Source organism: Streptomyces massasporeus, from assembly GCF_014648995.1.
In the GTDB taxonomy this organism is placed as follows: Bacteria; Actinomycetota; Actinomycetes; order Streptomycetales; family Streptomycetaceae; genus Streptomyces; species Streptomyces massasporeus.
In genome coordinates, this window is record NZ_BMSE01000009.1 from 223,570 (window position 1) to 281,240 (window position 57,671).

Below are 57,671 nucleotides of genomic sequence, written 5' to 3' on the forward strand. Positions count from 1 at the left end.
TAGAGGATGCCGAGCACGAACTGCAGGACCGGCGTCGAGTACTGGAGCAGGCCGATGGTGGACAGGGGCACGCGGATCGCGGCCGCGCCGAAGCAGACCAGGGGGAGCGCGGTGACGATGCCGGCCGAGGCGAGCAGCGCCGCGTGCCCCGCGCCCTCGCCGGCGAAGGTGGAGTCACCCCGGGCGGAGAGCCAGGCCAGGAAGGCGAGGGCGGGCAGGAACTGGATCGCGGTCTCGGCGGCCAGCGACTCGATGCCGCCGAGGCCCACCTTCTTCTTCACCAGCCCGTAGGTGGCGAAGGAGAACGCGAGACAGAGCGAGATCCACGGGGGCCGGCCGTAGCCGATGGTCAGCACGACGACGGCCACGACGCCGGTCCCGACCGCCGCCCACTGCACCGGCCGCAGCCGCTCCTTCAGCAGCAGCACGCCCATCGCGATGGTGACCAGCGGGTTGATGAAGTATCCGAGAGAGGCCTCGACCACGTGCCCGGAGTTCACGGACCAGATGTACAGGCCCCAGTTGACGGTGATGACCGCCGCGGCGACCGTGATCAGCGCCAGCTTGCGGGGCTGCCGCAGCAGCTCACCGGCCCAGGCCCAGCGGCGCATCACCAGCAGGGCGGCGCCCACGAAGACCAGCGACCACACCATCCGGTGGGCCAGGATCTCCACCGCGCCGGCCGGCTTCAGCAGGGGCCAGAACAGGGGGACGAGCCCCCACATCCCGTAGGCCGCGAAGCCGTTCAGCAGTCCTATGTGCCGCTCACCCCTCGGCTTGCCGGTCACGGGCCCCTCCTTCGCGCCTGGCGTGTGTCCGCGTGGACGACGGTAACGCCGAGCGCCCCCGGCTGTCATGTCCGTATCGGCATACGGTCATGACAGTCCGGGGGTGGTGTGACGCGGGGAGTGTCAGCCCTTGAGCGCGGCGGCGATGGCCTCGGCGAACGGGGTGGTCGGGCGGCCGGCCAGGCGGGACAGGTCGCCGCTGGAGACGACCAGCTCGCCCTTCTCGATGGAGGCGTCGACACCCGCGAGGATCTGGGCGAACGGCTCCGGCAGACCCGCGCCGGTCAGGATGCCGACCAGGGCCTCGGGGGAGACGGCGTTGTAGGCGATCTCCTTGCCGGTCTGCCGGCTCAGCTCGGCCGCGTACTCGGCGAAGCTCCAGGGGGTGTCGCCGCCCAGCTCGTACGTCTTGTTCTCGTGGCCCTCACCGGTCAGCACGGCGACGGCGGCAGCGGCGTAGTCGGCACGGGAAGCGGAGGAGACCTTGCCCTCACCGGCGGCGGCGACGACCGCGTTGTGCTCCAGCACCGGGGCGAGGTTCTCGGTGTAGTTCTCGTGGTACCAGCCGTTGCGCAGCAGCGCGTAGGGCACACCGGAGTCCAGCAGGATCTCCTCGGTGCCGCGGTGGTCGTCGGCGAGCGCGGCGGTCAGGGTGCCGGGGGCGCTGGTGTAGGCGAGCAGGGCGACACCGGCGGCCTTGGCGGCGTCGATGACGACCTTGTGCTGCTGCACCCGGCCCTTGTCGAACTCGTTGCCGGAGATCAGCAGCACCTTGTCGCCGGCGGAGAAGAGGCCGTCGTAGGAGGCGGGGTCGTTGTAGTCGGCCAGCGCGATCTTCACCCCGCGGTCCGCGAAGTCGGCGGCCTTCTCGGCGTTGCGGACGACCGCGGTGATCTGCCCGGCGGGGACCTCCTCCAGCAGCTGCTCCACGACGTGGCGGCCGAGGTGTCCGGTGGCTCCGGTGACGACGATGCTCATGGTGAGAACTCTCCTTGTGGGGTGCGTTGGCACTAACCCTAAGGGATGCGCTAACTCTTCGAAAGTACCCACTTTGAAGTAAGGTACTGGCATGTCGGTAAGTAGTAGTGAAGCCCTGTGCCCCTACCGCCTGGTCCTGGAGCACGTGACCAGCCGCTGGGGCGTGCTCGTCCTCACCGAGCTTCTGGACCGCCCCTACCGCTTCAGCGAACTGCGCCGCGCGATCAGCGCCCTCGGAGGCCGGGGCGTCAGCGAGAAGATGCTGACCCAGACCCTCCAGACCCTGGAGCGCGACGGACTCGTCCACCGGGACGCCCGGCCCGTCATCCCGCCGCGCGTCGACTACTCCCTCACCGACCTGGGCCGCGAGGCCGCCGAGCAGGTCAAGGCCCTCGCGGCCTGGACGCACCAGCGCATGGACGAGGTGGAGCAGGCCCGCCGGGCGTACGACGAGGCCCGGGCCGCTTCGTAAGCGGCCCGGGCCCCGGGGGTTCCCTTCGGCAGGGTCAGCCGACGACCGTCCAGGTGTCGCCGCCCGCCAGCAGCGCGCCCAGGTCGCCCTTGCCGTGCTGCTCGATCGCGGTGTCGAGCTGGTCGGCCATCTGCGTGTCGTAGACGGGCCGCTCGACCGAGCGCAGGACACCGATCGGCGTGTGGTGCAGGGTGTCCGGGTCGGCCAGGCGCGACAGCGCGAACGCCGTGGTCGGGGACGGCGCGTGCGCATCGTGGACGAGCACCTGGTCCTCGTTGTCCGACGTCACCGCGACCACCTTCAGATCACCGGTCAGCGGATCCCGGACCACGCCCTTGGCCTGGTCGGCGCCGAACCGGATGGGCTTGCCGTGCTCCAGCCGGATCACGGCCTCCTCGGCCTGCTGCTTGTCCTTCAGGGCGTCGAAGGCGCCGTCGTTGAAGATGTTGCAGTTCTGGTAGATCTCGATCAGCGCGGTGCCCTGGTGGGCGGCGGCCTGGCGCAGCACCTCCGTCAGGTGCTTGCGGTCGGAGTCCACCGTCCGCGCCACGAACGACGCCTCCGCGCCGATCGCCAGCGACACCGGGTTGAACGGCGCGTCCAGCGAGCCCATCGGCGTCGACTTCGTGATCTTCCCGACCTCGGAGGTCGGCGAGTACTGGCCCTTGGTCAGACCGTAGATCCGGTTGTTGAACAGCAGGATCTTGAGGTTGACGTTGCGGCGCAGCGCGTGGATCAGGTGGTTGCCGCCGATGGACAGCGCGTCGCCGTCACCGGTGACGACCCACACCGACAGATCCCGGCGGGAGCTCGCCAGACCCGTGGCGATGGCGGGGGCGCGGCCGTGGATGGAGTGCATCCCGTACGTGTTCATGTAGTACGGGAAGCGGGAGGAGCAGCCGATGCCCGAGACGAAGACGATGTTCTCCTTCGCCAGCCCCAGCTCGGGCATGAAGCCCTGCACCGCCGCGAGGATGGCGTAGTCGCCGCAGCCGGGGCACCAGCGCACTTCCTGATCGGACTTGAAGTCCTTCATCGACTGCTTTCCCTCGGCCTTGGGGACGAGAGAAAGTGCCTCGATGGTGCCCGTGCCGTGCGTGGACGTCTCAGCCATCGATGGCCTCCTTCAGAGCCGCGGCGAGCTGCTCCGCCTTGAACGGCATGCCGTTGACCTGGGTGTACGAGTGGGCGTCGACCAGGTACTTCGCCCGGATGAGCGTGGCGAGCTGCCCGAGGTTCATCTCGGGGATCACCACCTTGTCGTAACGCTCCAGCACGGAGCCCAGATTCCGCGGGAAGGGGTTGAGATGGCGCAGGTGCGCCTGCGCGATGGACTCCCCGGCCCTGCGCAGCCGCCGCACCGCCGCCGTGATCGGCCCGTACGTCGAGCCCCAGCCCAGCACCAGCGTCCTGGCCTCGTTGGGGCCTCCGCTGCTCGAACGAAGGTGAGAGCTTGGGGAGGGGTCGTCCACCTCGACGTCCGGGACGTCGATGCCGTCGATCTTCGCCTGCCGGGTGCGCACCATGAAGTCGTGGTTGGCCGGGTCGTAGGAGATGTTGCCCGTGCCGTCCTGCTTCTCGATGCCGCCGATCCGGTGCTCCAGACCCGGCGTGCCCGGGATCGCCCACGGGCGGGCCAGCGTCTGCGGGTCCCGCTTGTACGGCCAGAACACCTCGGAGCCGTCGTCGAGCGTGTGGTTCGGCCCCTGCGCGAACTGCACCCGCAGGTCCGGCAGCTCCTCGATGTCGGGGATCCGCCAGGGCTCGGAGCCGTTGGCCAGGTAGCCGTCGGACAGCAGGAACACCGGCGTGCGGTACGTCAGGGCGATCCGCGCCGCTTCCAGCGCGGCGTCGAAGCAGTCCGCCGGGGTGCGCGGCGCGACCACAGGAACCGGCGCCTCGCCGTTGCGCCCGTACATCGCCTGGAGCAGGTCCGCCTGCTCGGTCTTGGTGGGCAGACCCGTCGACGGGCCGCCGCGCTGGATGTCCACGACCAGCAGCGGCAGCTCCAGGGAGACCGCGAGACCGATCGTCTCCGACTTCAGCGCCACACCCGGACCGCTCGTCGTGGTCACGGCCAGCGAACCACCGAAGGCCGCGCCCAGCGCGGCCCCGATGCCTGCGATCTCGTCCTCCGCCTGGAAGGTCCGCACGCCGAAGTTCTTGTGTTTGCTCAGCTCGTGCAGGATGTCCGACGCCGGAGTGATCGGGTACGACCCCAGGTACAGCGGCAGATCCGCCTGCCGGCTCGCCGCGACCAGCCCGTACGACAGGGCGAGGTTGCCGGAGATGTTGCGGTAGACACCCGGCGGGAACGCCGTGGCCGCGGGGGCGACCTCGTAGGAGACGGCGAAGTCCTCCGTCGTCTCGCCGAAGTTCCAGCCGGCCCGGAACGCGGCGATGTTGGCCGCCGCGATGTCGGGCTTCTTCGCGAACTTCGACTTCAGGAACTTCTCCGTGCCCTCGGTGGGGCGGTGGTACATCCAGCTCAGCAGGCCCAGCGCGAACATGTTCTTGCTGCGCTCGGCCTCCTTGCGGCTGAGGTCGAACTCCTTCAGCGCCTCGACCGTGAGCGTGGTCAGCGGCACGGGGTGCAGGTGGTAGCCGTCCAGCGACCCGTCCTCCAGCGGGGACGTCTCGTAGCCGACCTTCTGCATCGCCCGCTTGGTGAACTCGTCCGTGTTGACGATCACCTCGGCGCCGCGCGGCAGGTCGCCGATGTTCGCCTTCAGCGCGGCCGGATTCATCGCCACCAGCACGTTCGGCGCGTCACCGGGGGTGAGGATGTCGTGGTCGGCGAAGTGCAACTGGAAGGACGACACACCCGGCAGGGTTCCCGCGGGCGCCCTGATCTCGGCCGGGAAGTTCGGCAGGGTCGACAGGTCGTTGCCGAACGACGCGGTCTCCGAGGTGAAACGGTCACCGGTGAGCTGCATACCGTCACCCGAGTCCCCCGCGAACCTGATGATCACCCGGTCGAGGCGACGGACGTCCTTCGCGCCCGCCGCTTTGCGCTGCTCTCCTACGACTGCTCCGTCGGCCTGCTCCGCTGGGCTACTGACCTGGCTGGTCACTGAACTGGACCTCCCTCGAGGACGCTGTCCGGGACAGGCCTTCCCGCAGGCCCTCCCGGGATCAACCCTACGACCGCAAGGGTCGCCTTCTTCGGGTCATTCGCATCTTGGACACGACTTTGGGATGATGGCGCGCCCTGACTTGTCCGGAATTTCCGTGAGCCTCACACCGGGGTGAATCAGGAGTCGAGGCGCATCAGGAGTCGAGGTGCATCAGGAGTTGAGGTAGGTCAGCACGGCCAGCACCCTGCGGTGGTCGCCCTCGCTCGGGGAGAGCCCCAGCTTCAGGAAGATGTTGCTGACGTGCTTCTCGACCGCCCCGTCGCTGACCACGAGCTGCCGCGCGACCGCCGAGTTCGTCCGCCCCTCGGCCATCAGCCCCAGCACCTCACGCTCCCTGGGGGTGAGCCCCGCCAGCACGTCCTGCTTACGGCTGCGGCCCAGCAACTGCGCGACCACCTCCGGGTCGAGCGCCGTACCGCCCTCGGCCACCCGCACCACCGCGTCCACGAACTCCCGTACCTCGGCCACCCGGTCCTTCAGCAGATAGCCGACCCCCCGGCTCGACCCGGCGAGCAGCTCCGTGGCGTAGCGCTCCTCCACGTACTGCGACAGCACCAGCACCCCGAGTCCCGGGTGCGCCTTGCGCAGCTGCACCGCCGCCCGCACTCCCTCGTCCGTGTGAGTCGGCGGCATCCGTACGTCCGCCACGACCACGTCCGGCAGCTCGCCCTGCACGTCCAGCTCCGTGATGGTCTTGATCAGAGCCTCGCCGTCACCCACACCGGCGACCACCTCGTGCCCGCGGTCGGTCAACAACCGGGTCAGGCCCTCTCTGAGCAGCACCGAATCCTCGGCGATGACCACCCGCACCCTGTCCTCCACGATGTCCGGCCCCCCACAGCCCGATGCCGCCCGTCCGCAAGCCCACAACGGCTCCGCGCCCACCCGTGCGACGGGTCCAGCATTTCAGGGTCGGGGGGTGCATGGGGGCGGGACCGGCTTCTTGACTGGCCGATCGGGTGGTGATCGGGTGGTGAGGGAAAGATGAGGGGCCAGGGGCGACCGCCCCCGGCCCTGTCACGGCTCGCGGGGGCCGAGCCCCCGCGACGGTCACCGCACGTGCGCTCCCCGCCACGGCAGCTCGGCGGTCACCCGGGTCGGCCCGCCCGTCGGCGAGTCCACCACCAGGATCCCGTCCACCGCGTCGAGCCGGTCCGCCAGCCCGGCGAGACCGGACCCCTGTGAGACGTCGGCCCCGCCCACGCCGTTGTCCACGACCTGCAGCATCAGCCGGTTCTCCGTCCGCCACACCTCGACGCCCGCCCACGTCGCCCGCGCGTGCTTGCTGACGTTCTGCAGCAGCTCCGACACCGTGAAGTACGCGATCCCCTCGATCGCCGGCGCCGGCCGCTCCGCCAGGTCGACCTCGACCTGCACCGGCACCGTGCACCGCGACGCCACCGCCGACAGCGCCGCGTCCAGCCCCCGGTCCGTCAGCACCGCCGGATGGATCCCCCGGGCCAGGTCCCGCAGCTCCTGCAGCGCCGTCTTCACCTCGCCGTGCGCCTCGTCCACCATCCGCGCGGCCGCCCGCGGGTCCTCCTGGAGCTTCTCCTTCGCCAGACCCAGGTCCATGGCCAGCGCCACCAGCCGGGCCTGCGCCCCGTCGTGCAGATCCCGCTCGATGCGCCGCAGGTCGGCCGCGGCCGTGTCCACCACGACCCCCCGGTCCGACTCCAGCTCCACCACCCGCGAGACCAGCCGCGACGGCCCGAGCAGCCCGTGCACCATCAGCCGGTCCACCATCGTCAGCGCCCGCACGATCCACGGCGTGGCGATCGTGAACAGCAGCCCCACCAGCGCGGTCACCGTGATCTCGAACGGGTTGTCCAGGTAGATCCGGTGCGCCTCGTCGCCGTACAGCTGCACCCCGTCCTGCCCCGCGTACACCGGGAACACCCAGAACCACAGCGGATACGTCAGCAGCGCCCAGCCCAGCGCCCACACGTTCACGGCCACCACGAACGAGAACACCGCCCAGGGCAGGTGCAGCACCGCGTACAGCAGCGCCCGCCACGAGGCGCCGCTCTTGAGGACGGCCCCCATCCACGCCATCGCGCCCGGTTTCCTCATCCGCAGCGGCTCCGGCTCGGCCACCTCCAGGCCCAGCAGCCCCCGCGCCCGCGCCCGCTCCAGCGCCCCGAAGCCCCGGCACCCGGCGAGCGCCGCCGCCAGCACCGGCACGCCGAGGAACGTGACCAGCAGTCCCGCGCCCAGCGACGCCATCGTGACCGCGTAGGTGAACAGCAGGATGCTGATCGGCAGGCTGAGCAGCACATGGGTGAGCTCCAGCCAGGTGCGGCCCTCGACCGGCGCCCGCAGCACGGCCGGCAGCCGGTGCCGCCGTTCGGTGCTCCCCGGGAAGCCCGACCCGCTGTCGAGCCCGTATCCCTGTCCGTACTCCGTGGCCATCGGCGTCGTCCTTCTCCTCGTCCCGCGGCTGTGCTCCCGTACCTCCACCCTGCTCCGCCGCAGGTCGGCGGACCATGGAGTCCGTCGGCGTCTTGGACGGGGGGTTTTCCCTACCCCGGGGCTCCTATCCCGGGGCCCTCTCCCCGGGGCCCCTCTCCCCGGGCTCTTATCCCGCGGCCCCGGACCGGTCACGCCACGGCAGTTCCGCCGTGACCGTCGTCGGGCCGCCCTCGGGCGACTCCAGGACGAACAGCCCGTCGACGGCGTCCAGCCGGTCCGCCAGGCCCTTCATCCCCGTACCGCCGTCGAGGCTCGCGCCCCCTTGCCCGTCGTCCCACACCTGAATGAGCAGTCGGGTGTCGGTCCGCCACACATCCACCGAGGCCGACCTCGCCCGGCTGTGCTTGCTGACGTTCTGCAGCAGCTCCGAGACGGTGAAGTAGGCGATGCCCTCGATGGCCGCGGCAGGCCGCTCCGGCAGATCGACCGTCACCTTCACCGGGACCGTGCAGCGCGAGGCGACCGAGGACAGGGCCGCGTCCAGACCGCGGTCGGTCAGGACCGCCGGATGGATGCCGCGCGCCAGATCCCGCAACTCCTGGAGCGCCAGCTTCACCTCGCCGTGCGCCTCCTCGACCATCGCCGCCGCGGCGTCGGGATCCTCCAGCACCTTCTCCTTGGCCAGGCCCAGCCCCATGGCCAGATTCACCAGCCGTGCCTGCGCCCCGTCGTGCAGATCCCGCTCGATGCGCCGCAGGTCCGCCGCGGCGGTGTCCACCACGACCCCCCGGTCCGACTCCAGCTCGGCGATCCGCCGCTCCAGCTCGTCGGAGGGCGACAGCAGCGCCCGCACCATGGCCCGGTCGGCGTTGGTCAGTCCCCGCGCGACGAACGGCAGCACCGGCCACAGCACGAACAACGAGGCCAGCGTGACCGTGAAGGTCAGCACCCCCCACGGCAGCCGGATGAACTCGTACAGCGCCGTACGCCAGCCCACCGGGTCCTTCAGCTGCATCCACAACCGCTGGACGAAGCCGCCCCCGCCCCGCATCCGCAGCCGGCTCGGCTCCTCGATCCGCACCCCGAGCAGCGCCCGGGCCCGCGCCCGCTCCAGCCTGCCCAACTGCCGCGCCCCCACGAGTCCGGCCGCGAGGAGCGGGAACCCGATCACCGTGACGGTCAGCCCGAAGCCGGTGGAGAACACCGTCACGACATAGGTGAAACCGAGCAGCGCGACCGGAAGGTTGGCCAGCAGGTGCGCGATTTCCTTCCAGGTGTGCCGGTCGTAGGCGAGCCGGGCCGGCGGCGGACGGTCGTCCTGCCCGGCGGCCCCCCGGGCCGCCGTCGTCCCCGGGGACGGAATGCGTTGGGTCATATGCGTTAGCGTGCCCGGCGGCGGGCGGCGGCGCCATGAGGTGGACCGCCAGGATCAACTGAGGAAAACCCCACCCTCGCGTGCCGGGCCCGTGACGGGCTGCTTACCCTGCCTTTATCAGGGCCTAGACTCCCGTGCGTACAGATCGTCGAACGGCGGCGCCCCGTGAGCCGCAGCATCGTCGCAGGATCCAGGTCCGAGTTTCAGGGAGCGAGGGACGGACGTGCCGGAACCGACCGTCGTCACCACGACCGTCGTCGCGGCGGACTACTTCCAGTCCTACTCGGTCGTCGGACTGCTAGCCGTCGTCGGTGTGCTGTTCGTCGCCGTCGCGTTCGGGGCCGGCCGCCTGCTGCGGCCCGTGGTCCCCACCCCCGAGAAGCTCCTGACGTACGAGTGCGGCGTCGACCCCGTCGGCGAGGGCTGGGCCCACACCCAGGTCCGCTACTACGTCTACGCCTTCCTCTACGTGATCTTCGCCGTCGACTCGATCTTCCTGTTCCCCTGGGCGACCGTCTTCGCCGCCCCCGGCTACGGCGCGGCGACCCTGGTCGAGATGTTCATCTTCCTCGGCTTCCTGGCCGTCGGCCTGCTCTACGCATACAAGAAGGGCGTCCTGGCATGGACGTGAACCCCTCGGTGTCCGAGCCTGTCCTGCTGCCCGAGCCCAAGCGGCTGGGTGCCCTGGCCCGCCTCGCCCCCGAGCCGATGAAGGTCATCCTCAACTGGGGCCGCCGCTACTCGCTCTGGGTCTTCAACTTCGGCCTCGCCTGCTGCGCGATCGAGTTCATCGCCGCGTCGATGGCACGCCACGACTTCATCCGTCTCGGCGTCATCCCGTTCGCCCCGGGCCCGCGCCAGGCCGACCTGATGGTCGTCTCCGGCACCGTCACGGACAAGATGGCCCCGGCCGTCAAGCGCCTCTACGAGCAGATGCCCGAGCCGAAGTACGTCATCTCCTTCGGCGCGTGCAGCAACTGCGGCGGCCCCTACTGGGACTCCTACTCCGTCACCAAGGGCGTCGACCAGATCATCCCCGTCGACGTCTACGTCCCCGGCTGCCCGCCCCGGCCCGAGGCGCTGCTCCAGGGCATCCTCAAGCTCCAGGAGAAGATCGCCCGCGAGTCGCTGGGGGAGCGCTACGGCAGCGAGGCCGGGCGCCCCTCGGCCGCCGCGCTGCAGAGCGGTCTCGTGCAGCCCCCGGCCCCCGCGCCGGGCTCCGACCCGGGCTCCGACTCGACGCCGGGGGAGGGACGATGACCGCGGTCGGCTGGCTGCCCGCCGACGCCGAGGAGCTCTTCGGCCCGGACGCCACGGCCGAGGCGTCCTACGACGTCCTGACCGTCGACGTCCCCCCGGCCGCCTGGATCACCGCTCTGGAGACCGCCCGCGACCGTCTCGGCTGCACCTACTTCGACTGGCTGAGCGCGGTCGATGAACCGGGCACGGGCTTCCGCGTCACCGCCCACGTCGCGGCCCTGTCCCCCCTGCGACGCCTCCTTCTCCGTACGACGGTCCCGCACGAGGCTCCCGCCCTGCCCACCGCCGTCGGTGTCTACGCGGGTGCCGCCTGGCACGAACGCGAGACGCACGAGATGTTCGGCGTCACCTTCGAAGGCCACCCGGCGCTGGACCACCTCCTCCTGCCCGAGAACTTCGAAGGCCACCCCCTGCGCAAGGACTTCGTCCTGGCCGCCCGCGTCGCCAAGGCCTGGCCCGGCGCGAAGGAACCGGGCGAGTCGGAACACGGCGGCCCCAAGCGCCGCCAAATGCTCCCACCCGGCGTCCCCGACCCCAACGAATGGGGACCCCTCAAGGGCCAACTCCCTCCCGCCCCCACCCGAGGCGCGGGCCGCACAGCGGGCGACCGCCCCACCCGAGGCGCAGCCCGCCCCGCGGGGGAACGCCCGGTACGGCGCGCCCGCTCGGTGTCGGAGGGCTCGGCAAGCCAGTCCGCGGCCGGTGCGGAGACGCCGACCGGTGGGGCGGGGGCTTCGGCCGGTGGTGCGGTGACGCCGACCGGCGACGCGGGGGCTTCGGCCGGTGGTGCGGTGACGCCGACCGGCGACGCGGGGGCTTCGGGCGGCGGGACTCCGGCTGGCGGGGCGAGGGCTTCGGCTGGTCCGCGTCGGACGCGCTCTGCCGCCGAGGGCTCGGCGAGCCAGTCCGCGGCCGGTGCGGAGACGTCGACCGGCGGGGCGGAGACGCCGACCGGTGGGGCGGGGGCTTCGGGCGGCGGGACTCCGGCTGGCGGGGCGAGGGCTTCGGCTGGTCCGCGTCGGACGCGCTCTGCCGCCGAGGGCTCGGCGAGCCAGTCCACGCCAGGTGAGTCGACCCCTCCGGCTTCTGCGGGTCCCCGGCGCAACCGCTCGGCGTCGCAGGGGTCGGCGAGTCAGCAGCGCGGCGGCTCCGCATCCCCCGAGCCCGGCTCCGCGTCCCCGGCTACCGGCGGCTCCGCGTCCCCGGCTACCGGCCCCGGGTCCTCGACGCCAGGCTCCGCATCCCCGACCTCCGACGCCCCCTGGCACCACGCCCGCCCGGCCTTCGACGAACAGTCGTCGAGTACGCCCGAGAGCCCGGCGCCAGCGGAGTCCTCGGGCCCACCTGAGAGCCCGGACTCCAAGGACGCCGCGGACGCCCAGGACTCGGCGACGGAGCCGCAGCCCACGGACGACGGCGTGAAGCCCGCCGCCAACCTGAGCAAGCCCGAGAATCCCGAGAACCCCGAGAACCCAGCCAACCCCGAGGACCCCGCAGGAGGCCCGCAGTGAACGACGTGCTCGACGTCGCCCTGCGACTCCTGGTCGTCTTCGTCGTCTTCCTCACCCTCCCTCTGGTCATCGGTCAGACCGAACACAAGGTGATGGCCCACATGCAGGGCCGCCTCGGCCCCATGTACGCCGGCGGCTTCCACGGCTGGGCCCAGCTGATCGCCGACGGCGTGAAGTTCGCGCAGAAGGAGGACGTCGTCCCCGCGGGCGCCGACCGACGCATCTTCCAACTCGCCCCAGCCGTCGCCCTCCTGCCCTACCTCCTCGTCCTGCTCGCCATTCCCATCGGCCCCGGTGAGGGCGCCGTCGGTCAGGTCATCGACGCGGGTGTCTTCTTCGTCCTGGCCGTCATGGGCGTCGGCGTGCTCGGTTCGCTCATGGCCGGCTGGGCGTCCGCGAACAAGTTCTCCCTCCTCGGAGGCCTGCGCACCGCCGCCCAGCTCCTCGCCTACGAGCTGCCGATGCTGCTGACCGCCGCCTCGGTGGCGATGGCGGCCGGCACCGTCTCCCTCCCCGGCATCCTCGACGCCTTCGAGTGGTGGTGGCTGCCCTGGCAGATCGTCGGCGCGATCGTCTTCTTCGTGGCCGGCCTCGCCGAGCTCCAGCGCCCGCCCTTCGACATGCCCGTCGCCGACTCGGAGATCATCTTCGGCGCGTACACGGAGTACACCGGCCTCCGCTTCGCTCTCTTCCTCCTCGCCGAGTACGCCGGAATCGTCGTCCTGTGCGGCCTCACCACCGTCCTGTTCCTGGGCGGCTGGCACGGCCCCTGGGGTGCCGACGGACTCGGCTGGGTCTGGACCCTGCTGAAGACCGCCGTCCTCGCCTTCCTCGTGATCTGGCTGCGCGTCACCTACCCGCGCCTGCGCGAGGACCAGCTCCAGAAGCTGGCCTGGACCCTCCTCGTCCCCCTCTCTCTCGCCCAGATCGCCCTCACCGGCATCGTCAAGGTGGTGATCCAGTAACCATGGCCCCCATTCCCGGCAGTGGCCTCGCCAAGGGCCTGGCCGTCACCCTCCGCACGATGACGAAAAAGTCCGTCACCGCGCAGTACCCGGACGCCCAGCCCGACCTCCCGCCCCGCACCCGCGGTGTGATCGGCCTGTTCGAGGAGAACTGCACGGTCTGCATGCTGTGCGCCCGCGAGTGTCCCGACTGGTGCATCTACATCGACTCCCACAAGGAGACGGTCCCGGCGGCGACCCCGGGTGGCCGCGAGCGCAGCCGCAACGTCCTCGATCGCTTCGCCATCGACTTCTCCCTGTGCATGTACTGCGGTATCTGCATCGAGGTCTGTCCTTTCGACGCCCTGTTCTGGTCCCCCGAGTTCGAGTACGCCGAGACCGACATCCGCGACCTCACCCACGAGCGCGACAAGCTCCGCGAGTGGATGTGGACCGTCCCGGCCCCGCCGGCCCTCGACCCCGGCGCGGAGGAACCGAAGGAACTCGCCACCGCCCGCAAGACCGCCGACAAACTCGCCGCCCAGCAGGCCCCGCCGGCCACCGAACCCCACGCCGACGAGCAGGCCCGCGCCGCCGAGCAGCCCACCCGGCCGCAGGGCGACTCCAAGCAGCAGACCGACCAGCCGAACCCGGACCGCCCGAAGCCGGGTGACTCGGCGCCGGGCCACCTGAAGTCGGGCGACTCCACGCCGGACCAGCCGAAGCCGGGCGACTCGACGCCCGATCAACCGAAGCCCGATCAGCCGAAGCCCGATCAGCCGAAGCCTGGGCAGGAGGGCTCGGAATGACCCTCGCCATAAGCGCCGCGCTTCTCGCGACGGGCCCGGCCCCCGGTGCCGCGGCCGGAACGCACGGCTTCCTCTCCCCGACCGGTGTAGAGATCGCCTTCCTCCTGGTCGGCCTGGTGACCTTCGGTGCCGCGCTCGTCACCGTCACCACCCGGCAGCTGGTGCACGCCGCCCTGTGGCTGGTGGTCACCCTCGGCGGCCTCGCCGTCGAGTACCTCCTGCTCACCGCCGAGTTCATCGCGTGGGTGCAGGTCCTCATCTATGTCGGTTCCGTCGTCGTCCTCCTTCTGTTCGGTCTGATGCTCACCAGAGCCCCCATCGGCCGCTCCCCGGACGCCGACTCCGGCAACCGCTGGGCCGCCCTCACCGTGGCCGTCGCCGCGGCCGCCGCCCTGGTCTGGGTCGTCGTCGACGCGTTCCGCACGACCTGGATCGACCTGGACGGCCCCGCCGCCGGCTCCACCGAGGCCACCGGCGCCAGCCTCTTCCAGAACTGGGTCCTGCCCTTCGAGGCCCTCTCCGTCCTCCTCCTCGCCGCCCTGGTCGGCGCGATCGTCCTGTCCCGCAAGGCGAAGGCGGATTCGAGCTCTCCTCCCATGAACGCCCAGGCTCTCACCGAGAGTTCCCATGCGGTAACAGAAAGTTCGGGGAGTTCTGAGCAGGAAGGTGCCCGCTGATGCACCTCGCCTATCCCGCCGTGCTCTCCGCGCTCCTCTTCTGCACGGGCCTGTACGGCGTCCTCGCCCGCCGCAACGCGATCCTGGTCCTGATGTCGGTCGAGCTGATGCTCAACGCCGTCAACCTCAACCTGGTCGCCTTCGACGTCTGGCTCAGCAGGACCGCCGAGGAGACCCTCCACTCCGGCCAGGCCCTCACGCTGTTCACCATCGCCATCGCCGCAGCCGAGATCGGCATCGGCCTGGCGATCGTCCTCGCCGTCCACCGCAACCGCGGCACCGCGGACATCGACAAACTCCGCGACACCTCCGAGCGGCACGACCCCGACGACCCCGACCACGACGCCCGCACGGCCGGGCAGTCCGACGAGGCCCAGAAGGCTGAGGCCACCGCGTGACCACGACCACCCTCGCCGTCCTCGTCCCCCTCCTTCCGTTCCTCGGCGCCGTCGCCGGCCTGCTCCTCGGCCGCACGGCACCCGGCTTCGTCCGCCCGCTCGCCGTCCTGCCGACGCTCACCTCCCTGGTGCTCGCCGCACTGGTCGCCGTACGTCAGGGGGGCGGAGCGGCCGTCGACTCGGCCACGGAACTCACCCCCACCGGCTCGGTGCCGATCGAGCTCGCCCTGCACATCGACGGCTTCGCCGCGCTCGTCGCCGTCCTGGTCGGCCTGGTCGCCTCCTGCGTGCAGATCTACTCGACGGGCTATCTGCGCGACGACCCGCGCTACCCCTCCTACGCCGCCCTCGTCTCCCTGTTCACCTCCGCGATGTTCCTGGTCGTCTACTCCGGCGACCTGATCGTGCTGCTCGTCGGCTGGGAAGTCATGGGCATCTGCTCCTACTTCCTGGTCGGCCACTACTGGGAGACCCCGGAGGCCCGCGCCGCCTCCCTCAAGGCCTTCCTGGTGACCAAGCTCGGCGACGTCCCCTTCCTCATCGGCCTGTTCGCCCTCGCCACCGATGCCGGTTCGTTCCGCATCACCCGGATCCTCGGCACCGTCGCGACCGGCGGACTCGACCACCCGACGCTGATCGCCCTGCTGCTCCTCGCCGGTGTGGCGGGCAAGTCGGCGCAGTTCCCGCTGCATACCTGGCTCCCCGACGCGATGGCGGGCCCGACCCCCGTGTCCGCGCTGATCCATGCCGCGACGATGGTCGCCGCCGGTGTCTACTTCATCGCCCGGCTCCTTCCGGTCTTCGAGGCCTCCCAAGCCGCGATGGTCGTCCTCGCCGTCATGGCCGCCGTGACGATGACCGGCTCGGCACTCGCCGCGCTCGCCCAGGACGACATCAAGCGCGTCCTCGCCTACTCGACGATCGGCCAGCTCGGCTACATGACCGGCGCCCTCGCCGTCGGCGACCGCGGGGCCGCCGTCTTCCACCTCCTGTCCCACGGCGCCTTCAAGGCGCTGCTGTTCCTCGCGGCCGGCGTGATCATCCACGCCGCCGGGACCAACTCACTCGCCGCCATGTCCCGCATGCGGAACCTGCGCGACCGCGTCCCCGACGCCTACTGGACGATGACCGTGGCGCTGCTCGCGCTCGCCGCGATCCCGCCGTTCAGCGGCTTCTTCTCCAAGGAGGCCGTCCTCGGCGTCGCCGAGCACGTCGTCACCGGCCACACCGAGCACGCCCCCGCCGCGGCGGGCTGGATCGTCCTCGTCGCCGGTCTCGTCGCGGCCGTGCTCACCGCCGCCTACGCGATGCGCCTGTGGCTGCTGGCCTTCCGGGGCCGGGGCATCGAAGCCCCCGACCACGGCCGGCAGCCGCTGACGATGACCGTCGTGCTGTGGGTGCTGGCCATCCCCTCCTTGGCCCTGGGCGGGTTCGCGTTCCGCCTGCTGCCCGACTGGTTCGACGGCCGCGACCTCGGCCCGACCCTGACCACCTCCGTGCTCGGCACGGGCGTGGCCCTGGTCGGCGCCATCGTCACCTACGCCGCTTGGCGGCACACCAGCGCGCTCACCGCCCGTGTCCCGCTCGGTGCGGTAGCCGCCCACCCGGAGGGCGACGCCGGCCTGGTCGAGGCGGAGGCCATCGCCACGCACGAGCCGGCCTACGGGGACATCGCCTACGCGCCGGACCCCGCCGACCCGGGACGGCTGCTGCTCGGCCCTCTGCACCGGCACGCCGCGGCCGGCTTCCACCTGGACGCCGTGTACACGGCCTTCTTCGTCCGGCCGGTCCAGGCCGGAGCGAGCCTCGTCCGGTTCCTCGACCGCGAGGTCGTCGAGACCTACGTCCGCGGCGCGGGTGCGCTGCCCCGCTGGCTCGGCGCCGCCGTACGACGCGCCCAGACCGGCAACGTCCAGACCTATGTGAGCGCGCTGCTCGCCGGCACCGTCGTCCTCGCGGTCGCCGTCGTCCTCGCCACCACGGGAGCGTGAGCAGGCGTGATCGATATCAACGAGTCCGTGATGCAGTTCCTTCTGGCGTTCGTCGTCGCCGGGCCGCTCCTCGGCGCGGCCGCCGCTCTCCTGCCGGCCCCACCCGGACTGAAGGGGAAGTCACCCGAGCAGGCCGTGCTCCGGCACGGCGTCACCGTCACCGGCGCGGTCCTCATCGCGGCGATCGTCCTCGCGCTCGGCTTCGACCACGACCAGCCGTCGAAAATGCAGGCCGGCACGGACATCAGCTGGATCCCCGCACTCGACGTGCGCATCCACCTCGGCATCGACGGCATCTCCCTCCCCCTCCTGGTCCTGACCGCGCTGCTGACCTTCCTCTGCGCGCTCTACTCGTACTTCAAGATGCCCGCGGGGCCGACTCCGAAGGCTTTCGTCGCCCTGCTGCTCGTGCTCGAGTCCGGCACGCTCGCCACCTTCGCCGTCCTCGACCTGGTGCTGTTCTTCCTCGCGTTCGAGATGGTCCTCATCCCGATGTACTTCCTCATCGCCCGCTGGGGTGGTGAGGGCCGGAGCCAGGCCGCCTGGCGATTCATCCTGTACACGCTGCTCGGCTCCGTGGTCATGCTGCTCGGCCTGCTCCTGATCGGAATCAAGGCGGGCACGTTCGACATGGTGGCACTCGCCACTGACAACGGCCGGTCGCTGACCACATCCGTGCAGGTCATCGCCGTTCTGTCGATCGGCATCGGGCTCGCTGTGAAGACGCCGATGTGGCCGTTGCACAGCTGGCTGCCCGACGCCCACACCGCAGCGCCGACCGTCGGCTCGGTCCTCCTGGCCGGCGTCCTGCTGAAGATGGGCACGTACGGATTCGTCCGGATCCTGCTGCCCATCGCACCGGACGGGTTCCGCACCTTCGCGCCCTACCTCGCCGCCCTGGCCGTCGTCGGCATCATCTACGGATCGCTGGCCTGCCTGGCCCTCGCCAAGCAGGGTGCGAAGGGCGACCTCAAGCGCCTCATCGCCTACTCCTCCGTCGGCCACATGGGCTTCGTCCTGCTCGGCATCGCCACGATGACCCCGACCGGCGTGAACGGCGCCCTGTTCGCCAACATCGCCCACGGCCTCATCACCGGCCTGCTCTTCTTCCTGGTCGGCGCCCTGAAGGACCGCACCGGCACCACCGACCTCGACACCCTCGCCGAGGAGACCGGAGCCGCCCTCTACGGCAAGGCGCCGCGCCTCGGAGGCCTGCTCGCCTTCGCCGCCGTCGCCTCGCTGGGCCTGCCCGGGCTGGCCGGCTTCTGGGGCGAGATGCTGGCCCTGTTCGGCGCGTTCCAGCCGGCGGAGGGACTCAGCCGCCCCGCCTTCCTCACCTTCATGGCGATCGGCGCGTTCGGCACCCTGCTGACGGCCGCGTACCTGCTGATCGTGGTCCGCCGCGTCTGCATGGGCGCCCTGCCCCAGGACGCCCCGAAACTCACCGACGTGCGCTCCTACGAGTTCGCGGCGTGGACCCCGCTCGTCGCCCTCACCGTCGTCGCGGGCCTGTGGCCCAAGGCACTCCTCGGCCTGAGCGACCCGGCCGTCCAGCAGCTCCTCGCAGGAGGCACCCGATGAGCTCCCCGGCCCAGCCCCTGGCCGCCTCGCTGGTCCAGTCCGTCGACTGGCTCGCGATCGCCCCGCCCACCATCGTGGCGGTCGTCGGACTCGCCGTCCTGGTCGCCGACCTGTTCGTAGCCGAGCACCGCAAGGCACTGCTCGGCTGGACGTCGGTGGCGGGCCTGGCCGCCGCCACGGCGATGCTCCTGCCCCTCCTGGACGGCGACCGCAGCACCTTCTGCCTGACCGGCGACGCCGCCGCATGCAGCTACACGGCCGACCGCTTCACCCTGGTCATCCAGTTCCTGGTCCTCGGTGGCGCCCTCCTCGCCGCCCTCCTGTCGGTCACCGCCCTGAAGGACGCCCGCAGGGAGCTCCCCGAAGGCGAGTACTGGTTCCTGCTGCTGTCCTCCGCGGCCGGCGCCGCCCTCCTGCCCGCCTCCCGCGACCTCGCGACCCTGATCGTCGCCCTGGAGGTCGCGTCCCTGCCCGCCTTCGCGCTGGTCGGCCTCAAGTACGGCGACCGGAAGTCCTCCGAGGCGGCGCTGAAGTTCTTCCTGTCCTCGGTCACCGCGACAGCGGTCAGCCTGATGGGCATCAGCTTCGTGTACGCCACCACGGGGACCCTGTACCTCACCCAGGTCGCCGACCGTATCCAGGACGTCGACGGGCAGTTCCACACGCTCGCCCAGACCGGAGTCGTCCTCACCCTCGTCGGATTCGCCTTCAAGACGGCCGCCGTGCCCTTCCACTTCTGGGTGCCCGACACCTATGTGGGCGCGCCCCTGCCGATCGCGGCCTACCTGTCGGTCATCGGCAAAGCGGTCGGCTTCAGCGGCCTGATCCTCGTCACCGTCGTGGCCCTCCCGTCGTACGCCGACGTGTGGGGCCCCGCACTGGCGGTCCTGGCCGCGCTCACCATGACCGTGGGCAACGCCGGAGCCCTGCGCCAGCAGGCCACGCGCGCGTACAGCGCGGTACGCCTGCTCGCCTGGTCCTCCGTCGGCCAGGCCGGCTACCTCCTGGTGCCGATCGCCGCCGCCGCGTACTCCGGGGACGCCGAGAAGTCGATCGGCTCCACCGTCGCCTACGCCCTGATGTACGGCGCCGTGAACCTCGGCGCCTTCGCCGTGGCCGCGCTCGTCGGCAGGACGAAGGTCCTCAACCGGGTCGCCGACTACCGCGGCCTGTACGCCTCCAGCCCCTTGTCCGCGCTGCTCCTGGCGTTCTTCCTCCTGTGCCTCGCAGGGCTGCCGCCGGGCATCATCGGCCTCTTCGCCAAGGTCACCGTCTTCTCGGCGGCCGTCGACGCCGGCCTCGGCTGGCTGGCCGTGGTCATGGCCGTCAACGTCGTCATCGCGCTCTTCTACTACCTCCAGTGGACGGCCCTGCTCTTCCGCGCCCCTGAGGGTGAACCCGAGAAGCACCGCGTTCCCGGCCCGGTCACCGCCGCGATCGCCCTGACCGGCGTCCTCGGCATCGCCCTGTCCGGCGCACCCCAGCTGGTCCTGCGCTTCACCGACACCGGGCTCTTCTGAACAGTCCGACGCCGGGCTCTTCCGAAACAGACCGACACCGGTCTTCCTGCAACAGCCCGGCACCGGGCCCTCTGCAACAGACCGGGCTCTTCGAAAACCGGCCGCTAACACCGCGCGCGTGGGGCACTCGCCCTCACGCGCGCGTGCCGCTGCCCGGCGCCGTCACCCGGACGGTCCACACCCGCCGCCGCACGCGCCAGGGAACTAGAGCCTCCCGCCTGGCGTTGACCAGTACGGGAAGGTCCACTGGACGTGAGACGCGGCACCAGTGGCACCGCAGACACAGCAAGCGAGGGTCCCCTGCCGCACCACTAGGAGGGCGTACCGTGCACCGCCGGCACAACGGGCTCAGGACAGCGATCCTCCTGGGAGGACTGTCCGCACTCATCATCGTCATCGGCAGCTTCTTCGGCCGCATGGGGCTCGTCATCGCCGTTCTGGTAGCACTGGCCACCAACGCCTACGCGTACTGGAACAGCGACAAGCTGGCACTGCGCGCCATGCGAGCCCGTCCGGTGAGCGAGTTCGAGGCCCCGGCGCTCTACCGCATGGTCCGCGAGCTCTCCACCCAGGCCCGCCAGCCCATGCCGCGCCTGTACATCTCCCCGACGGAGGCACCCAACGCCTTCGCCACGGGGCGCAACCCGCGCAATGCCGCCGTGTGCTGCACCGACGGCATCCTGCGCCTGCTGGACGAGCGCGAGCTGCGCGGCGTCATCGGCCACGAACTCAGCCACGTCTACAACCGGGACATCCTCATCTCGTCCGTCGCAGGCGCCCTCGCCTCCGTCATCATGTTCCTGGTCAACTTCGCCTGGCTGATCCCCATCGGACGCTCGGACGACGATGACGGCCCCGGCCTGCTCGGCATGCTGCTGATCATGATCTTGGGCCCGCTTGCCGCCTCGCTCATCCAACTGGCCATCAGCCGCTCCCGGGAATACCAGGCGGACGCCTCCGGCGCCCAGCTCACCGGCGACCCGCTCGCCCTCGCCAGCGCTCTGCGCAAGCTCGAACTGGGCACGAAACAGCTCCCGCTGCCGCCCGAGCCGCGCATCGAGACCGCCAGCCACATGATGATCGCCAACCCGTTTCGGCCCGGTCAGGGCCTCTCGAAGATGTTCTCCACACACCCGCCGATGGCGGAACGCATCGCCCGGCTCGAGAAGATGGCAGGTGGGAACCAGTGAGGACCATACTCAACGTCATATGGCTCGTCCTGAGCGGCTTCTGGCTGTTCCTCGCCTACATGCTCGCGGGACTGCTGCTCTGCATCACGATCATCGGCATCCCGTTCGGTATCGCGGCCTTCCGCATCGGCGTCTACGCCCTGTGGCCCTTCGGGTACACGACGATCGAGCGACGTGACGCGGGCGCGCCGTCCTGCGTGGGCAACGTGCTGTGGCTGGTCCTCGCGGGCTGGTGGCTCGCCCTCGGCCACATCGCCACCGGCATCGCCCTGTGCGTCACCATCATCGGCATCCCGTTGGGCATCGCCAACTTCAAGCTCATCCCCGTCTCGTTGCTCCCGCTCGGCCGCGACATCGTGCGGTCGGACGAGCCGTTCGCGGTGCGCTGACGGAAGGGCCGCAGGCCCGTCGACGACGTCCCCACTTTCCACAGGCCCGGGGTTATCCACAGGCCCGCCCGGTTGTCGGCGGCGACCCGCATGATGAACCCATGACCGCAACCGAGCAGTTGCCGACCCGTATGACGGCCAAGACCCACAACACTCGCCCGCAGGCCACCACTTCGCGCTCCGCATCGGCTGCCTCGGTGAAAGGCGCCAAGAGAGCCAGGCCACGCGGCTTGGAGGAACCCGGTTCACCCGGTTCGAGAGGCTCCTGAACGCCTGGCCTGGCCTACCTGGCTGACTCCGGCCCGGCTCGGCCCACCCGGCCCACCACGGCCCGTAGCGGAGGGGACACCGCCCCTACCCCCGCCCCGCCCCGGCTCTCATCCACCTTCGCACGACGTACGCGACCGCGCCCACCACCAGCACCCCGGCGCCCACCACCACCGACACCCCGGGCAGCGAGAACGCCAGCACCACACACCCGACCAGCCCCACCACCGGCACCAGCCGCGCCGCCGACGCCGAAGACAGCGTCCAAGCCGACGCATTGGCCACGGCGTAGTACGCAAGCACACCGAAGGAGGAGAACCCGATCGCGCCCCGCACGTCCACCGTGGCGGCCAGGACCGCGACCACCGCACCCACGGCCAGCTCCGCCCGGTGCGGCACCTGGAACCGCGGATGCACGGCGGCCAGCGCCCCCGGCAGATGCCGGTCCCGCGCCATGGCCAGCGTCGTCCGCGAGACCCCGAGGATCAGCGCGAGCAGCGATCCCATCGCGGCCACGGCCGCACCGACCCGCACCACCGGCACCAGCGAGGGCACTCCGGCCGCCCGCACCGCGTCGGCCAGCGGCGCCGTCGCATTCCCGAGACCGCCCGACCCGAGTACCGAAAGGACAGCCACCGCCACACACGCGTACACCACCAGCGTGATGCCCAGCGCCAGTGGGATCGCGCGCGGAATGGCGCGCGCGGGATCCCGCACCTCCTCGCCGAGCGTCGCGATCCGGGCGTACCCGGCGAAGGCGAAGAACAGCAGACCGGCCGCCTGCAGCACCCCATACGCCCCGCCCGAGGCCCCGATGCCCAGCCGCCTGGCATCGGCCTCACCCGACACCAGACACGCAACCACCACGGAAGCGAGGAGAGCCAGGACCAGCGCCACGATCACCCGCGTCAGCCACGCGGACTTCTGGACACCGCCGTAGTTCACCGCGGTCAGTGCCACCACGGCCGCGACTGCCACCGCGTGCGCCTGCTCCGGCCAGACGTACGTGCCCACGGTGAGCGCCATCGCCGCACAGGAGGCCGTCTTCCCGACCACGAACGACCAGCCGGCGAGATGCCCCCAGAACTCCCCGAGCCGCTCCCGCCCGTACACATAGGTGCCGCCCGAGGCCGGATACAGGACGGCGAGGCGAGCCGACGACATGGCGTTGCAGTACGCGACCACAGCGGCGACGGCGAGCCCGAGGAGCAGCCCGGATCCGGCAGCGTGCGCGGCCGGTGCGAGAGCGGCGAAGATCCCGGCCCCCACCATCGAGCCGAGTCCGATGACGACGGCGTCACCCATGCCGAGAGTGCGGCGCAGTCCGGGACCGGAGGCTCTCATGCGTCGCACCCTACTGATCAGTGCAACCGGTGGATGTGCCCCGCACGTCCTCCCCACCAAGACGGCGTGAACGGCGGGGCAAAGAGGCCGCGCTCGGGGCGCCCGACGTACGACGCACGGCCCCGGCCTGGCCGAAAGCAAGATCACATGGCCGGGACAGTGCGGGCACAGCGTGAAAGGGCAGGTTCACGGCATGACCATCATCAGCTGGATCATCCTGGGACTGTTGGCCGGAGCCATCGCGAAGTTCCTGCTGCCGGGGCGCGACCCGGGCGGTCTCATCGGCACGACCCTGATCGGCATCGCGGGCGCGTTCATCGGCGGCTGGATATCGGCTCGCTGGATGGACCACCCCATCACCAAGGGCTTCTACGACGGTGCGACCTGGGCAGCGGCGATCGGCGGATCGCTGGTGCTGCTGATCGCCTACCGGCTCCTGTTCGGGAACTCCCGCGACTGAGCGCGCCACCGACTGGTCGCCCCACCGGCCGACCGCGCCACCGACTGGTCGCGCAATCGACTGACCGCGCCACCGACGACAGCCGGCAGTCGAAGGCCGGAAGCCGGCAGCCGAGAAGGGTGGGCACCGGCGGCGCCCACCCTTCCTCGTATCAGTGCGGGCGTAAGCCCGAGGGCCGGACCTACCGGTAGTTCACGAACTGCAGGGCGAAGTCGAAGTCCTTGCCCTTCAGCAGGGCGATGACGGCCTGCAGATCGTCACGGTTCTTGGAGCTGACGCGCAGCTCCTCGCCCTGCACCTGCGCCTTCACGCCCTTGGGGCCCTCGTCCCGGATGGTCTTCGCGACCTTCTTGGCGTTCTCCTGGGAGATGCCCTCCTTGATCGACGAGAAGATCTTGTACTCCTTGCCGGAGAGCTGGGGCTCGCCCGCCTCCAGAGCCTTCAGCGAGATGCCCCGCTTGATCAGCTTGGACTGGAAGACGTCGAGGATGGCCTTCACCCGGTCCTCGGAGTTCGCCTCCATGAGGATCTGCTCACCGGACCACGAGATCGAGGCACCCACGCCCTTGAAGTCGTAGCGCTGCGAGATCTCCTTGGCGGCCTGGTTGAGTGCGTTGTCGACCTCCTGCCGCTCGACCTTCGAGACGATGTCGAAACTGGAGTCGGCCATGTCCTGTGGCTCCTTGTATCGGGGTGCGTATCGTGCGTACCGGCGTATGTGGGCGGTCGCAGGGCCCGTTCAGGTCCCGGGCCGCATCCGGCAAGCCTAGCCACCCGTGGCCCTCCGAGCGCCGATCAATCGGGTGGCGGAGCACCCCTCCGCATCGGGTATTGTTTACGTCGTTGCCACAGAGCGCCGCGGAAAAGCGGCTCGACGGGCAGCAAACCCCGGCGGTGTGGCTCAGCCTTCCCAGGTTCGAATCCTGGCGCCGCCACACTGGGGAAGACCCCCTCCGAACTGCGGAAACGCAGAGCGGAGGGGGTCTCTTCGTTGCGCCGGGGCACTGTCCCGCCGGGCTCGAAGACCGCCGAACACCTCGTCGCACAGTCCATCGGCTCCGTCCAGCGCCGAGCCGGAGAAGCCTCCCGTGACGAAGGTCATAAGGAGCTGCCCCTCGGCCTTCACCCCGCCTCACGAACTCATGCGGCAGACGCCCCCGTCGTGCCCCACGGCATGGGCTCTGCCCGAGGCTCTGCCCGACGACCGGGCGACCTGAGGACATGAACGCGTCAGATAGGCTGCCGCCTCTTTCAACGGCATGCTCCTGATGAGGTGTGAATGAAAACAGGCAGACGGACCGTCGCGGTGGCCACGCTCGTGGGGGCGCTGGGGTTCTCGGTGCTGAACGCGCCGACGGCTCAGGCGGCGGATACCGGTATCACCGTGTCGGGCATCGTCATCAACAACGGCAAGCCGATCGTCGTCGGCACGTCGAAGGAGGTGGAGCCGCCCATCAGTTTCGACATCGCCCTGCCTTCCGGCTACACCACCTCCAATCCCTCCCGTTACGACGCCTACCCCTTCCTCTACCGCGGCAGCATCAAGACGGCAGCCGACACGGGCGAGAACTTCATCCAGCCGGGCAGTTACACCTGCTACGAGACCGACTCCAAGCACGCTCACTGCGAGGGCGGCCTCTATATCGACCCGCACCCGAGCCAGGAGCACGTCGACTCCAACAGCGACGCCGCGACCTGGAAGGTCGGCGTCTCGCTGAAGTTGTGGAAGGCCGACGGCGGCCTCAAGACCGGGGAGCTGGAGACACGGTCCGCGACCGCCCAGCTCAAGCGCGCGGCCAAGGCCACCACCAACGCCTCGCCGGAGCCGGTCACCAAGGGCAAGCCGATCACCGTCACGGGCAAGGTGACCCGGGCGAACTGGAGCACGAAGAAGTACGACGCCTACGGCGGCCGTACCGTCAGCCTGCAGTTCCGCGCCAAGGGCACCGACAGCTACAAGACGCTCAAGAAGGCCACCACCAGCAGCACCGGAGGGCTGAAGACCACGGTCACCGCCTCGGTCGACGGCTACTACCGCTGGGTGTACTACGGCAACTCCACGACCGGCGTCGCCACCAGCACGGCCGACTACGTCGACGTACGCTGATGCCTTTCACCGGGCTCCTTTTCAACTGCGGAGACGCAGTTGAAAAGGAGCCCGGTGCTTTGTGCCGTTCCCCCGCGCCGTTACCCCGGGCCGTTCCCCCGAATGAACGGCACGGCGCGGCAACAGGCATGGATCTCACGACGGTTTTCAGTGCGATGCGCGGAACGAAGAACGCACAACGCAGCGAGCTGAACGCCAAGAAAAGAAGAGGGGGACGATGACCGGGATGCGCAGGGCCGCGCTCGCCCTGGGAGCCCCCCTTTTTTTGTCTGGGCCGGGCCGCCCCTGCCGATGCCGCCGCCCTACCAGGAGTCGCCCTCGTGGCGCCTGCCGGCGCCGGGGCCGGTCCAACCCCGGGACAGCACCGCTCACACCCGCCCGGACCAGGTCCGTGACGATACGGCGGCCGATATCGTCGACGCCGTCAACCGGCAGCGCGCCAGGGCCGATTGCGGACCCTTGCGGCTCCGCACCTCCCTCAACCGCGCCGCCCGGCGGCACAGTACCGACATGGCCCGCGAGCGGCGCCTCACCCACACCGGCAGCGACGGCAGCAGCCCCGCCGCGCGGATGCGGGACGCCGGCTACCACCCCGGCTACATCGCCGCCGGCCCCGGCACTCCCGAGTCCGCCGTTCGCACCTGGATCGACAGCTCCGAGCATCGGGACATCATCCTGACCTGCCGTTACATCCACACGGGCGTCGGCGTCGCGAATGGCCGCGGGGGACCCTGGTGGACGCTGGACCTGGCCGCCGGATATTGAGCCGGGCACTGCCCTTTCCTCGGTACACCACATGCGGGCCGCACCACTTGCCGCGGCCCCCCTTTCCATAGGGAAAGAGAGGGGGGCAAAAGGAAAGGCAAGGAGTCATCCGCTCCTTGCCACTCTCAACATATAGCGCACGGGGGGTCTTGCGGCAAGGCCCCCGTGGTGCCGCAGAATCTGCGACCTGAAGCCAGAAACAGGCGAAAACTGGGGTCTGTCTTGATTGATGTGATCATTGCCGGTGGTGGCCCGACCGGAATGATGCTGGCCGGAGAACTGCGGTTGCACGGCGTCGATGTGATCGTGCTGGAGAAGGAGGCGGAGCCGCCTCCGAACGTCCGCGCGCTCGGTCTCCACGTACGCAGCATCGAGGTACTGGACCAGCGCGGTCTGCTGGAGCGGTTCCTGGCCGAGGGCAAGACGCACCCGGTCGGCGGTTTCGCCGGCCTCACCAAGCCGTCACCCGACCGGCTGGACACCGCACACGGGTATGTCCTCGGCATCCCGCAACCCGTCACCGACCGCCTCCTGGCCGAGCACGCCGCCGAACTCGGCACCGACATCCGGCGCGGCCGCGCACTCGTCGAGCTGAGCCAGGACGGCGACGGGGTGACCGCCGAACTGGCCGACGGCACGCGGCTGCGCTCCCGCTACCTCGTCGGTTGCGACGGCGGCCGCAGCACGGTGCGCAAGCTGCTAGGCGTCGACTTCCCCGGCGAGCCCTCCAGGGTCGAGACGCTGCTGGGCGAGATGGAGTTGACCGCGTCGCAGGAGGAGCTGGCGGCCGTGATGGCCGAGGTCCGCAAGACCCATCTCCGGTTCGGGGCCATGCCGTTGGAGAACGGGGTGCACCGGGTCATCGTGCCCGCCGAGGGAGTGGCCGAGGACCGCACGGTCCCGCCGACCCTCGACGAGTTCAAGCAGCAACTGCGGAAGTTCGCCGGTACCGACTTCGGCGTGCACTCCCCGCGCTGGCTCTCCCGTTTCGGCGACGCCACCCGGCTGGCCGAGCGCTACCGCGTGGACCGGGTCCTGCTGGCCGGCGACGCCGCGCACATCCACCCGCCGACCGGCGGGCAGGGGCTCAACCTCGGCATCCAGGACGCGTTCAACCTCGGCTGGAAGCTGGCGGCCGCACTGCGCGGCTGGGCACCGGAAGGCCTGCTGGACAGCTACCACAGCGAACGTCACCCGGTGGCCGCTGCCGTGCTGGACAACACCCGGGCGCAGATGCAGCTGCTGTCACCCGAACCGGGACCGCAGGCCGTGCGCCGACTGCTGGCGGAGTTGATGGACTTCGAGGAGGTGAACCGCTACCTGATCGAGAAGATCACCGCGATCGCCGTCCGCTACGACTTCGAGGAAGGCCATGAACTGCTCGGCCGACGGCTGCGGGACGTGCGCTTGCGGCAGCGGGGCCGCCTCTACGAGCAGATGCGCGGCGGCCGCGGACTGCTGCTCGACCAGACCGGCGGCAGGCTCTCGGTGGCGGGCTGGGCGGACCGGGTCGACCACGTCGTGGACGTCAGCGAAGAACTCGACGTGCCCGCGGTGCTGCTACGACCGGACGGCCATGTGGCCTGGGCCGGTGAGGACCAGCGGGACCTGCTCGACCGGCTGCCGCGGTGGTTCGGAGCGGCAACCGGCTGAGCGAGCCTTCAACGGCCGATGGGGTGGGGGCCTTGAACGGCCGACTGGGTGGGGGCCTGGAACTGCCGACGGGGCGGGGGCGGTCAGACCCGCCGCCCACCCCGCCCGCGCCTCTTCCCCGGCGTGGGCGAGTTCGATGTCGTGGTCGTCCACGCCGGTGCCCGGGACCGCCAGCGACGCCACCCGGGGCGGGTGGCCGGTCGCGATGAGCGTGTACGCGCCGGGGTCCAAGTCGGAGGAGGCGTACGCCCCGTCGAGACCGGTCCGCGTCGTGGCGACCACGTTGCCCGCCGCGTCCGCCAGCGTCACCCGCGCGTCGCTCAGCGGCGCGCCCCCTCCGCGCACCGTGCCCCGCACCTGCGCGCCGGGCCACAGTCCCGCCGAAGGCCAGGACCGCGACGACGGCGTTCGCCCGTGGTGCCGCGGGCCCCCCGGTGCCGGAGGGTCGGGAAAGGGCGTGGGACATGGCCGGGCCTCCGCAGGGGCGTCAAGGAACAGCGCGACCCGACCAAGCCAGGGCCATTGATTGACTTAAGCAACCCGATCGCATGCATACCCGCGGCCCTGCAAAAGGGCGGCCCCGCAGGGGAGAGGCATGTCCGGCCCACCCGCGCGGCACACTTGCCCCATGTCCTCCCGCCGCAGAGTCTGCCCCGAGTGCCGCCGCGAGATCGCCGTCGTCGCCGGGCGGTACGCGCGCCACGACCCGCCCGGCGCCCGCGCGCACGGCGAACTCACCTCATGCCCGGGCTCCCGCCGCCAGGCCCGCCCGGGTCCTGAGCAACCCTCGTTGGACGGCTACACGGTCCCGGACTTCCCCGGCCAACTACCCCTGTTCTAGGCCGGCCCCGACCAGGCGGCCGGCCACCGGCGTCAGTTCCCCGCCACCGACCTCACTGCCACCGACACCGGCGTCGGCCCGCTGATCAGCTCCAGAGTGAGCCCGGCCGTCGCGGGGGTGTCCACCAGCTCCGCCAGCACGGCGGCCACGTCGTCGCGCGGAATCGTGCCGCGGCCCGTGTGTGCCTCCAGGCGTACCAGACCGGTGCCGGCGTCGTCGGTGAGCCCGCCGGGGCGCAGGATCGTCCAGTCCAGGTCGTCCAGCCCGCGCACGTACTCGTCTGCCTCGCCCTTGGCGCGCAGGTACACGTCGAAGATCTCGTCCCCCTGGTGGCGCGGGTCGGCGCCCATGGACGACACGATCACAAAGCGCCGTACGCCCGCCTTCACCGCCGCGTCCGCGAAGAGGACCGCCGCGGCCTTGTCCACCGTGTCCTTGCGGGCCACCCCGCTGCCCGGGCCCGCACCCGCCGCGAAGACCGCGGCGTCGGCACCCCTGAGCCGCTCCGCGACCTCGTCCACGGACGCCTGCTCCAGGTCGAGCACGACCGGTTCGGCACCGGCCTGCCGCAAATCGTCGGCCTGCTCGGGCTTGCGGATGAGCCCGGCTGCCTCGTCCCCGCGCGCGGCGAGCAACCGCTCCAGCCGCAACGCGATCTGACCATGACCACCAGCGATGACAATGCGCATGCCTTCGACCGTACGCCTGGACAGCACCACCCGCCGCACGACCTCGCCCACACCACGCCGCACATCCCACGGCACTTCGCCCCGCCCCGCCGCAGGCGCTACTGCTCTCCGCCCACAAAACGCCTCAGGCCCACGGCGCTCCGGCCCCGCTCCCGCCGCATGCCCTGCAGCACTCCGCCCGCTCCCACGCCCGCCCCGGCCCTACGGCACGTCCCCCCGCCCCTGCCGCGGCAGTCCCAGCTCCGCCGAAGCCGCCGAACTGCAGTACTCCCGCACCGCGCTGGTCCGCGCCACCACGCGCCCCTGGTGCACCACGATCCGGCTGTAGGCCAGCGACAGCACCCCCGCGAGCCGCTCCCCGCGCACCGCGAGCAACTCGGCCGGGAACCCCGCCTCCACCCGCACCTGGGGCAGCCCCAGCACCGCCCGCGCCGACGCGCTCACGGCGTCGTACGCCTCCTCGGGCGGCAAGCCGTAGCGCGAGGCCAGCAGGAAGGCCGCCTCCAGCGGGTCGCCACGCCCCACCGGGTTGGACACGTCCCGCAGTGCACCGCTCCCGGCGGCCACCCGCACCCCGGCCGCGCGCAGCAGCCGTACCGGAGCCGCCCCCCGGCGGTCGACGCCGCCGCAGCCGCCCTGCGGCAGGCACACCACCGCCACTCCGGCCGCCGCGAGTTGGTCGGCCGTCCGCGAGGCCACCTCGGAGGGCAGCCGGCCGAGGTCGCCGCACGGGCTCAGGGTCACGCCGGGGCGCAGTCCGCCCGCCATCGCCGCGAGCCGGGCCAGCCGGGCCGGGTCGCCGGCGTCCGTGTGCAGGTCGACCGGGCAGCCGTGCTCGGAGGCCATCTCCAGGACCGCCTCCACGTACCCCGTCGGATCCGGGTCGAGGTCCGGCCGCCCGCCCACCACCGAGGCGCCCATCTTCACCGCGTCCCGCAGCATCGCCAGTCCGTCCGCGCCGGCGACCCCGGTCAGCACCCGGGGCATCGCGACCGTCGTCAGCTCCGCCAGTCCGCGCAGCGACCGCCGCGCCTGCAGCACGGCCGTCAGCGCGCCCAGCCCCTGGACGTCCCCCACGCGTACGTGCGCCCGCATCGCCGTCGCCCCGTGCCCGAGCTGGAGCAGCGCGGCCTCCGTCGCCCGGCGCTGCACGTCCTGCGGTTCGTAGGAGACAGGACCTTCGGCGTCGGCCGACAGGGCCGTGTCGGCGTGGGCGTGCGGCTCGGCCGGGGCCGGCAGCAGCAGATAGCCGCTGAGGTCCACCCGTGCCCGGCACGCGCGCGTGCCGCCCGCTCCCAGGCTGCCGGCTGTGCCGACCGCCTCGATGCGCCCGCCGCCCAGCCGCACGTCCACGGTCCGGCCGTCGGTGAGCCGCGCTCCGCACAGCAGCAGCGAGGACGGGTCGGCCGCGCCAGGCGAGGACGACGGGGGCGGTGGTGGCTGCGGCCGGCTGTCGGGCATCGCACTCCAGGGGCTCGGGCTGCGCGCGGGAGGACGCGTGATCACACAGAGTGAGACGAGCCTAGGACGGCCTCCCGTCCGCGGCCGGGAGGAGCGCAATAGTCGTACCGGCGTGGTCCGCTCGCGGGGCGGGAGGCGCCCCACGGGGCTGCCGGGAGGACGGTCCGGGCGCCCGGGGTGGGTGCCTCGAAACGGATTTGGGTGAACGGCGGCGGAGCGTGTAATGTCTTCATCGCTCGCCCCAATAGCTCAGTCGGCAGAGCGTCTCCATGGTAAGGAGAAGGTCAACGGTTCGATTCCGTTTTGGGGCTCTGGTGTGACTGGCTCCCGTCGCGAGACGGGGTCCGGACCACATCAAAGCGGTGTAGCTCAGTCGGTAGAGCAAGCGGCTCATAATCGCTGTGTCACCGGTTCAAGTCCGGTCACCGCTACTGACAGTAGCCGATTGCGGGGTCGGTCCTTCGATCGGCTACTCTTTCTTGCGTTGAATATGTCCATCCGTTCGTCTTAGGAGCACTCACGTGGCTGCCACCGACGTCCGCCCGAAGATCACGCTGGCCTGCGTGGAGTGCAAGGAGCGGAACTACATCACCAAGAAGAACCGGCGTAACAACCCGGATCGTCTTGAGATGAAGAAGCACTGCCCGCGTTGCAACGCGCACACCGCGCACCGCGAAACGCGATAATTCAGGCTCGTACACGAGGCCGTTCCCGAGAGATCGGGGGCGGCCTCGCGTCGTTGAGGGACCCGTACCGGTCAGTAGAGCTACCAGGAGGTACCGAGCCATGGCGCTCGACCAGTCCTTCGTGGGGCGGACGTACCCGCCCACCGCGCCCTACGAGGTGGGCCGGGAGAAGATCCGTGAGTTCGCCGAGGCGGTCGGGGACGCCAACCCGGCGTACACGGACGCGGAGGCCGCCAAGGCACTCGGTCACCCCGATGTGATCGCCCCGCCGACCTTCGTCTTCGCGATCACCTTCAAGGCCGCCGGCGAGGTCGTCCAGGACCCGCAGCTCGGCCTGGACTACAGCCGCGTGGTGCACGGCGACCAGAAGTTCGCCTACCGCCGCCCGGTCCGCGCCGGCGACCGGCTCACGGTCACCTCGACCATCGAGGCGATCAAGTCCCTCGCGGGCAACGACATCGTGGACATCCGCGGCGAGGTCCACGACGAGGCCGGCGAGCACGTCGTGACCGCCTGGACCAAGCTCGTGGCCCGCGCGGCCGAGGAGGCGTGAGCGACCCCATGACCGCGAAGATCTCCTACACCGACGTCGAGGTCGGCACCGAACTGCCCGCGCAGACCTTCCCCGTGACCCGCGACACCCTCGTCCGGTATGCGGGCGCCTCCGGCGACTTCAACCCGATCCACTGGAACGAGAAGTTCGCCAAGGAGGTCGGCCTGCCCGACGTCATCGCGCACGGCATGTTCACCATGGCCGAAGCGATCCGCGTCGTCACCGACTGGACCGGCGACCCGGGCGCGGTCGTCGAGTACGGCGTCCGCTTCACCAAGCCCGTCGTCGTCCCGAACGACGGCGAGGGCGCCGTGATCGAGGTGGCCGGCAAGGTTGCCGCCCTGCTCGACGACAACACCGTCCGCGTGGACCTGACCGCGACCTGCGCCGGGCAGAAGGTGCTGGGCATGTCCAGGGCGGTCGTACGACTGGCCTGACACGGCCACGACGTGGTGTAAGGGGCGCTCTCCATGGAGGGGCGCCCCTTACGCGTGGAGTGGCTCCTTCTGTGCGTGGCGTGTGCGGGTCATTGCCCGCTTGACGTAGTTAGTGATTGAGCACTAACTTCGAATGCATGGCAAGGATGAGTGCGGAAGAGCGGCGCGAGAGCGTCATCCGGGCGGCGACGACGGAGTTCGCCCGCGGGGGCTACCACGGCACTTCGACCGAGGCGATCGCCCGCCGGGTCGGCGTCTCGCAGCCGTATCTCTTCCGCCTCTTCCCGGGCAAGAAGGCGATCTTCCTGGCGGCGGCCGAGCGGTGCGTCGAGGACACCATCCGGATGTTCGCGGAGGCAGCCGAGGGGCTGGAGGGTGAAGAGGCCCGCCGCGCCATGGGTGATGCGTACGTCGAGACCATCTCCGAACAGCCCGAGCGGCTGATGATGCAGATGCAGATGTACCTCGCCGTGGCGGCCGCGGAGGAGGAAGGGGACCGCGAGTTCGGCGAAGCCGTACGCACGGGCTGGATGCGGCTGTGGGACACCATCCACCTGCCACTCGGCGCCGACGCCCACGAGACGACGACCTTCCTCGCCCAGGGCATGCTCATCAACTGTCTGGTGGCCATGGGCTTCCCGGACGATCACCGGGTCTGGGCGGGGCTGAACCCGTCGGAGTCCGACAGCTGACACGTCAGGGCAAGTAGGCAGGCCTTTTTCATGACCTCGAAAGTTAGTAATCAATAACTAATCGATCACGGCACACACTCCATGGGGGAGCGATGTCACAGCAGACCGCACGTCGCGGGGGAGCCGCCTGGGCCCTCGTCATCACCAGCGTCGCCGGATTCATGGCGGCCCTGGACAACCTCGTCGTCACCACCGCCCTGCCCTCCATCCGCGAGGACCTCGGCGGCGGACTGCACGACCTGGAATGGACCGTGAGCGCCTACACGCTCACCTTCGCCGTCCTGCTGATGTTCGGCGCGGCCCTCGGCGACCGCTTCGGCCGGCGCCGGCTGTTCATCGCCGGACTCGCCGTCTTCACCGGCGCATCCGCCGCCGCGGCCATGGCGCCCGGCATCGACTCCCTCATCGCCGCCCGCGCGATCCAGGGCGTCGGCGCGGCCGTGATGATGCCGCTGACGCTCACCCTGCTGACCGCCGCCGTGCCCGTCGCCAAGCGCGGCATGGCGTACGGCATCTGGGGCGCCGTCAACGGACTCGCCGTCGCCTCCGGGCCGCTCGTCGGCGGCACCCTCACCGAACACATCTCCTGGCAGTGGATCTTCTGGCTGAACGTCCCGCTGGGTCTGGCCCTGCTGCCGCTCGCCCGGCTGCGCCTCGCCGAGTCCCACGGCACCGGAGCCCCGCTCGACGTCCCCGGCACCCTGCTCGCCAGCGGCGGCCTGTTCGGCATCGTCTACGGCCTGGTCCGCGGCCCGGCCGACGGCTGGACCGGATCCCTCGTGCTGACGGGCCTGTTCGCGGGCTCCGCGCTGCTCGCCGGCTTCATCCTCTACAGCACCCGCGCCAAGAACCCCATGCTCCCCATGCGGCTGTTCCGCTCCCGTGCCTTCGCCGGCATCAACGCGGCGAGCCTGCTGATGTTCCTCGGCATGTTCGGCTCGATCTTCCTGCTCAGCCAGTACATGCAGGGCGTCCTCGGCTACTCGCCCACCGAGGCGGGCCTCAGGATGCTGCCCTGGACCGGCATGCCGATGCTGGTCGCCCCGATCGCCGGCATCCTGGCCGACCGCATCGGCGGCCGCCCGGTCGTCGCCACGGGCCTCTTCCTGCAGGCCCTGGGCCTCGGCTACATGGCGGTGGTGGCCACGACCGACGCCTCCTACGGCTCTCAGCTGCCCGCCCTGATCGTCAGCGGCATCGGCATGGCGCTGTACTTCGCCCCCGCCTCGCACCTGGTGATGTCCAGCGTGCGGCCGTCGGAGCAGGGCATCGCCTCCGGGGCCAACAATGCGCTGCGCGAGGTGGGCGGGGCGCTCGGCATCGCCGTCATGGCGTCGATCTTCGCCGCCCAGGGCGGCTACGAGACCGGCCAGACCTTCGTCGACGGCATGCGGCCCGCCCTGGTGACGGGCTCCGCGGTGGTCGCCCTCGCCGGCATCGCCGCCCTGCTCATACCGACCCGCCGGCGCACGGAACGGCAGGAGGACCCGGCCGAACAGGCACCGGTGCTGGAGACGGCCGCCCACTGACCCCCAAGGACCCGAACAAGGAGAAGCGGCATGCCCACCCTTCCCTGGACCGTCCCGAACACCCCGCCCCGCGACACCGAGGTGCACGTCTTCGCCTCCCGCTTCGAGACCCGCACGCTGTGGGGAGCCCTGAAGTTCCTCGCCGGGACGCCCGCCGTCTGGCGGCAGGTCCGCCGCAGCCCCGGCGCCTACGGAGCGACCCTGAAGGCGAAGCCGTTGAAGCGGACCTTCTGGACCCTGTCCGCCTGGGAGTCCAAGGACGCGCTCCACGCCTTCGTCCGCGCGGGCGCCCACGGCCCCTCCTCACGGGGCCTCGCCCCGCAGATGAAGGACTCGGCCTTCACCACCTGGCAGGTGAACAGCGACGAACTCCCGCTGTCCTGGTCCGAGGCGCTCCGCCGCCTGCCCTGACAGCCCACCCCGCGCGCGTGCGGCCCCACTCCCCTTGCGGAGCGGGGCCGCACACACGCATGCCCGGCCCTGTCGGTGCCGTCTCGTACTCTTGAGCCCGTGCAGGAACTCCACGACGCCCCCCTCGCCCCGCTGACGACCTTCCGGCTGGGCGGCCCCGCGACCCGGCTGGTCACCGCGACGACGGACGACGAGGTGATCGCCGCCGTACGGGAAGCCGACGAGGCGGGCACCCCGCTGCTGCTCATCGGCGGCGGCTCGAACCTGGTCATCGGCGACAAGGGCTTCGAGGGCACGGCCCTCGTCCTCGCCACCAAGGGCTACTCCCTCGACGGCACGAACCTGGAGCTCGCGGCCGGCGAGGTCTGGACCGACGCCGTCGCCCGCACGGTCGAGGCGGGCCTGGCCGGCATCGAGTGCCTGGCCGGCATCCCCGGCTCGGCGGGCGCGACCCCCATCCAGAACGTCGGGGCGTACGGCCAGGAGGTCTCCTCGACGATCACCGAGGTCGTCGCCTACGACCGCCGCACCGGCGAGACGGTCACCCTGGCCAACGAGGACTGCGCCTTCTCCTACCGCCACAGCCGCTTCAAGTCCGACCCCGAGCGCTACGTGGTCCTGCGCGTGCGCTTCTCCCTGGAGGACGCCGAGGGCCTCTCCGCGCCCCTCCGCTACGCCGAGACGGCCCGGGCCCTCGGGGTGGAAGCGGGCGACCGCGTCCCCCTCGCGTCGGCCCGCGAGACAGTGCTCAAGCTGCGTGCCGGCAAGGGCATGGTCCTCGACCCCGAGGACCACGACACCTGGTCGGCCGGCTCCTTCTTCACCAACCCGATCCTCACGGACACGGACTTCGCGGCGTTCCGCGCCCGCGTGCGTGAGCGGCTCGGCGACGGGGTGGAGCCTCCCGCGTACCCGGCCGGTGAGGGCCGCACCAAGACCTCCGCGGCCTGGCTGATCGACAAGTCCGGCTTCACCAAGGGCTATGGCGACGGTCCGGCCCGCATCTCCACGAAGCACACGCTGGCCCTCACGAACCGGGGGAGCGCGACCACCGAGGATCTCCTCGCCCTGGCCCGCGAGGTCGTGGCCGGAGTCCACGAGGCCTTCGGAATCACCCTGGTCAACGAGCCGGTGACGGTCGGAGTCAGCCTGTAGGCACCCGACGCCGCTGCTGGGGCCGGGGGGTCCGCAACCCGGCGCCTTGGGGTGCTGCGGCGTCGGTGCTGAGGCCGGGTGGGTCCGCAGCCCGGCGTAGCGGGGTGCCGCTGCGCCCACCCTCCCCCAAGCTCTCGGCTCCGCTCGAGCAGGGGGGACCCCCATCGCCCCTAGCGGCACGCATGCCCGCAGCGGGGGCGGCTCGCAGCTGAGCGGCGCGTGCTCGCAGCTGGGGCGCGCCACGACGCTCCCGCAGCCGCCGTCGTACGCAAGGGGTCGTGTCGGGGGGTGTCCGCCCGCAGCGGTTGGCGCGTCAACGCCAGTCAGTCGGTATGAAGGTCCATCGCGCCGTTCCGAGGACGGACACCCCCCGGCGCGGCCCCGACCCACCACTCGGCACAGTCGAGGACACGAGCTACGACGCCAGCCAGTCGTCCACCCCCGCCAGCAGCTTCGTCTTCACATCCTCCGGCGCCGCCGACCCCCGCACCGACTGCCGAGCCACCTCCGCCAGCTCCGCATCTGTGAACCCGTGATACCGCCGCGCGATCTCGTACTGCGCGGCAAGACGCGACCCGAACAGCAACGGATCGTCCGCGCCCAGCGCCAACGGCACCCCCGCCTCGAACAGCGTCCGCAGCGGCACGTCCTCCGGCTTCTCGTACACCCCCAGCGCCACGTTCGACGCCGGGCACACCTCGCACGTCACCTGCCGGTCCGCCAGCCGCTTCATCAGCCGCGGATCCTCCGCCGCCCGCACCCCGTGCCCCACCCGGTTCGCCCCCAGGTCGTCCAGGCAGTCCCGCACCGACGACGGCCCCGCGAGCTCACCCCCGTGCGGCGCCGACAGCAACCCGGCCTCACGCGCGATCCCGAACGCCCGGTCGAAGTCCCGTGCCATCCCCCGACGCTCGTCGTTCGACAGCCCGAACCCGACGACCCCCCGGTCCGCGTACCTCGTCGCCAGCCGCGCCAGCGTCCGCGCGTCCAGCGGATGCTTCATCCGGTTCGCCGCGACCAGCACCCGCATCCCGAGCCCGGTCTCCCGCGACGTCGTCTCCACCGCGTCGAGGATGACCTCCAGCGCCGGGATCAGCCCGCCCAGCCGCGGCGCGTACGACGTCGGGTCGACCTGGATCTCCAGCCACCCCGACCCGTCCCGCACGTCCTCCTCCGCGGCCTCCCGCACCAGCCGCTGGATGTCCTCCGGCTCCCGCAGGCACGAGCGCGCCGCGTCGTACAGCCGCTGGAAGCGGAACCAACCCCGCTCGTCCGTCGCCCGCAGACTCGGTGGCTCCCCGCCGGCCAGGGCCTCGGTCAGCGCGTCGGGCAACCGCACGCCGTGCTTGTCGGCCAGTTCCAGCACGGTCGAGGGGCGCATCGACCCGGTGAAGTGCAGGTGCAGGTGGGCTTTCGGCAGTTCAGAGACATCACGTTCACGCTCCATCCCAGGATCCTGCCGTATGCCTCAGCAGTCCCGACAGCGTTTTCCCCGAACGTGGTCTTGCTCGCACGCGCACACGACAGAGCGGGCCGCCCCCGCAAGGGGAACGGCCCGCTCCAAACTACTCACGTGAGTAGGCTGGATCAGTCCCTGGCCTCCGCCAGCAGCTTCTGGATCCGGCTCACACCCTCGACCAGATCCTCGTCACCCAGCGCGTACGACAGCCGCAGGTACCCGGGCGTACCGAACGCCTCACCCGGCACCACCGCGACCTCGGACTCCTCCAGGATCAGCGCGGCGAGCTCGACCGTGTCCTTGGGCCGCCGGCCCCGGATCTCCTTGCCGACCAGGGCCTTCACCGACGGGTAGGCGTAGAACGCACCCTCCGGCTCCGGGCACACCACGCCGTCGATCTCGTTCAGCATCCGCACGATGGTCTTGCGCCGCCGGTCGAACGCCTCACGCATCTTCGCGACGGCGTCCAGCTCACCGGAGACGGCGGCCAGCGCGGCCGCCTGGGCGACGTTGGACACGTTCGACGTGGCGTGCGACTGCAGGTTGGTCGCCGCCTTGACGACGTCCTTCGGGCCGATGATCCACCCGACACGCCAGCCGGTCATCGCGTACGTCTTCGCGACACCGTTGACCACGACACACTTGTCGCGCAGTTCCGGCAGCACCGCCGGCAGCGACACGGCGGAGGCGCCGCCGTAGACGAGGTGCTCGTAGATCTCGTCGGTCATCACCCACAGGCCGTGCTCGACGGCCCAGCGGCCGATGGCTTCGGTCTCCTGCTCGCTGTAGACCGCGCCGGTCGGGTTGGACGGGGAGACGAAGAGGACGACCTTCGTCTTCTCCGTGCGCGCCGCCTCCAGCTGCTCGACGGACACCCGGTAGCCGGTCGTCTCGTCGGCGACGACCTCCACCGGGACACCGCCGGCCAGCCGGATCGACTCCGGGTACGTCGTCCAGTACGGCGCGGGCACGATGACCTCGTCGCCCGGGTCGAGGATCGCGGCGAAGGCCTCGTAGATGGCCTGCTTGCCACCGTTGGTGACCAGGATCTGCGACACGTCGGGCTCGTAGCCGGAGTCCCGCAGCGTCTTCGCGGCGATGGCGGCCTTCAGCTCGGGCAGGCCGCCGGCCGGCGTGTAGCGGTGGAACTTCGGGTTCTTGCAGGCCTCGATCGCGGCCTCGACGATGTAGTCCGGGGTGGGGAAGTCGGGCTCACCGGCGCCGAAGCCGATCACCGGCCGCCCTGCGGCCTTGAGGGCCTTGGCCTTGGCGTCCACGGCGAGGGTGGCGGACTCGGAGATCGCGCCGACTCGGGCGGAGACCCGGCGCTCGGTGGGAGGGGTTGCAGCGCTCATGGGCCCCATCGTTTCAGACCGGAAACGCGCGCGGCACGGGGGTTTCACAGACTGAACAACGTCGGGCAAACCCTTGAACAACAGTGCGGATCACCCGCACGGCCTGGGCGATCTTCAGCGCATTCACGTCAGCCCGCCCCCGGTTCCGGAGGCGATCTTGCGCCAACGAGCCCTGTCGCGGGCCCTTTCTGTTCGACGACCGGCCGCCGAGCACGTACACTCTCACCTCGTTGGCCTTCAGCAGGCCGCGCCCGTTCGGTGCACACCAAGCATCCGGATGGATGCGGTACGTTGGGGGACACACAAAGGGTCGTAGCTCAATTGGTAGAGCACTGGTCTCCAAAACCAGCGGTTGGGGGTTCAAGTCCCTCCGGCCCTGCTACACACTCCTTCGCCAGGATGTGTGCGCATGTACGTACAGCAATGCACCGCCGTGCGGCTCAGACCGGGCGCGGCACGGCCACGACCCGGAATCAGGTGAGGACGAGTGACGGACGCCGTGGGCTCCATCGACATGCCTGATGCCCAGGACGAGGCGCCGGAGTCCAAGAAGACTCGCAAGGGCGGCAAGCGCGGCAAGAAGGGCCCGCTGAAGCGGCTCGCCCTCTTCTACCGTCAGATCGTCGCGGAACTGCGCAAGGTCGTCTGGCCGACGCGCAACCAGCTGACGACCTACACGACCGTGGTGATCGTCTTCGTCGTCATCATGATCGGCCTGGTCACCGTGATTGACTATGGGCTCAGCAACGCCGCCAAGTACGTGTTCGGCTGAGCAGTCCGCGAAGAGCGCCGAGGTACCCGGCGCTCCTTTCGCATGTTCCACCCCCATGTATCCAGGAAGAAGCAGCCACCGTGTCTGACCCGAACGTGAACGACGCCATCGAGCCTGTCGAGTCCGTCGAGGACGAGCTCGACATCGTCGAGGGCGCGGACAGCGAGGACACCGAGGCCTCCGCCGAGGTCGAGGCTGCCGACGCCGTCGCGGACGACGCCGCCGCGGCGGAGACCGAGGACGCCGAAGAGGCGGAGACCGAGGACGCCGAAGAGGCCGCGGAAGAACTCGAGGAAGAGCCCGAGGACGACCGCGACCCGATCGAGAAGCTCCGCGAGGAACTGCGGGTCCTGCCCGGCGAGTGGTACGTCATCCACACCTACGCCGGCTACGAGAACCGCGTGAAGACCAACCTCGAGCAGCGCGCCGTCTCGCTGAACGTCGAGGACTACATCTTCCAGGCCGAGGTGCCGCAGGAAGAGGTCGTCCAGATCAAGAACGGCGACCGCAAGACGATCAAGCAGAACAAGCTTCCGGGCTACGTCCTCGTCCGCATGGACCTGACGAACGAGTCCTGGGGTGTCGTCCGCAACACCCCCGGCGTCACCGGCTTCGTGGGCAACGCCTACGACCCGTACCCGCTGACCCTGGACGAGATCGTCAAGATGCTCGCCCCCGAGGCCGAGGAGAAGGCCGCCCGCGAGGCCGCCGAGGCCGAGGGCAAGCCGGCTCCGCAGCGCAAGGTCGAGGTCCAGGTGCTGGACTTCGAGGTCGGCGACTCGGTCACCGTCACCGACGGCCCGTTCGCCACGTTGCAGGCGACCATCAACGAGATCAACCCGGACTCGAAGAAGGTCAAGGGCCTCGTCGAGATCTTCGGCCGCGAGACGCCGGTCGAGCTCTCCTTCGACCAGATCCAGAAGAACTAACTTCCGGACTCACCGCTTCCGCGCAGGTCAGGCGATCGCTCCGGCGCTTGCCTGACCTGCGCGGTTTTTGGCCGCGCATCTATACCCGTTATCGTTGTGCGGTATGCCTGCGTCCGGGTGGTCCCCGTACGCAGGCAGGACCCGAATCGAAAGGACCCGGAGAGCTATGCCTCCCAAGAAGAAGAAGGTCACGGGGCTCATCAAGCTCCAGATCCAGGCCGGTGCCGCCAACCCGGCCCCGCCGGTCGGCCCCGCGCTGGGTCAGCACGGCGTGAACATCATGGAGTTCTGCAAGGCCTACAACGCCGCGACCGAGTCGCAGCGTGGCTGGGTGATCCCGGTGGAGATCACGGTCTACGAGGACCGTTCCTTCACCTTCATCACCAAGACGCCGCCGGCCGCGAAGATGATCCTGAAGGCCGCGGGCATCGAGAAGGGCTCCGGCGAGCCGCACAAGACCAAGGTCGCGAAGATCACGCGTGACCAGGTCCGTGAGATCGCCACGACCAAGATGCCCGACCTCAACGCCAACGACCTGGACGCCGCCGAGAAGATCATCGCCGGCACCGCCCGCTCCATGGGCGTCACGGTCGAGGGCTGAGCCCCAACCACCACCAGTAGTAGTGGCGGGGCCTGCTCGGCCCGGACCACGACTCCTAAGAATCCACAGGAGCAGTAGTGAGCAAGCGCAGCAAGTCCCTTCGCGCTGCGGACGCCAAGGTCGACCGGGAGAAGCTCTACGCCCCGCTCGAGGCCGTCCGTCTCGCCAAGGACACCTCCACGACCAAGTTCGACAGCACCGTCGAGGTCGCCTTCCGCCTGGGTGTCGACCCGCGCAAGGCCGACCAGATGGTCCGTGGCACCGTGAACCTTCCGCACGGCACCGGTAAGACCGCCCGGGTCCTGGTCTTCGCGACCGGTGACCGTGCCGAGGCCGCGCGTGCCGCGGGCGCCGACATCGTCGGCGCCGACGAGCTGATCGACGAGGTGTCGAAGGGCCGTCTGGACTTCGATGCCGTCGTCGCCACCCCGGACCTCATGGGCAAGGTCGGCCGCCTCGGCCGTGTGCTCGGTCCGCGTGGTCTGATGCCGAACCCGAAGACCGGTACCGTCACCCCCGACGTGACCAAGGCCGTCACCGAGATCAAGGGCGGCAAGATCGAGTTCCGCGTCGACAAGCACGCGAACCTGCACTTCATCATCGGCAAGACGTCGTTCGACGACACCAAGCTGGTGGAGAACTACGGCGCGGCCCTGGAGGAGATCCTCCGTCTGAAGCCGTCCGCCGCCAAGGGGCGCTACATCAAGAAGGCCGCCATCAGCACCACGATGGGCCCCGGCATTCCGGTCGACTCCAACCGCACCCGCAACCTCCTCGTCGAGGAGGACCCGGCTGCGGTCTGAGCCTGACGGCTCACCCAACCGGTCACGGGCCCCGCACCTCTTACAGGTGCGGGGCCCGTTCCCTTTTCCGGTACGTACGCCGGTGGCCTGGGTTAACGTGCGGGAACCGGATGCGAACGGGGGACGTATGCAGGGCTCGACCGTGCGCCGCGTGGGCCTGGTGCTCGCGGTGGCGACCGCGCTGACGGGGGTGGTCGCCTGCACATCCCAGGACTCCTCCGACGGCCCCGGCCAGGACGACAGGGCCCCGCACGGGCGCACCCTCGCGGCCCTGCGCTCCGCAGAGCGGGCCACCGAGCACGCCGAGTCCGCCCGGGTCGAGTCCACGACCACCATGGGCTCGCTGATGTCCATGACCGCCGACGGCACCCTCGGCTGGAACGACGGCATCACCGGCACCCTCACCATCACGTACACCGGCGGCACCGTGGCCGACACCATGCGCCGGCTCGGCACCACCTCGATGGAGGCCCGCTATCTGCCCGACGCGTACTACGCGCGCATGGGCGAGAAGTTCGCCGAGAAGTCGGGCGGCAAGCGGTGGATCCGGTACGCCTACGAGGACCTCGAAGCCCTGGCCGGCGGTTCGGGCGGCCACCTCGGCGACCGGATGCGCAGCACCACGCCCAACCAGTCCGTGAAGCTCCTGCTGTCGTCCGGTGACGTCCGGAAGGTCGGCGAGGAGACCGTCCGCGGCCGGTCGGCCACGCACTGGTCCGGCACCGTGGCGACGGCCGACCTCACCGACGCCGGCCTGCGCAGGCAGCTCACCGAGGCCGGTGTGACCACCGAGACCGTCGACATCTGGATCGACGGGCGGAACCTGCTGGTGAAGAAGGTCGAGAAGGCACGGACGGCCTCGGGCCGGATGACCCAGACGGCGCACTACGCCGACTACGGCGCGACCGTCCGGGCCGTGCGCCCCCCGCGGTCCGACACCGGGGACTTCGAGGACCTGATGCGCAAGCAGACCGGCACGCCCTGAGACTCCGTCAATTCGGATAGATCACCTGTGCCCCTCTGGGATACGCTCACTGCCTTGCTGTGAAGCAAGCATGTATTCCTTGGGGGGAATCAATGAGGACATCCATACCTGCTGCCGGGCTGTGTGCCCTGCTCCTCGCCGCCGGTGCGGTCGGCTGCGGTTCCGAGGAGTCGCCGGAGATGACGCCCGCGGCGGCCGTCGCCAAGGCGGCGAAGAACACGGAGGACATCACGTCCCTCCAGTACCGCATGAAGGGCACCGTCCCGGAGTCGGGCCGCGTCGAGGGCGAGGCGTCCATGCGCCTGAAGCCGACGATCGCGATGAGCATGAAGATGAAGGCGCCCGACCAGGGCGCCGGTGAAACCGTCGAGATCCGTCTCGTCGACAAGGCCATGTACCTCGGTGGGGGAGCCGAGATGGCCAAGGAGATGGACGGCAAGCGCTGGCTGAAGTTCGACCTGTCCGGCACCGACGCGGCCAAGGACATGGACCGGATGGGCTCCACGAGCCAGGCCGAGCAGAACCCCGCGGCCGAGTCCACCTTCCTCACGGGCGCCAAGGACGTGAAGAAGGTCGGCAGCGAGAAGGTCGAAGGCGTCGAGACCACTCACTACACGGGCACGGTCACCCTCGACGACCTGCGCGCCTCGCTCAAGGACGACAAGGCGGAGACCCGCAAGCAGCGCGAGAAGAGCATCAAGCAGTACGAGAAGATGGGCGTCGACAAGCTCACGATGGACATGTGGGTCGACGGCGAGGACCACACCAAGCAGTTCCGCATGAAGGGCCAGGCCGACAAGGGCCCGATGGACATGACCATCACCTTCCTCGACTACAACAAGCCGGTCACCGTCACGGCCCCGCCGACCAAGGACGTCGCGGACCTCGGCGAGATGTTCAAGGAGCTGGAGCAGGGCTGAACCGCCCCGCGCTGATCAGCCGTACGGGCGGATTTGCTTGACGGCGATCCGTTCCCGTACTCTCCTACAGAAGCCAAAGACCGCTGGTCGTTACCGCGCGCTCATCAGAGGGCGCGGTGGCCGAAGGATCCGCTGAACGGCGGACGACCCGCGCAGGTGACACTGGAGAAGCTCCCGGAGTCCGCCGCCTCGTGCGTGCGTGAAACCGGTCGAGCTACGCCCCGTGCGCTTGCGCCGGGGCGTTTCGTTTTCCCCAGTCCTCCTTCGGGTCCGCGCGGTCCGACACACCCGGAAGGAGGCCGAGGCTCATGGCGAGGCCTGACAAGGTCGATGCCGTCGAGGAGATGCGGGAGAAGTTCCGCAACTCCAACGCTGCCGTCGTTACCGCGTACACCGGTCTCACCGTCGCGCAGCTCCAGCAGCTGCGTCGTTCACTCGGTGAGAACGCTCAGTACCGTGTGGCGAAGAACACGCTGACCAAGATTGCGGCCAACGAGGCCGGGATCACGACGCTGGACGACCTCTTTGCGGGTTCGTCGGCCGTCGCCTTCGTGACCGGTGACCCGGTCGAGGCGGCGAAGGGTCTCCGTGACTTCGCCAAGGACAACCCCAACCTCGTCATCAAGGGCGGCGTCCTTGACGGCAAGGCGTTGTCCGCCGATGAGATCAAGAAGCTTGCGGACCTCGAGTCCCGCGAGGTTCTGCTCTCCAAGCTGGCGGGTGCCTTCAAGGGCAAGCAGTCCCAGGCTGCTCAGCTCTTCCAGGCGCTTCCCTCGAAGCTCGTCCGCACCGTGGACGCGCTCCGTGCCAAGCAGGACGAGCAGGGCGGTGCCGAGTAACTCGGCTCGCATCCCGGCCGCCGCTGCCTGAACGCGGCGACCGTCGCGGGCCAGACGTACGCCCGCCTCACATGTACATCCGGCACCTGCCGAATTAGTGGAAGGACCGCCATCATGGCGAAGCTCAGCCAGGAAGACCTGCTCGCGCAGTTCGAGGAGATGACCCTCATCGAGCTCTCCGAGTTCGTGAAGGCCTTCGAGGAGAAGTTCGACGTCACCGCCGCCGCCGCGGTCGCCGTTGCGGGCCCCGCCGCCCCCGGCGCCCCGGTCGAGGCCGAGGCCGAGCAGGACGAGTTCGACGTCATCCTCACGGGTGCCGGCGACAAGAAGATCCAGGTCATCAAGGTCGTGCGTGAGCTGACCTCCCTGGGTCTGAAGGAGGCCAAGGACCTCGTGGACGGCGCCCCGAAGCCCGTTCTCGAGAAGGTCGCCAAGGACGCCGCCGAGAAGGCCGCCGAGTCCCTCAAGGGCGCCGGCGCCTCCGTCGAGGTCAAGTAACACCCTCGGATCCGTCAGGATCCACAACACGTCCCACTGGACGTGTAACGCGTAAGCGCGGAAGAGCGATCATCCATCCGGGTGGTCGCTCTTCGGCGTTCTCGGGGGCGGGCCACGGTTGCCTTGAAGCCCCGGTGGCGGGGGGTATGGTGATCTTCGTCGTGTCTCCGGGCGGCCCCGGATCGGGCAGAGGGGCCTTGACGAACCGCACGCAGCGCGCAATTCTCAGGACGCGTCGTCACAGGATCCGAATCCGAGGCATGGATCGGCGACGAAGAGGGCAGTACTAACGTGCGTTGAGGGCAGCGCCGTGTCGCAGGAGTGGAACAACGAGGGTGAACACGGGTTCCAGGACCCGCACTGGACATCAGTGTGCCAAGTGGCTACACTGACCCTTTGCGCTGCCTGTTAGCTGTCCCCTGCCCGTCACCAGGGGTCTGCCCTCGCCCGAGCATCGATGACAAGAAATGTCTGACCTGGCCTTTCAGCCCTGTCGGCACAGCTTGTCTCCGTGTACGGGAGAGGGGCCGGTACGCGCGTAGTGAGTCCGAGCCCTCGGAAGGACCCCCTCTTGGCCGCCTCGCGCAACGCCTCGACCGCGAATACGAACAACGCCGCCAGCACTGCCCCGCTGCGCATCTCTTTTGCAAAGATCAAGGAGCCTCTCGAGGTTCCGAACCTGCTCGCGCTGCAGACCGAGAGCTTCGACTGGCTGCTCGGCAACACCGCCTGGCAGAGTCGGGTCGAGGAGGCTCTCGAGAACGGTCAGGACGTCCCCACCAAGTCCGGGCTCGAGGAGATCTTCGAGGAGATCTCCCCGATCGAGGACTTCAGCGGGTCGATGTCGCTGACCTTCCGCGACCACCGCTTCGAGCCGCCGAAGAACTCCATCGACGAGTGCAAGGACCGCGACTTCACGTACGCGGCCCCGCTCTTCGTCACCGCTGAGTTCACGAACAACGAGACCGGCGAGATCAAGTCCCAGACGGTCTTCATGGGCGACTTCCCGCTCATGACGAACAAGGGCACCTTCGTCATCAACGGCACCGAGCGTGTCGTGGTGTCGCAGCTCGTCCGTTCGCCCGGTGTCTACTTCGACTCCTCCATCGACAAGACGTCCGACAAGGACATCTTCTCCGCCAAGATCATCCCGTCCCGGGGTGCCTGGCTGGAGATGGAGATCGACAAGCGCGACATGGTCGGTGTGCGCATCGACCGCAAGCGCAAGCAGTCCGTCACCGTCCTGCTCAAGGCGCTCGGCTGGACCACCGAGCAGATCCTCGAGGAGTTCGGCGAGTACGAGTCGATGCGCGCCACCCTGGAGAAGGACCACACCCAGGGCCAGGACGACGCGCTGCTCGACATCTACCGCAAGCTGCGTCCGGGCGAGCCCCCCACGCGTGAGGCCGCGCAGACGCTGCTCGAGAACCTCTACTTCAACCCCAAGCGCTACGACCTGGCCAAGGTCGGCCGCTACAAGGTCAACAAGAAGCTGGGTGCGGACGCTCCGCTGGACGCGGGCATCCTGACCGTCGAGGACATCATCTCGACGATCAAGTACCTGGTGAAGCTGCACGCGGGCGAGACCGAGACGGTCGGCGACAGTGGTACGAACATCGTCGTCGAGACCGACGACATCGACCACTTCGGCAACCGCCGCCTGCGCAGCGTCGGCGAGCTCATCCAGAACCAGGTCCGTACGGGTCTGGCGCGTATGGAGCGTGTCGTCCGCGAGCGGATGACGACCCAGGACGTCGAGGCGATCACGCCGCAGACCCTGATCAACATCCGGCCGGTCGTCGCCTCCATCAAGGAGTTCTTCGGCACCAGCCAGCTGTCGCAGTTCATGGACCAGAACAACCCGCTGTCGGGTCTCACCCACAAGCGCCGTCTGTCGGCTCTTGGCCCGGGTGGTCTGTCCCGTGAGCGGGCCGGCTTCGAGGTCCGTGACGTGCACCCCTCGCACTACGGCCGCATGTGCCCGATCGAGACGCCCGAAGGCCCGAACATCGGTCTGATCGGCTCGCTCGCCTCCTACGGCCGGGTCAACGCGTTCGGTTTCGTGGAGACCCCGTACCGCAAGGTGTTCGAGGGCCAGGTCACCGACGAGGTCGACTACCTGACCGCCGACGAGGAGGACCGCTTCGTCATCGCGCAGGCCAACGCGCAGCTGACGGACGACCTCCGCTTCGCCGAGGCCCGGGTGCTGGTCCGCCGTAAGGGCGGCGAGGTCGACTACGTCACCGGCGAGGACGTCGACTACATGGACGTCTCGCCGCGCCAGATGGTGTCGGTCGCGACCGCCATGATCCCGTTCCTCGAGCACGACGACGCCAACCGTGCCCTCATGGGCGCGAACATGATGCGTCAGGCCGTGCCGCTGATTAAGTCCGAGTCCCCGCTCGTCGGCACCGGCATGGAGTACCGCTCCGCCGTCGACGCCGGCGACGTGGTCAAGGCCGAGAAGGCGGGTGTGGTCCAGGAGGTCTCCGCGGACTACATCACCACCGCCAACGACGACGGCACGTACATCACGTACCGCCTGGCCAAGTTCGCCCGCTCCAACCAGGGCACCTCGGTCAACCAGAAGGTCATCGTCAACGAGGGCGACCGGATCATCGAGGGCCAGGTCCTGGCCGACGGTCCGGCCACCCAGAACGGCGAGATGGCGCTGGGCAAGAACCTGCTCGTGGCGTTCATGCCGTGGGAGGGTCACAACTACGAGGACGCGATCATCCTGTCGCAGCGCCTCGTGCAGGACGACGTCCTCTCCTCGATCCACATCGAGGAGCACGAGGTCGACGCCCGTGACACCAAGCTCGGCCCCGAGGAGATCACCCGGGACATCCCGAACGTCTCCGAGGAGGTCCTCGCCGACCTCGACGAGCGCGGCATCATCCGTATCGGTGCCGAGGTCGTCGCCGGTGACATCCTCGTCGGCAAGGTCACGCCCAAGGGTGAGACCGAGCTGACGCCCGAGGAGCGCCTGCTGCGCGCCATCTTCGGTGAGAAGGCCCGTGAGGTCCGTGACACCTCGCTGAAGGTCCCGCACGGCGAGATCGGCAAGGTCATCGGCGTCCGCGTCTTCGACCGCGAGGAGGGCGACGAGCTTCCCCCCGGTGTGAACCAGCTGGTGCGCGTCTACGTCGCGCAGAAGCGCAAGATCACCGACGGTGACAAGCTCGCCGGCCGTCACGGCAACAAGGGCGTCATCTCGAAGATCCTGCCGATCGAGGACATGCCGTTCCTGGAGGACGGCACCCCGGTCGACATCATCCTCAACCCGCTCGGTGTGCCGTCCCGAATGAACCCGGGTCAGGTCCTGGAGATCCACCTCGGCTGGCTCGCCAGCCGCGGCTGGGACGTCTCCGGCCTCGCGGACGACTGGGCGCAGCGCCTGCAGGCCATCGAGGCCGACCAGGTCGCGCCGGGCACCAACGTCGCCACCCCCGTCTTCGACGGTGCGCGTGAGGACGAGCTGGCCGGTCTGCTGAACCACACCATCCCGAACCGCGACGGCGAGCGCATGGTGCTCCCGACCGGTAAGGCGCCGCTGTTCGACGGCCGCTCCGGCGAGCCGTTCCCGGAGCCGATCTCGGTCGGCTACATGTACATCCTCAAGCTGCACCACCTGGTCGACGACAAGCTGCACGCCCGGTCGACCGGTCCGTACTCGATGATCACCCAGCAGCCGCTGGGTGGTAAGGCCCAGTTCGGTGGCCAGCGCTTCGGTGAGATGGAGGTGTGGGCGCTGGAGGCTTACGGCGCCGCGTACGCCCTCCAGGAGCTGCTGACCATCAAGTCCGACGACGTGACCGGCCGCGTGAAGGTCTACGAGGCCATCGTCAAGGGCGAGAACATCCCCGAGCCCGGCATCCCCGAGTCCTTCAAGGTGCTCATCAAGGAGATGCAGTCCCTGTGCCTCAACGTGGAGGTGCTGTCCTCGGACGGCATGTCCATCGAGATGCGCGACACCGACGAGGACGTCTTCCGCGCTGCGGAGGAGCTTGGCATCGACCTGTCCCGGCGCGAGCCGAGCAGCGTCGAAGAGGTCTGACGGGAGTCCGGAGGCCTTCGCGATGAAGGCCTCCGGCCCCAGGACCCCCGTATCAGACCCCATGACTTACAACCCTGAGAGGGATTGACGCATAGTGCTCGACGTCAACTTCTTCGACGAGCTCCGGATCGGTCTGGCCACCGCTGACGACATCCGTCAGTGGAGCCACGGCGAGGTCAAGAAGCCCGAGACGATCAACTACCGCACGCTCAAGCCCGAAAAGGACGGACTCTTCTGCGAGAAGATCTTCGGTCCGACCCGGGACTGGGAGTGCTACTGCGGCAAGTACAAGCGTGTCCGCTTCAAGGGCATCATCTGTGAGCGGTGTGGCGTCGAGGTCACCCGCGCCAAGGTGCGCCGTGAGCGGATGGGCCACATCGAGCTGGCCGCGCCGGTCACGCACATCTGGTACTTCAAGGGCGTCCCGTCGCGTCTGGGCTACCTGCTCGACCTGGCCCCCAAGGACCTCGAGAAGGTCATCTACTTCGCGGCGTACATGATCACGTACGTCGACGAGGAGCGCCGTACGCGTGACCTGCCCTCGCTGGAGGCCCACGTCTCCGTCGAGCGCCAGCAGGTCGAGCAGCGCCGCGACGCCGACCTGGAGGCCCGCGCCAAGAAGCTCGAGACCGACCTGGCCGAGCTGGAGGCCGAGGGCGCCAAGGCCGACGTGCGCCGCAAGGTGCGCGAGGGCGCCGAGCGCGAGATGAAGCAGCTGCGCGACCGTGCGCAGCGCGAGATCGACCGCCTCGACGAGGTGTGGAACCGCTTCAAGAACCTCAAGGTCCAGGACCTCGAGGGCGACGAGCTGCTCTACCGCGAGCTGCGTGACCGCTTCGGCACGTACTTCGACGGCTCGATGGGTGCCGCGGCGCTGCAGAAGCGCCTGGAGTCCTTCGACCTCGACGAGGAGGCCGAGCGTCTCCGCGAGATCATCCGTACCGGCAAGGGCCAGAAGAAGACCCGTGCGCTCAAGCGCCTGAAGGTCGTCTCCGCGTTCCTGCAGACCAGCAACAGCCCCAAGGGCATGGTGCTCGACTGCGTGCCGGTCATCCCGCCGGACCTCCGCCCGATGGTGCAGCTGGACGGTGGCCGCTTCGCGACCTCCGACCTGAACGACCTGTACCGCCGTGTGATCAACCGGAACAACCGCCTGAAGCGCCTTCTCGACCTCGGTGCGCCCGAGATCATCGTGAACAACGAGAAGCGCATGCTCCAGGAGGCCGTCGACGCGCTGTTCGACAACGGCCGTCGTGGTCGTCCGGTCACCGGTCCCGGTAACCGCCCGCTGAAGTCCCTCAGCGACATGCTGAAGGGTAAGCAGGGCCGCTTCCGTCAGAACCTGCTCGGTAAGCGTGTGGACTACTCCGCGCGTTCCGTGATCGTCGTCGGTCCGCAGCTGAAGCTGCACCAGTGCGGTCTGCCGAAGGCGATGGCGCTGGAGCTCTTCAAGCCGTTCGTGATGAAGCGCCTGGTCGACCTGAACCACGCGCAGAACATCAAGAGCGCCAAGCGCATGGTCGAGCGCGGCCGCACGGTCGTGTACGACGTGCTGGAAGAGGTCATCGCGGAGCACCCGGTTCTGCTGAACCGTGCGCCCACGCTGCACCGCCTCGGCATCCAGGCCTTCGAGCCGCAGCTGGTCGAGGGCAAGGCCATCCAGATCCACCCGCTCGTCTGCACCGCGTTCAACGCGGACTTCGACGGTGACCAGATGGCCGTGCACCTGCCGCTGTCCGCGGAGGCGCAGGCCGAGGCCCGCATCCTGATGCTGTCCTCGAACAACATCCTCAAGCCGGCCGACGGCCGCCCGGTGACGATGCCGACCCAGGACATGGTCCTCGGTCTGTTCTTCCTCACCACCGACGGCGAGATGCGCGACCTCAAGGGCGAGGGCCGTTCCTTCGCCTCGGTCGCCGAGGCGATCATGGCCTTCGACGCGGGCGAGCTGTCGCTCCAGTCGAAGATCGACGTCCGCTTCCCGGTCGGCACCATCCCGCCGCGTGGCTGGAACCCGCCGGCGCGTGAGGAGGGCGAGCCCGAGTGGCAGCAGGGTGACAGCTTCCGGCTGAACACCACCCTGGGCCGTGCGCTCTTCAACGAGCTGCTGCCCGAGGACTACCCGTTCGTCGACTACGAGGTCGGCAAGAAGCAGCTCTCCGAGATCGTCAACGACCTCGCCGAGCGCTACCCCAAGGTCATCGTGGCGGCGACGCTCGACAACCTGAAGGCGGCCGGCTTCTTCTGGGCGACCCGTTCCGGCGTGACCGTGGCCATCTCCGACGTCGTCGTTCCCGAGGCGAAGAAGGAGATCGTCAAGGGTTACGAGGCGCAGGACGAGAAGGTCCAGAAGCAGTACGAGCGCGGTCTGATCACCAAGGACGAGCGCACGCAGGAGCTCATCGCGATCTGGACCAAGGCGACCAACGAGGTCGCCGAGGCGATGAACGACAACTTCCCGAAGACCAACCCGATCTTCATGATGGTGAACTCGGGTGCACGAGGCAACATGATGCAGATGCGTCAGATCGCCGGTATGCGTGGTCTGGTGTCGAACGCGAAGAACGAGACGATCCCGCGTCCGATCAAGGCGTCGTTCCGTGAGGGCCTGTCCGTGCTGGAGTACTTCATCTCCACGCACGGTGCCCGTAAGGGTCTGGCGGACACCGCTCTGCGTACCGCCGACTCGGGTTACCTCACGCGTCGTCTGGTCGACGTCTCCCAGGACGTCATCATTCGCGAGGAGGACTGCGGCACCGAGCGCGGTCTGCGTCTGAAGATCGCCGACCGGAACGCCGAGGGCGCGCTGATCAAGACGGAGGACGTCGAGACCTCCGTGTACGCGCGCTGCCTCGCCGAGGACATCGTGGTCGAGGGACAGGTGCTGGCCCCCGCCGGCACCGACCTGGGCGACGTCCTCATCGAGGAGCTCGTGCAGCGCGGCGTCGAGGAGGTCAAGACCCGCTCGGTCCTGACCTGCGAGTCCGCCGTCGGCACCTGCGCGATGTGCTACGGCCGTTCGCTGGCCACCGGCAAGCTGGTCGACATCGGTGAGGCGGTCGGCATCATCGCCGCCCAGTCCATCGGTGAGCCCGGTACCCAGCTGACGATGCGTACCTTCCACACCGGTGGTGTGGCCGGTGACGACATCACCCAGGGTCTGCCGCGTGTCGTCGAGCTCTTCGAGGCCCGTACCCCGAAGGGTGTCGCCCCGATCTCCGAGGCCCAGGGCCGCGTCCGGATCGAGGAGACCGAGAAGACCAAGAAGATCGTCGTCACCCCGGACGACGGCAGCGACGAGACGGCGTTCCCGATCTCGAAGCGTGCCCGTCTCCTGGTCAGCGAGGGCGAGCACGTCGAGGTGGGCCAGAAGCTCACCGTGGGTGCCACCAACCCGCACGACGTGCTGCGCATCCTGGGCCAGCGTGCCGTCCAGGTCCACCTGGTCGGCGAGGTCCAGAAGGTCTACAACTCGCAGGGTGTGTCGATCCACGACAAGCACATCGAGATCATCATCCGGCAGATGCTGCGCCGCGTGACGATCATCGAGTCCGGCGACGCCGAGCTGCTGCCCGGTGAGCTGGTCGAGCGCTCGAAGTTCGAGACCGAGAACCGTCGTGTGGTCCAGGAGGGCGGTCACCCGGCCTCCGGTCGTCCGCAGCTGATGGGTATCACCAAGGCCTCGCTGGCGACGGAATCCTGGCTGTCGGCCGCCTCCTTCCAGGAGACGACCCGAGTCCTGACGGACGCGGCGATCAACGCCAAGTCCGACAGCCTCATCGGCCTCAAGGAGAACGTCATCATCGGTAAGCTCATCCCGGCCGGTACGGGTCTGTCCCGCTACCGCAACATCCGGGTGGAGCCGACCGAGGAGGCCAAGGCCGCGATGTACTCGGCCGTCGGCTACGACGACATCGACTACTCGCCGTTCGGCACGGGCTCCGGCCAGGCCGTTCCGCTGGAGGACTACGACTACGGTCCGTACAACCAGTAAGCGAGTCGCTTGAGCCGAAGGGCGGTCATCCTGCGGGGTGGCCGCCCTTCGGCGTTCCCCGGGGTCCGCGTCCCGGGTGGGCCGGCCCGCACACCGTTCCGGCGGGCCTTCAGTGCCTCCCGGTGTACGGAGGTGAGTCCGGGGCGCGTGCCCGCCCCGGAGCGCGTCTGTCGGCTGTCTGGCCGACATACGACCCCCTTCCGTCGACGCACCGGTGCCGGAACCCCCGCATCGGCGCATCATGGAAGGACTCCGGCCCCCGGGGAGGTGCTCCGTGTCGCAGTCGCACTATCCGTCGTGGCAGCCCTGGCAGGGTCCTGGTGCTCCCTCGATGCTGGCGTCGCACGCCGATCGGGAGCGGGCCGTGGACGTGCTCAGAGCCGGGTACGGCGAGGGGCGGATGGAGCGGGACGAGTTCGAGAAGCGGGTCGGGCGGGCTTACGCGGCGCGGACCGTGGGGGAGCTGGCGCTGCTCGTCGCCGATCTGCCGCAGGGGCCGCTGCCGCAGCCGGCCTCGGTCGTGCCCGTGCCGACGACGTTCGTGCCGGTGCCGCGGGCGCGGACCAACGGGAAGGCCGTCGCGGCCGGGGTGTGCGGGCTGCTGTGCGTGCCGACGATGGGGCTCACCGGGATCCCGGCGGTCGTGCTGGGGCATGTGGCCCGGGCCGAGATCCGCAGCCGGGGCGAGCTGGGGGACGGGCTCGCGCTGACCGGTCTGGTGCTCGGGTGGTTGTCCACGGCGGGCTGGGCACTCGTTCTGGTGTTGCTCACGGTGGTGTCCGTCGTAGCATCGTGAAGGTATGCATATCGGACACGAGCCGCCGACTTGAAGATCGACAACGGCTCGGGGGCTTGACATGTCCCGCCTGGCGATGCGGGCGGTGCCCATTTGTTTTGACCGCAGCGAATGCGGTAGGTACGCTCAGACCTTGTGCCTGGGGTGTGCCCTGGCTCGCGTGTGTGCCATGAACCGCACGGCGAGCTGACACCGGCCACCGTAATCTGCGCAGTTTCTGCCTCGCGGCGGAAGTCCGCGGGTTCGACACACCCGACCGCGTGGGTCGGCGACGTTCCAGGTTAGCTTCACCATTCGGCACACAGAAACCGGAGAAGTAGTGCCTACGATCCAGCAGCTGGTCCGGAAGGGCCGGCAGGACAAGGTCGAGAAGAACAAGACGCCCGCACTCGAGGGTTCCCCTCAGCGCCGGGGCGTCTGCACGCGTGTGTTCACGACCACCCCGAAGAAGCCGAACTCGGCCCTGCGTAAGGTCGCGCGTGTGCGTCTGACCAGCGGGATCGAGGTCACCGCTTACATTCCGGGTGAGGGACACAACCTGCAGGAGCACTCCATCGTGCTCGTGCGCGGCGGCCGTGTGAAGGACCTGCCGGGTGTTCGCTACAAGATCATCCGTGGCTCCCTCGACACCCAGGGTGTCAAGAACCGCAAGCAGGCCCGTTCCCGCTACGGCGCCAAGAAGGAGAAGTAAGAATGCCTCGTAAGGGCCCCGCCCCGAAGCGCCCGGTCATCATCGACCCGGTCTACGGTTCTCCTCTGGTCACGTCGCTCATCAACAAGGTGCTGCTGAACGGCAAGCGCTCCACCGCCGAGCGCATCGTCTACGGCGCCATGGAGGGTCTGCGTGAGAAGACGGGCAACGACCCGATCATCACGCTGAAGCGCGCGCTGGAGAACATCAAGCCGACCCTCGAGGTCAAGTCCCGCCGTGTCGGTGGTGCGACGTACCAGGTTCCGATCGAGGTCAAGCCCGGTCGTGCCAACACGCTCGCGCTGCGCTGGCTGGTCGGTTACTCCCGCGCCCGTCGCGAGAAGACGATGACCGAGCGTCTGCTCAACGAGCTTCTCGACGCGTCCAACGGCCTCGGTGCCGCTGTGAAGAAGCGCGAGGACACCCACAAGATGGCCGAGTCCAACAAGGCCTTCGCGCACTACCGCTGGTAGTCGCTACCCACATCGAGACCGAGAGAAGACTGAAGCCTTATGGCTACCACTTCACTTGACCTGGCCAAGGTCCGCAACATCGGGATCATGGCCCACATCGACGCGGGCAAGACGACCACCACCGAGCGGATCCTGTTCTACACCGGTGTGTCTTACAAGATCGGTGAGGTCCACGACGGCGCTGCCACCATGGACTGGATGGAGCAGGAGCAGGAGCGTGGCATCACGATCACGTCTGCTGCGACCACCTGTCACTGGCCGCTCGAGGACAACGACTACACCATCAACATCATCGACACCCCGGGTCACGTCGACTTCACCGTCGAGGTGGAGCGCTCCCTGCGCGTGCTCGACGGTGCCGTGACGGTGTTCGACGGTGTCGCCGGTGTCGAGCCGCAGTCCGAGACGGTGTGGCGTCAGGCCGACCGCTACGGCGTGCCCCGCATCTGCTTCGTGAACAAGCTGGACCGTACCGGCGCCGAGTTCCACCGCTGCGTGGACATGATCTCGGACCGCCTGGGCGCCCAGCCGCTGGTCATGCAGCTGCCGATCGGTGCCGAGGCGGACTTCAAGGGCGTCATCGACCTCGTGACGATGAAGGCCCTGGTCTGGTCGGCCGAGGCGACCAAGGGCGAGATGTACGACACCGTCGACATCCCGGACACCCACGCCGAGGCTGCCGAGGAGTACCGCGGCAAGCTGCTCGAGGCCGTCGCCGAGAACGACGAAGAGCTGATGGAGCTGTACCTGGAGGGCACCGAGCCCACCGTGGAGCAGCTCTACGCCGCGATCCGTCGTATCACCATCGCGTCCGGCAAGAGCGGCGGCACCACCGTCACTCCCGTGTTCTGCGGCACCGCGTTCAAGAACAAGGGCGTTCAGCCCCTGCTCGACGCGGTCGTGCGCTACCTGCCCACCCCGCTCGACGTCGAGGCCATCGAGGGCCACGACGTCAAGGACCCGGAGCAGGTCATCGCGCGCAAGCCGTCGGAGGACGAGCCCCTCGCCGCGCTGGCGTTCAAGATCATGAGCGACCCGCACCTCGGCAAGCTCACCTTCGTCCGCGTGTACTCCGGCCGCCTCCTGTCCGGCACCGCCGTGCTGAACTCGGTGAAGGGCAAGAAGGAGCGCATCGGCAAGATCTACCGCATGCACGCGAACAAGCGTGAGGAGATCGAGTCGGTGGGCGCCGGCGACATCGTCGCCGTGATGGGTCTCAAGCAGACCACCACGGGTGAGACGCTGTCCGACGACAAGAACCCGGTCATCCTGGAGTCCATGGACTTCCCGGCGCCGGTCATCCAGGTCGCCATCGAGCCCAAGTCGAAGGGCGACCAGGAGAAGCTGGGCGTCGCGATCCAGCGCCTCGCCGAGGAGGACCCGTCGTTCCAGGTCCACTCGGACGAGGAGACGGGCCAGACCATCATCGGCGGTATGGGCGAGCTGCACCTCGAGGTGCTGGTCGACCGCATGCGCCGTGAGTTCAAGGTCGAGGCCAACGTCGGCAAGCCGCAGGTCGCCTACCGTGAGACGATCCGCAAGGCCGTCGAGCGCGTGGACTACACCCACAAGAAGCAGACCGGTGGTACCGGTCAGTTCGCCAAGGTGCAGATCGCGATCGAGCCGATCGAGGGCGGCGACGCCTCGTACGAGTTCGTGAACAAGGTGACCGGTGGTCGTATCCCGAAGGAGTACATCCCTTCGGTCGACGCCGGTGCGCAGGAGGCCATGCAGTTCGGCATCCTCGCCGGCTACGAGATGACCGGCGTGCGCGTCACCCTGATCGACGGTGGCTACCACGAGGTCGACTCCTCCGAGCTGGCGTTCAAGATCGCCGGTTCGCAGGCCTTCAAGGAGGCCGCGCGCAAGGCCAGCCCCGTGCTGCTCGAGCCGATGATGGCCGTCGAGGTCACCACGCCCGAGGACTACATGGGTGAGGTCATCGGCGACATCAACTCCCGCCGTGGTCAGATCCAGGCCATGGAGGAGCGGGCCGGTGCCCGTGTCGTGAAGGGCC

At 69.6% G+C, this 57,671-nt stretch carries 52 protein-coding genes, 3 tRNA genes and 1 pseudogene (2 of these 56 only partly in view); 42 read left to right on the forward strand and 14 right to left on the reverse strand.

The features are described from left to right. Positions 1-788, reverse strand: partial view of an EamA family transporter RarD gene (rarD, locus tag IE153_RS21445; protein WP_308432200.1) — the 5' portion only. Its footprint begins 226 nt before the window's first position; only the first 788 of its 1,014 coding nucleotides appear in the window; it begins with the start codon at positions 786-788; its stop codon lies off the left edge, out of view. A 123-nt stretch (positions 789-911) separates the two neighbouring features. Next, entirely contained in the window at positions 912-1,766 is an 855-nt protein-coding gene (locus tag IE153_RS21450; protein ID WP_189591482.1) for an SDR family oxidoreductase, read from the reverse strand. A gap of 91 nt (positions 1,767-1,857) precedes the next feature. Here IE153_RS21450 and IE153_RS21455 point away from each other — a divergent pair, with 91 nt between their 5' ends. After that, positions 1,858-2,238, forward strand: coding sequence for a winged helix-turn-helix transcriptional regulator (locus IE153_RS21455; RefSeq protein ID WP_189591483.1), 381 nt, complete (start codon positions 1,858-1,860; stop codon positions 2,236-2,238). 34 nt (positions 2,239-2,272) lie between these two features. Here the strand turns inward: IE153_RS21455 and IE153_RS21460 are convergent, their stop codons facing one another. The 5 genes from IE153_RS21460 to IE153_RS21480 form a co-directional block, all read right to left on the reverse strand. Further along, positions 2,273-3,352 carry a 2-oxoacid:ferredoxin oxidoreductase subunit beta gene (locus IE153_RS21460; protein ID WP_189591484.1) on the reverse strand — a complete coding sequence of 360 codons (1,080 nt, stop codon included), beginning with the start codon at positions 3,350-3,352 and terminating at the stop codon, positions 2,273-2,275. Next, positions 3,345-5,312: a 2-oxoacid:acceptor oxidoreductase subunit alpha gene (locus IE153_RS21465; RefSeq protein ID WP_189591485.1), complete on the reverse strand. Its 1,968-nt coding sequence runs from the start codon at positions 5,310-5,312 to the stop codon at positions 3,345-3,347. The genes IE153_RS21460 and IE153_RS21465 overlap by 8 nt, the downstream gene beginning before the upstream one ends. 213 nt (positions 5,313-5,525) lie before the next feature. Next, positions 5,526-6,197 (reverse strand): response regulator transcription factor, encoded by a 672-nt coding sequence (locus IE153_RS21470; RefSeq protein WP_189591486.1) that lies wholly within the window; start codon positions 6,195-6,197, stop codon positions 5,526-5,528. Positions 6,198-6,425: 228 nt separating this feature from the next. Continuing rightward, positions 6,426-7,787, reverse strand: a complete 1,362-nt coding sequence (locus tag IE153_RS21475) for a sensor histidine kinase (RefSeq protein ID WP_189591487.1) — start codon at positions 7,785-7,787, stop codon at positions 6,426-6,428. Positions 7,788-7,953: 166 nt separating this feature from the next. After that, the gene (locus IE153_RS21480; RefSeq protein ID WP_189591488.1) at positions 7,954-9,162 is read right to left on the reverse strand and encodes a sensor histidine kinase; all 1,209 of its coding nucleotides are present in this window, start codon (positions 9,160-9,162) and stop codon (positions 7,954-7,956) included. 223 nt (positions 9,163-9,385) lie between these two features. On the opposite strand from IE153_RS21480, the gene IE153_RS21485 reads away from it, so the two are divergent. The 12 genes from IE153_RS21485 (at position 9,386) to IE153_RS21540 (ending at position 21,432) form a co-directional block, all read left to right on the forward strand. Next, on the forward strand, positions 9,386-9,793 hold the full coding sequence (locus tag IE153_RS21485; RefSeq protein WP_030234112.1) for an NADH-quinone oxidoreductase subunit A: 408 nt from the start codon (positions 9,386-9,388) through the stop codon (positions 9,791-9,793). Continuing rightward, positions 9,784-10,422: an NADH-quinone oxidoreductase subunit B gene (locus IE153_RS21490; RefSeq protein WP_189591489.1), complete on the forward strand. Its 639-nt coding sequence runs from the start codon at positions 9,784-9,786 to the stop codon at positions 10,420-10,422. The genes IE153_RS21485 and IE153_RS21490 overlap by 10 nt, the downstream gene beginning before the upstream one ends. Continuing rightward, positions 10,419-11,933: an NADH-quinone oxidoreductase subunit C gene (locus tag IE153_RS21495; protein ID WP_189591490.1), complete on the forward strand. Its 1,515-nt coding sequence runs from the start codon at positions 10,419-10,421 to the stop codon at positions 11,931-11,933. The genes IE153_RS21490 and IE153_RS21495 overlap by 4 nt, the downstream gene beginning before the upstream one ends. After that, on the forward strand, positions 11,930-12,898 hold the full coding sequence (locus IE153_RS21500) for a complex I subunit 1/NuoH family protein (RefSeq protein WP_030839798.1): 969 nt from the start codon (positions 11,930-11,932) through the stop codon (positions 12,896-12,898). The genes IE153_RS21495 and IE153_RS21500 overlap by 4 nt, the downstream gene beginning before the upstream one ends. A 2-nt stretch (positions 12,899-12,900) precedes the next feature. Then, on the forward strand, positions 12,901-13,686 hold the full coding sequence (locus tag IE153_RS21505; protein ID WP_189591491.1) for a NuoI/complex I 23 kDa subunit family protein: 786 nt from the start codon (positions 12,901-12,903) through the stop codon (positions 13,684-13,686). Beyond that, the gene (locus tag IE153_RS21510) at positions 13,683-14,363 is read left to right on the forward strand and encodes an NADH-quinone oxidoreductase subunit J family protein (RefSeq protein WP_189591492.1); all 681 of its coding nucleotides are present in this window, start codon (positions 13,683-13,685) and stop codon (positions 14,361-14,363) included. The genes IE153_RS21505 and IE153_RS21510 overlap by 4 nt, the downstream gene beginning before the upstream one ends. Beyond that, the gene (nuoK, locus tag IE153_RS21515; RefSeq protein WP_031108322.1) at positions 14,363-14,761 is read left to right on the forward strand and encodes an NADH-quinone oxidoreductase subunit NuoK; all 399 of its coding nucleotides are present in this window, start codon (positions 14,363-14,365) and stop codon (positions 14,759-14,761) included. Before IE153_RS21510 ends, nuoK begins: the two co-directional genes overlap by 1 nt. Beyond that, the gene (locus IE153_RS21520; protein WP_189591493.1) at positions 14,758-16,752 is read left to right on the forward strand and encodes an NADH-quinone oxidoreductase subunit 5 family protein; all 1,995 of its coding nucleotides are present in this window, start codon (positions 14,758-14,760) and stop codon (positions 16,750-16,752) included. Before nuoK ends, IE153_RS21520 begins: the two co-directional genes overlap by 4 nt. 6 nt (positions 16,753-16,758) lie before the next feature. Then, the gene (locus IE153_RS21525) at positions 16,759-18,333 is read left to right on the forward strand and encodes a complex I subunit 4 family protein (RefSeq protein ID WP_189591494.1); all 1,575 of its coding nucleotides are present in this window, start codon (positions 16,759-16,761) and stop codon (positions 18,331-18,333) included. Further along, a complete protein-coding gene (locus IE153_RS21530; protein ID WP_189591495.1) occupies positions 18,330-19,853 on the forward strand; it encodes an NADH-quinone oxidoreductase subunit N in 1,524 nt (507 codons plus the stop codon). Before IE153_RS21525 ends, IE153_RS21530 begins: the two co-directional genes overlap by 4 nt. A gap of 326 nt (positions 19,854-20,179) precedes the next feature. Further along, positions 20,180-21,043, forward strand: coding sequence for a zinc metalloprotease HtpX (gene htpX / locus IE153_RS21535; protein WP_030839782.1), 864 nt, complete (start codon positions 20,180-20,182; stop codon positions 21,041-21,043). After that, positions 21,040-21,432 carry a YccF domain-containing protein gene (locus IE153_RS21540; protein WP_189591496.1) on the forward strand — a complete coding sequence of 131 codons (393 nt, stop codon included), beginning with the start codon at positions 21,040-21,042 and terminating at the stop codon, positions 21,430-21,432. Before htpX ends, IE153_RS21540 begins: the two co-directional genes overlap by 4 nt. 354 nt (positions 21,433-21,786) lie before the next feature. On the opposite strand, the gene IE153_RS21545 is transcribed toward IE153_RS21540, so the two are convergent. After that, complete coding sequence (locus IE153_RS21545) at positions 21,787-23,043, reverse strand: APC family permease (protein WP_189591497.1); 1,257 nt, start codon at positions 23,041-23,043, stop codon at positions 21,787-21,789. A 193-nt stretch (positions 23,044-23,236) separates the two neighbouring features. On the opposite strand from IE153_RS21545, the gene IE153_RS21550 reads away from it, so the two are divergent. Further along, positions 23,237-23,503, forward strand: coding sequence for a GlsB/YeaQ/YmgE family stress response membrane protein (locus tag IE153_RS21550; RefSeq protein WP_030839776.1), 267 nt, complete (start codon positions 23,237-23,239; stop codon positions 23,501-23,503). Positions 23,504-23,684: 181 nt separating this feature from the next. On the opposite strand, the gene IE153_RS21555 is transcribed toward IE153_RS21550, so the two are convergent. Further along, entirely contained in the window at positions 23,685-24,173 is a 489-nt protein-coding gene (locus tag IE153_RS21555; protein ID WP_031108414.1) for a YajQ family cyclic di-GMP-binding protein, read from the reverse strand. Between the two features lie 609 nt (positions 24,174-24,782). Between IE153_RS21555 and IE153_RS21560 the strand changes: the two genes are divergently transcribed. The 3 genes from IE153_RS21560 to rox all read left to right on the forward strand — a co-directional run bounded on the left by IE153_RS21560 (position 24,783) and on the right by rox (position 28,028). Continuing rightward, a complete protein-coding gene (locus IE153_RS21560) occupies positions 24,783-25,610 on the forward strand; it encodes a hypothetical protein (RefSeq protein ID WP_189591498.1) in 828 nt (275 codons plus the stop codon). Between the two features lie 291 nt (positions 25,611-25,901). After that, positions 25,902-26,375: a CAP domain-containing protein gene (locus IE153_RS21565; protein ID WP_189591499.1), complete on the forward strand. Its 474-nt coding sequence runs from the start codon at positions 25,902-25,904 to the stop codon at positions 26,373-26,375. 222 nt (positions 26,376-26,597) lie between these two features. Further along, positions 26,598-28,028 carry a rifampin monooxygenase gene (rox, locus tag IE153_RS21570; RefSeq protein ID WP_189591500.1) on the forward strand — a complete coding sequence of 477 codons (1,431 nt, stop codon included), beginning with the start codon at positions 26,598-26,600 and terminating at the stop codon, positions 28,026-28,028. A gap of 114 nt (positions 28,029-28,142) precedes the next feature. Here rox and IE153_RS21575 read toward each other — a convergent pair. Continuing rightward, a pseudogene (locus IE153_RS21575) lies at positions 28,143-28,403 on the reverse strand (carboxypeptidase-like regulatory domain-containing protein); the annotation flags it as partial. 253 nt (positions 28,404-28,656) lie between these two features. On the opposite strand from IE153_RS21575, the gene IE153_RS21580 reads away from it, so the two are divergent. Beyond that, complete coding sequence (locus tag IE153_RS21580) at positions 28,657-28,869, forward strand: hypothetical protein (RefSeq protein WP_189591501.1); 213 nt, start codon at positions 28,657-28,659, stop codon at positions 28,867-28,869. 32 nt (positions 28,870-28,901) lie between these two features. Here IE153_RS21580 and IE153_RS21585 read toward each other — a convergent pair whose 3' ends face one another. Further along, the gene (locus tag IE153_RS21585) at positions 28,902-29,558 is read right to left on the reverse strand and encodes an SDR family oxidoreductase (protein WP_189591502.1); all 657 of its coding nucleotides are present in this window, start codon (positions 29,556-29,558) and stop codon (positions 28,902-28,904) included. Between the two features lie 201 nt (positions 29,559-29,759). Then, the gene (locus tag IE153_RS21590) at positions 29,760-31,019 is read right to left on the reverse strand and encodes an amidohydrolase family protein (protein WP_189591503.1); all 1,260 of its coding nucleotides are present in this window, start codon (positions 31,017-31,019) and stop codon (positions 29,760-29,762) included. A 238-nt stretch (positions 31,020-31,257) separates the two neighbouring features. Between IE153_RS21590 and IE153_RS21595 the strand changes: the two genes are divergently transcribed. The 9 genes from IE153_RS21595 to IE153_RS21635 all read left to right on the forward strand — a co-directional run bounded on the left by IE153_RS21595 (position 31,258) and on the right by IE153_RS21635 (position 36,482). Further along, a tRNA-Thr gene (locus IE153_RS21595) sits at positions 31,258-31,330 on the forward strand. A 47-nt stretch (positions 31,331-31,377) separates the two neighbouring features. Then, positions 31,378-31,450: transfer RNA gene (locus IE153_RS21600), tRNA-Met, on the forward strand. A 90-nt stretch (positions 31,451-31,540) separates the two neighbouring features. After that, positions 31,541-31,705 (forward strand): 50S ribosomal protein L33, encoded by a 165-nt coding sequence (gene rpmG / locus IE153_RS21605; protein WP_003948671.1) that lies wholly within the window; start codon positions 31,541-31,543, stop codon positions 31,703-31,705. A 100-nt stretch (positions 31,706-31,805) separates the two neighbouring features. Further along, entirely contained in the window at positions 31,806-32,258 is a 453-nt protein-coding gene (locus IE153_RS21610) for a MaoC family dehydratase N-terminal domain-containing protein (RefSeq protein WP_030839763.1), read from the forward strand. An 8-nt stretch (positions 32,259-32,266) separates the two neighbouring features. Next, a complete protein-coding gene (locus tag IE153_RS21615; protein ID WP_189591544.1) occupies positions 32,267-32,695 on the forward strand; it encodes a MaoC family dehydratase in 429 nt (142 codons plus the stop codon). Positions 32,696-32,832: 137 nt separating this feature from the next. After that, positions 32,833-33,387, forward strand: coding sequence for a TetR/AcrR family transcriptional regulator (locus IE153_RS21620; protein WP_189591504.1), 555 nt, complete (start codon positions 32,833-32,835; stop codon positions 33,385-33,387). Between the two features lie 92 nt (positions 33,388-33,479). Beyond that, positions 33,480-34,916, forward strand: a complete 1,437-nt coding sequence (locus IE153_RS21625) for an MFS transporter (protein WP_189591505.1) — start codon at positions 33,480-33,482, stop codon at positions 34,914-34,916. Between the two features lie 30 nt (positions 34,917-34,946). Beyond that, entirely contained in the window at positions 34,947-35,327 is a 381-nt protein-coding gene (locus IE153_RS21630) for a DUF3291 domain-containing protein (RefSeq protein ID WP_189591506.1), read from the forward strand. Between the two features lie 99 nt (positions 35,328-35,426). Beyond that, entirely contained in the window at positions 35,427-36,482 is a 1,056-nt protein-coding gene (locus IE153_RS21635; RefSeq protein WP_189591507.1) for a UDP-N-acetylmuramate dehydrogenase, read from the forward strand. 415 nt (positions 36,483-36,897) lie between these two features. On the opposite strand, the gene IE153_RS21640 is transcribed toward IE153_RS21635, so the two are convergent. Then, on the reverse strand, positions 36,898-37,929 hold the full coding sequence (locus IE153_RS21640; protein ID WP_189591508.1) for an adenosine deaminase: 1,032 nt from the start codon (positions 37,927-37,929) through the stop codon (positions 36,898-36,900). A 140-nt stretch (positions 37,930-38,069) separates the two neighbouring features. Beyond that, the gene (locus IE153_RS21645; RefSeq protein WP_031102574.1) at positions 38,070-39,296 is read right to left on the reverse strand and encodes a pyridoxal phosphate-dependent aminotransferase; all 1,227 of its coding nucleotides are present in this window, start codon (positions 39,294-39,296) and stop codon (positions 38,070-38,072) included. Between the two features lie 306 nt (positions 39,297-39,602). Here IE153_RS21645 and IE153_RS21650 point away from each other — a divergent pair. The 15 genes from IE153_RS21650 to fusA form a co-directional block, all read left to right on the forward strand. After that, positions 39,603-39,675: transfer RNA gene (locus tag IE153_RS21650), tRNA-Trp, on the forward strand. Between the two features lie 108 nt (positions 39,676-39,783). Continuing rightward, a complete protein-coding gene (secE, locus tag IE153_RS21655) occupies positions 39,784-40,068 on the forward strand; it encodes a preprotein translocase subunit SecE (RefSeq protein ID WP_185012667.1) in 285 nt (94 codons plus the stop codon). A gap of 80 nt (positions 40,069-40,148) precedes the next feature. Continuing rightward, on the forward strand, positions 40,149-40,997 hold the full coding sequence (nusG, locus tag IE153_RS21660; RefSeq protein WP_189591509.1) for a transcription termination/antitermination protein NusG: 849 nt from the start codon (positions 40,149-40,151) through the stop codon (positions 40,995-40,997). Positions 40,998-41,163: 166 nt separating this feature from the next. Beyond that, positions 41,164-41,598 carry a 50S ribosomal protein L11 gene (gene rplK, locus IE153_RS21665; protein WP_003992325.1) on the forward strand — a complete coding sequence of 145 codons (435 nt, stop codon included), beginning with the start codon at positions 41,164-41,166 and terminating at the stop codon, positions 41,596-41,598. Between the two features lie 77 nt (positions 41,599-41,675). Further along, positions 41,676-42,401 carry a 50S ribosomal protein L1 gene (gene rplA / locus IE153_RS21670; RefSeq protein ID WP_097219215.1) on the forward strand — a complete coding sequence of 242 codons (726 nt, stop codon included), beginning with the start codon at positions 41,676-41,678 and terminating at the stop codon, positions 42,399-42,401. Positions 42,402-42,528: 127 nt separating this feature from the next. Beyond that, positions 42,529-43,386, forward strand: a complete 858-nt coding sequence (locus IE153_RS21675) for an SCO4651 family lipoprotein (RefSeq protein WP_189591510.1) — start codon at positions 42,529-42,531, stop codon at positions 43,384-43,386. A gap of 92 nt (positions 43,387-43,478) precedes the next feature. Next, positions 43,479-44,306: an SCO4651 family lipoprotein gene (locus tag IE153_RS21680; RefSeq protein ID WP_189591511.1), complete on the forward strand. Its 828-nt coding sequence runs from the start codon at positions 43,479-43,481 to the stop codon at positions 44,304-44,306. A 308-nt stretch (positions 44,307-44,614) separates the two neighbouring features. Beyond that, the gene (gene rplJ, locus IE153_RS21685; protein WP_189591512.1) at positions 44,615-45,145 is read left to right on the forward strand and encodes a 50S ribosomal protein L10; all 531 of its coding nucleotides are present in this window, start codon (positions 44,615-44,617) and stop codon (positions 45,143-45,145) included. Positions 45,146-45,259: 114 nt separating this feature from the next. Further along, on the forward strand, positions 45,260-45,643 hold the full coding sequence (rplL, locus tag IE153_RS21690; protein ID WP_189591513.1) for a 50S ribosomal protein L7/L12: 384 nt from the start codon (positions 45,260-45,262) through the stop codon (positions 45,641-45,643). A 571-nt stretch (positions 45,644-46,214) separates the two neighbouring features. Then, positions 46,215-49,700, forward strand: coding sequence for a DNA-directed RNA polymerase subunit beta (gene rpoB / locus IE153_RS21695; RefSeq protein WP_189591514.1), 3,486 nt, complete (start codon positions 46,215-46,217; stop codon positions 49,698-49,700). Positions 49,701-49,794: 94 nt separating this feature from the next. After that, positions 49,795-53,694, forward strand: coding sequence for a DNA-directed RNA polymerase subunit beta' (locus IE153_RS21700; RefSeq protein WP_189591515.1), 3,900 nt, complete (start codon positions 49,795-49,797; stop codon positions 53,692-53,694). Between the two features lie 274 nt (positions 53,695-53,968). Next, positions 53,969-54,490 carry a DUF1707 and DUF4190 domain-containing protein gene (locus tag IE153_RS21705; protein ID WP_438817928.1) on the forward strand — a complete coding sequence of 174 codons (522 nt, stop codon included), beginning with the start codon at positions 53,969-53,971 and terminating at the stop codon, positions 54,488-54,490. Between the two features lie 319 nt (positions 54,491-54,809). Then, positions 54,810-55,181, forward strand: a complete 372-nt coding sequence (gene rpsL, locus IE153_RS21710; protein ID WP_003948652.1) for a 30S ribosomal protein S12 — start codon at positions 54,810-54,812, stop codon at positions 55,179-55,181. A gap of 2 nt (positions 55,182-55,183) precedes the next feature. Then, positions 55,184-55,654, forward strand: a complete 471-nt coding sequence (rpsG, locus tag IE153_RS21715) for a 30S ribosomal protein S7 (protein WP_003992340.1) — start codon at positions 55,184-55,186, stop codon at positions 55,652-55,654. Between the two features lie 39 nt (positions 55,655-55,693). Beyond that, positions 55,694-57,671, forward strand: partial view of an elongation factor G gene (gene fusA / locus IE153_RS21720; protein WP_030839709.1) — the 5' portion only. It continues 149 nt past the right edge of the window; the window shows 1,978 of its 2,127 coding nt (coding positions 1-1,978); the start codon lies at positions 55,694-55,696; its stop codon lies beyond the right edge, outside the window.

Bases quoted from the DNA above. Each gene is read 5' to 3' on its own strand.
- IE153_RS21630 (WP_189591506.1), top strand. From the start codon at position 34,947: ATGCCCACCCTTCCCTGGACCGTCCCGAACACCCCGCCCCGCGACACC.
- IE153_RS21680 (WP_189591511.1), top strand. From the start codon at position 43,479: ATGAGGACATCCATACCTGCTGCCGGGCTGTGTGCCCTGCTCCTCGCC.
- IE153_RS21585 (WP_189591502.1), bottom strand. From the start codon at position 29,558: ATGCGCATTGTCATCGCTGGTGGTCATGGTCAGATCGCGTTGCGGCTG.
- IE153_RS21530 (WP_189591495.1), top strand. From the start codon at position 18,330: ATGAGCTCCCCGGCCCAGCCCCTGGCCGCCTCGCTGGTCCAGTCCGTC.
- IE153_RS21580 (WP_189591501.1), top strand. From the start codon at position 28,657: ATGTCCTCCCGCCGCAGAGTCTGCCCCGAGTGCCGCCGCGAGATCGCC.
- IE153_RS21625 (WP_189591505.1), top strand. From the start codon at position 33,480: ATGTCACAGCAGACCGCACGTCGCGGGGGAGCCGCCTGGGCCCTCGTC.
- nuoK (WP_031108322.1), top strand. From the start codon at position 14,363: ATGCACCTCGCCTATCCCGCCGTGCTCTCCGCGCTCCTCTTCTGCACG.
- IE153_RS21495 (WP_189591490.1), top strand. From the start codon at position 10,419: ATGACCGCGGTCGGCTGGCTGCCCGCCGACGCCGAGGAGCTCTTCGGC.
- IE153_RS21460 (WP_189591484.1), bottom strand. From the start codon at position 3,352: ATGGCTGAGACGTCCACGCACGGCACGGGCACCATCGAGGCACTTTCT.
- rplK (WP_003992325.1), top strand. From the start codon at position 41,164: ATGCCTCCCAAGAAGAAGAAGGTCACGGGGCTCATCAAGCTCCAGATC.
- IE153_RS21560 (WP_189591498.1), top strand. From the start codon at position 24,783: ATGAAAACAGGCAGACGGACCGTCGCGGTGGCCACGCTCGTGGGGGCG.
- IE153_RS21550 (WP_030839776.1), top strand. From the start codon at position 23,237: ATGACCATCATCAGCTGGATCATCCTGGGACTGTTGGCCGGAGCCATC.
- IE153_RS21565 (WP_189591499.1), top strand. From the start codon at position 25,902: ATGCCGCCGCCCTACCAGGAGTCGCCCTCGTGGCGCCTGCCGGCGCCG.
- IE153_RS21545 (WP_189591497.1), bottom strand. From the start codon at position 23,043: ATGAGAGCCTCCGGTCCCGGACTGCGCCGCACTCTCGGCATGGGTGAC.
- rpsG (WP_003992340.1), top strand. From the start codon at position 55,184: ATGCCTCGTAAGGGCCCCGCCCCGAAGCGCCCGGTCATCATCGACCCG.
- IE153_RS21620 (WP_189591504.1), top strand. From the start codon at position 32,833: ATGGCAAGGATGAGTGCGGAAGAGCGGCGCGAGAGCGTCATCCGGGCG.
- IE153_RS21505 (WP_189591491.1), top strand. From the start codon at position 12,901: ATGGCCCCCATTCCCGGCAGTGGCCTCGCCAAGGGCCTGGCCGTCACC.
- IE153_RS21450 (WP_189591482.1), bottom strand. From the start codon at position 1,766: ATGAGCATCGTCGTCACCGGAGCCACCGGACACCTCGGCCGCCACGTC.
- IE153_RS21645 (WP_031102574.1), bottom strand. From the start codon at position 39,296: ATGAGCGCTGCAACCCCTCCCACCGAGCGCCGGGTCTCCGCCCGAGTC.
- IE153_RS21455 (WP_189591483.1), top strand. From the start codon at position 1,858: ATGTCGGTAAGTAGTAGTGAAGCCCTGTGCCCCTACCGCCTGGTCCTG.
- IE153_RS21555 (WP_031108414.1), bottom strand. From the start codon at position 24,173: ATGGCCGACTCCAGTTTCGACATCGTCTCGAAGGTCGAGCGGCAGGAG.
- IE153_RS21475 (WP_189591487.1), bottom strand. From the start codon at position 7,787: ATGGCCACGGAGTACGGACAGGGATACGGGCTCGACAGCGGGTCGGGC.
- IE153_RS21640 (WP_189591508.1), bottom strand. From the start codon at position 37,929: ATGGAGCGTGAACGTGATGTCTCTGAACTGCCGAAAGCCCACCTGCAC.
- IE153_RS21590 (WP_189591503.1), bottom strand. From the start codon at position 31,019: ATGCCCGACAGCCGGCCGCAGCCACCACCGCCCCCGTCGTCCTCGCCT.
- IE153_RS21610 (WP_030839763.1), top strand. From the start codon at position 31,806: ATGGCGCTCGACCAGTCCTTCGTGGGGCGGACGTACCCGCCCACCGCG.
- IE153_RS21480 (WP_189591488.1), bottom strand. From the start codon at position 9,162: ATGACCCAACGCATTCCGTCCCCGGGGACGACGGCGGCCCGGGGGGCC.
- IE153_RS21675 (WP_189591510.1), top strand. From the start codon at position 42,529: ATGCAGGGCTCGACCGTGCGCCGCGTGGGCCTGGTGCTCGCGGTGGCG.
- rplL (WP_189591513.1), top strand. From the start codon at position 45,260: ATGGCGAAGCTCAGCCAGGAAGACCTGCTCGCGCAGTTCGAGGAGATG.
- IE153_RS21490 (WP_189591489.1), top strand. From the start codon at position 9,784: ATGGACGTGAACCCCTCGGTGTCCGAGCCTGTCCTGCTGCCCGAGCCC.
- IE153_RS21510 (WP_189591492.1), top strand. From the start codon at position 13,683: ATGACCCTCGCCATAAGCGCCGCGCTTCTCGCGACGGGCCCGGCCCCC.
- IE153_RS21615 (WP_189591544.1), top strand. From the start codon at position 32,267: ATGACCGCGAAGATCTCCTACACCGACGTCGAGGTCGGCACCGAACTG.
- rplJ (WP_189591512.1), top strand. From the start codon at position 44,615: ATGGCGAGGCCTGACAAGGTCGATGCCGTCGAGGAGATGCGGGAGAAG.